The 56,234-nt window shown below is 71.1% G+C and carries 50 protein-coding genes and 2 pseudogenes (1 of these 52 running past the window's edge); 26 read left to right on the plus strand and 26 right to left on the minus strand.

Annotated features, from left to right (window positions below; translation table 11 throughout):
- Positions 1-224 precede the first annotated feature (224 nt).
- Complete coding sequence (locus tag ACLGIH_RS01505; RefSeq protein ID WP_416523367.1) at positions 225-995, minus strand: IclR family transcriptional regulator; 771 nt, start codon at positions 993-995, stop codon at positions 225-227.
- A gap of 392 nt (positions 996-1,387) precedes the next feature.
- Between ACLGIH_RS01505 and ACLGIH_RS01510 the strand changes: the two genes are divergently transcribed.
- The 6 genes from ACLGIH_RS01510 to ACLGIH_RS01535 all read left to right on the plus strand — a co-directional run bounded on the left by ACLGIH_RS01510 (position 1,388) and on the right by ACLGIH_RS01535 (position 6,023).
- Positions 1,388-2,146, plus strand: a complete 759-nt coding sequence (locus tag ACLGIH_RS01510) for an SDR family NAD(P)-dependent oxidoreductase (RefSeq protein WP_416523368.1) — start codon at positions 1,388-1,390, stop codon at positions 2,144-2,146.
- Positions 2,140-3,024, plus strand: a complete 885-nt coding sequence (locus ACLGIH_RS01515; RefSeq protein WP_416523369.1) for a 3-hydroxyacyl-CoA dehydrogenase family protein — start codon at positions 2,140-2,142, stop codon at positions 3,022-3,024. Before ACLGIH_RS01510 ends, ACLGIH_RS01515 begins: the two co-directional genes overlap by 7 nt.
- A gap of 45 nt (positions 3,025-3,069) precedes the next feature.
- A complete protein-coding gene (locus tag ACLGIH_RS01520) occupies positions 3,070-3,906 on the plus strand; it encodes a cyclase family protein (protein WP_416523370.1) in 837 nt (278 codons plus the stop codon).
- Complete coding sequence (locus tag ACLGIH_RS01525; RefSeq protein WP_416523371.1) at positions 3,903-4,259, plus strand: beta-D-galactosidase; 357 nt, start codon at positions 3,903-3,905, stop codon at positions 4,257-4,259. The genes ACLGIH_RS01520 and ACLGIH_RS01525 overlap by 4 nt, the downstream gene beginning before the upstream one ends.
- Position 4,260: 1 nt before the next feature.
- Positions 4,261-5,082 (plus strand): beta-keto acid cleavage family enzyme, encoded by an 822-nt coding sequence (locus tag ACLGIH_RS01530; RefSeq protein ID WP_416523372.1) that lies wholly within the window; start codon positions 4,261-4,263, stop codon positions 5,080-5,082.
- Between the two features lie 140 nt (positions 5,083-5,222).
- Positions 5,223-6,023, plus strand: a complete 801-nt coding sequence (locus ACLGIH_RS01535) for an IclR family transcriptional regulator (protein ID WP_416523373.1) — start codon at positions 5,223-5,225, stop codon at positions 6,021-6,023.
- A 168-nt stretch (positions 6,024-6,191) separates the two neighbouring features.
- On the opposite strand, the gene ACLGIH_RS01540 is transcribed toward ACLGIH_RS01535, so the two are convergent.
- The 4 genes from ACLGIH_RS01540 to ACLGIH_RS01555 form a co-directional block, all read right to left on the minus strand.
- Positions 6,192-7,544, minus strand: coding sequence for a jacalin-like lectin (locus ACLGIH_RS01540; RefSeq protein WP_416523374.1), 1,353 nt, complete (start codon positions 7,542-7,544; stop codon positions 6,192-6,194).
- 489 nt (positions 7,545-8,033) lie between these two features.
- Positions 8,034-9,134: a LacI family DNA-binding transcriptional regulator gene (locus ACLGIH_RS01545; RefSeq protein ID WP_416523375.1), complete on the minus strand. Its 1,101-nt coding sequence runs from the start codon at positions 9,132-9,134 to the stop codon at positions 8,034-8,036.
- Positions 9,135-9,176: 42 nt separating this feature from the next.
- On the minus strand, positions 9,177-10,058 hold the full coding sequence (locus ACLGIH_RS01550) for a PfkB family carbohydrate kinase (protein ID WP_416523376.1): 882 nt from the start codon (positions 10,056-10,058) through the stop codon (positions 9,177-9,179).
- Between the two features lie 217 nt (positions 10,059-10,275).
- A complete protein-coding gene (locus ACLGIH_RS01555; RefSeq protein ID WP_416523377.1) occupies positions 10,276-11,277 on the minus strand; it encodes an SIS domain-containing protein in 1,002 nt (333 codons plus the stop codon).
- Positions 11,278-11,638: 361 nt separating this feature from the next.
- Between ACLGIH_RS01555 and ACLGIH_RS01560 the strand changes: the two genes are divergently transcribed.
- The 4 genes from ACLGIH_RS01560 to ACLGIH_RS01575 are packed head-to-tail and all read left to right on the plus strand — an operon-like array spanning position 11,639 to position 15,608.
- A complete protein-coding gene (locus ACLGIH_RS01560) occupies positions 11,639-12,958 on the plus strand; it encodes an ABC transporter substrate-binding protein (protein WP_416523378.1) in 1,320 nt (439 codons plus the stop codon).
- Positions 12,959-12,985: 27 nt separating this feature from the next.
- Positions 12,986-13,873 (plus strand): carbohydrate ABC transporter permease, encoded by an 888-nt coding sequence (locus ACLGIH_RS01565; RefSeq protein WP_416523379.1) that lies wholly within the window; start codon positions 12,986-12,988, stop codon positions 13,871-13,873.
- Positions 13,867-14,703 (plus strand): carbohydrate ABC transporter permease, encoded by an 837-nt coding sequence (locus ACLGIH_RS01570; protein ID WP_416523380.1) that lies wholly within the window; start codon positions 13,867-13,869, stop codon positions 14,701-14,703. Before ACLGIH_RS01565 ends, ACLGIH_RS01570 begins: the two co-directional genes overlap by 7 nt.
- A gap of 53 nt (positions 14,704-14,756) precedes the next feature.
- Complete coding sequence (locus ACLGIH_RS01575) at positions 14,757-15,608, plus strand: sugar phosphate isomerase/epimerase family protein (protein ID WP_416523381.1); 852 nt, start codon at positions 14,757-14,759, stop codon at positions 15,606-15,608.
- A 19-nt stretch (positions 15,609-15,627) separates the two neighbouring features.
- Here ACLGIH_RS01575 and ACLGIH_RS01580 read toward each other — a convergent pair whose 3' ends face one another.
- Positions 15,628-16,023 carry a cupin domain-containing protein gene (locus tag ACLGIH_RS01580; RefSeq protein ID WP_416523382.1) on the minus strand — a complete coding sequence of 132 codons (396 nt, stop codon included), beginning with the start codon at positions 16,021-16,023 and terminating at the stop codon, positions 15,628-15,630.
- 79 nt (positions 16,024-16,102) lie between these two features.
- Positions 16,103-17,002, minus strand: a complete 900-nt coding sequence (locus ACLGIH_RS01585; protein ID WP_416523383.1) for an alpha/beta hydrolase — start codon at positions 17,000-17,002, stop codon at positions 16,103-16,105.
- Positions 17,003-17,110: 108 nt separating this feature from the next.
- On the opposite strand from ACLGIH_RS01585, the gene ACLGIH_RS01590 reads away from it, so the two are divergent.
- Complete coding sequence (locus ACLGIH_RS01590; RefSeq protein ID WP_416523384.1) at positions 17,111-18,148, plus strand: helix-turn-helix domain-containing protein; 1,038 nt, start codon at positions 17,111-17,113, stop codon at positions 18,146-18,148.
- Positions 18,149-18,212: 64 nt separating this feature from the next.
- Here the strand turns inward: ACLGIH_RS01590 and ACLGIH_RS01595 are convergent, their stop codons facing one another.
- Both ACLGIH_RS01595 and ACLGIH_RS01600 read right to left on the minus strand, forming a co-directional pair.
- The gene (locus ACLGIH_RS01595; protein ID WP_416523385.1) at positions 18,213-18,608 is read right to left on the minus strand and encodes a VOC family protein; all 396 of its coding nucleotides are present in this window, start codon (positions 18,606-18,608) and stop codon (positions 18,213-18,215) included.
- A gap of 205 nt (positions 18,609-18,813) precedes the next feature.
- Positions 18,814-20,535: a protein kinase domain-containing protein gene (locus ACLGIH_RS01600; RefSeq protein WP_416523386.1), complete on the minus strand. Its 1,722-nt coding sequence runs from the start codon at positions 20,533-20,535 to the stop codon at positions 18,814-18,816.
- Between the two features lie 100 nt (positions 20,536-20,635).
- Between ACLGIH_RS01600 and ACLGIH_RS01605 the strand changes: the two genes are divergently transcribed.
- Positions 20,636-20,986 (plus strand): hypothetical protein, encoded by a 351-nt coding sequence (locus tag ACLGIH_RS01605; protein ID WP_416523387.1) that lies wholly within the window; start codon positions 20,636-20,638, stop codon positions 20,984-20,986.
- Positions 20,987-21,203: 217 nt separating this feature from the next.
- Here ACLGIH_RS01605 and ACLGIH_RS01610 read toward each other — a convergent pair whose 3' ends face one another.
- Entirely contained in the window at positions 21,204-22,055 is an 852-nt protein-coding gene (locus ACLGIH_RS01610) for a methyltransferase domain-containing protein (protein WP_416523388.1), read from the minus strand.
- A 221-nt stretch (positions 22,056-22,276) separates the two neighbouring features.
- Between ACLGIH_RS01610 and ACLGIH_RS01615 the strand changes: the two genes are divergently transcribed.
- Positions 22,277-22,453 (plus strand): hypothetical protein, encoded by a 177-nt coding sequence (locus ACLGIH_RS01615; RefSeq protein WP_416523389.1) that lies wholly within the window; start codon positions 22,277-22,279, stop codon positions 22,451-22,453.
- 71 nt (positions 22,454-22,524) lie between these two features.
- Here ACLGIH_RS01615 and ACLGIH_RS01620 read toward each other — a convergent pair.
- Both ACLGIH_RS01620 and ACLGIH_RS01625 read right to left on the minus strand, forming a co-directional pair.
- Positions 22,525-23,064, minus strand: a pseudogene (locus ACLGIH_RS01620) (GNAT family N-acetyltransferase).
- A 314-nt stretch (positions 23,065-23,378) separates the two neighbouring features.
- Positions 23,379-23,765: a nuclear transport factor 2 family protein gene (locus ACLGIH_RS01625; protein WP_416523390.1), complete on the minus strand. Its 387-nt coding sequence runs from the start codon at positions 23,763-23,765 to the stop codon at positions 23,379-23,381.
- A 164-nt stretch (positions 23,766-23,929) separates the two neighbouring features.
- On the opposite strand from ACLGIH_RS01625, the gene ACLGIH_RS01630 reads away from it, so the two are divergent.
- Positions 23,930-24,247: an ankyrin repeat domain-containing protein gene (locus ACLGIH_RS01630; protein ID WP_416523391.1), complete on the plus strand. Its 318-nt coding sequence runs from the start codon at positions 23,930-23,932 to the stop codon at positions 24,245-24,247.
- Positions 24,248-24,521: 274 nt separating this feature from the next.
- Here the strand turns inward: ACLGIH_RS01630 and ACLGIH_RS01635 are convergent, their stop codons facing one another.
- Positions 24,522-25,700 (minus strand): Cmx/CmrA family chloramphenicol efflux MFS transporter, encoded by a 1,179-nt coding sequence (locus tag ACLGIH_RS01635; protein WP_416523392.1) that lies wholly within the window; start codon positions 25,698-25,700, stop codon positions 24,522-24,524.
- 269 nt (positions 25,701-25,969) lie between these two features.
- Between ACLGIH_RS01635 and ACLGIH_RS01640 the strand changes: the two genes are divergently transcribed.
- The gene (locus ACLGIH_RS01640; protein ID WP_416529257.1) at positions 25,970-26,599 is read left to right on the plus strand and encodes a DUF4291 domain-containing protein; all 630 of its coding nucleotides are present in this window, start codon (positions 25,970-25,972) and stop codon (positions 26,597-26,599) included.
- 47 nt (positions 26,600-26,646) lie between these two features.
- Here ACLGIH_RS01640 and ACLGIH_RS01645 read toward each other — a convergent pair whose 3' ends face one another.
- Positions 26,647-27,885 (minus strand): hypothetical protein, encoded by a 1,239-nt coding sequence (locus tag ACLGIH_RS01645; RefSeq protein WP_416523393.1) that lies wholly within the window; start codon positions 27,883-27,885, stop codon positions 26,647-26,649.
- Positions 27,882-28,943, minus strand: a complete 1,062-nt coding sequence (locus ACLGIH_RS01650) for a hypothetical protein (protein ID WP_416523394.1) — start codon at positions 28,941-28,943, stop codon at positions 27,882-27,884. Before ACLGIH_RS01650 ends, ACLGIH_RS01645 begins: the two co-directional genes overlap by 4 nt.
- Before the next feature lie 373 nt (positions 28,944-29,316).
- On the opposite strand from ACLGIH_RS01650, the gene ACLGIH_RS01655 reads away from it, so the two are divergent.
- Positions 29,317-29,499 (plus strand): hypothetical protein, encoded by a 183-nt coding sequence (locus tag ACLGIH_RS01655; RefSeq protein ID WP_416523395.1) that lies wholly within the window; start codon positions 29,317-29,319, stop codon positions 29,497-29,499.
- A 476-nt stretch (positions 29,500-29,975) separates the two neighbouring features.
- Here the strand turns inward: ACLGIH_RS01655 and ACLGIH_RS01660 are convergent, their stop codons facing one another.
- A complete protein-coding gene (locus ACLGIH_RS01660; RefSeq protein WP_416523396.1) occupies positions 29,976-32,393 on the minus strand; it encodes a hypothetical protein in 2,418 nt (805 codons plus the stop codon).
- Between the two features lie 390 nt (positions 32,394-32,783).
- On the opposite strand from ACLGIH_RS01660, the gene ACLGIH_RS01665 reads away from it, so the two are divergent.
- Positions 32,784-33,407, plus strand: a complete 624-nt coding sequence (locus ACLGIH_RS01665) for a TetR/AcrR family transcriptional regulator (protein WP_416523397.1) — start codon at positions 32,784-32,786, stop codon at positions 33,405-33,407.
- A 46-nt stretch (positions 33,408-33,453) separates the two neighbouring features.
- Here ACLGIH_RS01665 and ACLGIH_RS01670 read toward each other — a convergent pair whose 3' ends face one another.
- The 3 genes from ACLGIH_RS01670 to ACLGIH_RS01680 form a co-directional block, all read right to left on the minus strand.
- The gene (locus ACLGIH_RS01670) at positions 33,454-35,202 is read right to left on the minus strand and encodes a glycoside hydrolase family 3 protein (RefSeq protein ID WP_416523398.1); all 1,749 of its coding nucleotides are present in this window, start codon (positions 35,200-35,202) and stop codon (positions 33,454-33,456) included.
- Complete coding sequence (locus tag ACLGIH_RS01675; RefSeq protein WP_416523399.1) at positions 35,199-37,610, minus strand: family 78 glycoside hydrolase catalytic domain; 2,412 nt, start codon at positions 37,608-37,610, stop codon at positions 35,199-35,201. The genes ACLGIH_RS01670 and ACLGIH_RS01675 overlap by 4 nt, the downstream gene beginning before the upstream one ends.
- A 65-nt stretch (positions 37,611-37,675) precedes the next feature.
- Positions 37,676-39,157, minus strand: coding sequence for an MFS transporter (locus tag ACLGIH_RS01680; RefSeq protein WP_416523400.1), 1,482 nt, complete (start codon positions 39,155-39,157; stop codon positions 37,676-37,678).
- A gap of 645 nt (positions 39,158-39,802) precedes the next feature.
- Here ACLGIH_RS01680 and ACLGIH_RS01685 point away from each other — a divergent pair.
- From ACLGIH_RS01685 to ACLGIH_RS01710, 6 genes and pseudogenes are all read left to right on the plus strand, one after another.
- Positions 39,803-40,330 (plus strand): annotated as a pseudogene (locus ACLGIH_RS01685) (M23 family metallopeptidase); the annotation flags it as partial.
- A 384-nt stretch (positions 40,331-40,714) separates the two neighbouring features.
- Entirely contained in the window at positions 40,715-41,644 is a 930-nt protein-coding gene (locus tag ACLGIH_RS01690; RefSeq protein ID WP_416523402.1) for a hypothetical protein, read from the plus strand.
- Positions 41,645-41,763: 119 nt separating this feature from the next.
- Positions 41,764-42,171: a peptidase inhibitor family I36 protein gene (locus tag ACLGIH_RS01695; protein ID WP_416523403.1), complete on the plus strand. Its 408-nt coding sequence runs from the start codon at positions 41,764-41,766 to the stop codon at positions 42,169-42,171.
- A 124-nt stretch (positions 42,172-42,295) separates the two neighbouring features.
- A complete protein-coding gene (locus tag ACLGIH_RS01700; protein WP_416529258.1) occupies positions 42,296-43,576 on the plus strand; it encodes an SH3 domain-containing protein in 1,281 nt (426 codons plus the stop codon).
- A gap of 95 nt (positions 43,577-43,671) precedes the next feature.
- Entirely contained in the window at positions 43,672-44,391 is a 720-nt protein-coding gene (locus ACLGIH_RS01705; protein WP_416523404.1) for a M23 family metallopeptidase, read from the plus strand.
- Positions 44,346-44,594, plus strand: coding sequence for a hypothetical protein (locus tag ACLGIH_RS01710; RefSeq protein ID WP_416523405.1), 249 nt, complete (start codon positions 44,346-44,348; stop codon positions 44,592-44,594). The genes ACLGIH_RS01705 and ACLGIH_RS01710 overlap by 46 nt, the downstream gene beginning before the upstream one ends.
- A gap of 2 nt (positions 44,595-44,596) precedes the next feature.
- Here the strand turns inward: ACLGIH_RS01710 and ACLGIH_RS01715 are convergent, their stop codons facing one another.
- Together ACLGIH_RS01715 and ACLGIH_RS01720 are read right to left on the minus strand one after the other, a co-directional pair.
- On the minus strand, positions 44,597-46,039 hold the full coding sequence (locus ACLGIH_RS01715) for a serine/threonine-protein kinase (RefSeq protein ID WP_416523406.1): 1,443 nt from the start codon (positions 46,037-46,039) through the stop codon (positions 44,597-44,599).
- Positions 46,036-46,851, minus strand: coding sequence for an FHA domain-containing protein (locus tag ACLGIH_RS01720; protein ID WP_416523407.1), 816 nt, complete (start codon positions 46,849-46,851; stop codon positions 46,036-46,038). Before ACLGIH_RS01720 ends, ACLGIH_RS01715 begins: the two co-directional genes overlap by 4 nt.
- 787 nt (positions 46,852-47,638) lie before the next feature.
- Between ACLGIH_RS01720 and ACLGIH_RS01725 the strand changes: the two genes are divergently transcribed.
- Positions 47,639-48,538: a LysR family transcriptional regulator gene (locus ACLGIH_RS01725; RefSeq protein WP_416523408.1), complete on the plus strand. Its 900-nt coding sequence runs from the start codon at positions 47,639-47,641 to the stop codon at positions 48,536-48,538.
- A gap of 155 nt (positions 48,539-48,693) precedes the next feature.
- On the opposite strand, the gene ACLGIH_RS01730 is transcribed toward ACLGIH_RS01725, so the two are convergent.
- The 3 genes from ACLGIH_RS01730 to ACLGIH_RS01740 all read right to left on the minus strand — a co-directional run bounded on the left by ACLGIH_RS01730 (position 48,694) and on the right by ACLGIH_RS01740 (position 52,827).
- On the minus strand, positions 48,694-49,578 hold the full coding sequence (locus ACLGIH_RS01730) for an aminoglycoside phosphotransferase family protein (protein WP_416523409.1): 885 nt from the start codon (positions 49,576-49,578) through the stop codon (positions 48,694-48,696).
- 179 nt (positions 49,579-49,757) lie between these two features.
- The gene (locus ACLGIH_RS01735) at positions 49,758-50,996 is read right to left on the minus strand and encodes a phospholipase D-like domain-containing protein (protein ID WP_416523410.1); all 1,239 of its coding nucleotides are present in this window, start codon (positions 50,994-50,996) and stop codon (positions 49,758-49,760) included.
- Positions 50,997-51,324: 328 nt separating this feature from the next.
- Positions 51,325-52,827, minus strand: a complete 1,503-nt coding sequence (locus ACLGIH_RS01740) for a SulP family inorganic anion transporter (protein WP_416523411.1) — start codon at positions 52,825-52,827, stop codon at positions 51,325-51,327.
- Between the two features lie 411 nt (positions 52,828-53,238).
- Between ACLGIH_RS01740 and ACLGIH_RS01745 the strand changes: the two genes are divergently transcribed.
- On the plus strand, positions 53,239-53,691 hold the full coding sequence (locus ACLGIH_RS01745) for a MerR family transcriptional regulator (RefSeq protein WP_416523412.1): 453 nt from the start codon (positions 53,239-53,241) through the stop codon (positions 53,689-53,691).
- A gap of 37 nt (positions 53,692-53,728) precedes the next feature.
- Here the strand turns inward: ACLGIH_RS01745 and ACLGIH_RS01750 are convergent, their stop codons facing one another.
- Together ACLGIH_RS01750 and ACLGIH_RS01755 are read right to left on the minus strand one after the other, a co-directional pair.
- A complete protein-coding gene (locus ACLGIH_RS01750) occupies positions 53,729-54,511 on the minus strand; it encodes a hypothetical protein (RefSeq protein WP_416523413.1) in 783 nt (260 codons plus the stop codon).
- 66 nt (positions 54,512-54,577) lie between these two features.
- Positions 54,578-54,715 (minus strand): hypothetical protein, encoded by a 138-nt coding sequence (locus ACLGIH_RS01755; protein ID WP_416523414.1) that lies wholly within the window; start codon positions 54,713-54,715, stop codon positions 54,578-54,580.
- A gap of 265 nt (positions 54,716-54,980) precedes the next feature.
- Here ACLGIH_RS01755 and ACLGIH_RS01760 point away from each other — a divergent pair, with 265 nt between their 5' ends.
- Positions 54,981-56,234, plus strand: partial view of a ribonuclease J gene (locus ACLGIH_RS01760; protein ID WP_416523415.1) — the 5' portion only. Its footprint extends 432 nt past the window's final position; the window shows 1,254 of its 1,686 coding nt (coding positions 1-1,254); its start codon is at positions 54,981-54,983; its stop codon lies beyond the right edge, outside the window.

The raw sequence follows: 56,234 nt of genomic DNA on the forward strand, positions 1-56,234 counted from the left end.
AGGGGGAGGGTGCGGCCCCGGCGGGCCGGGCCCGGGCGTCAACGGTGCGGACCATCGTGCGGTCGTCGCCCTCGGGCCACCAGAGGTCTTTCCGGATGCCGGGAAGCAGCCGCGAAATGCCTGCCGTGCTGCCGTGGCGTACGGGCGTCAGGGCATGTCCGCAGGGTTTGCCCTGCGGACATGGCATGGGCAGGCGCTGCGCCCCGGGCGCGGGGCGCAGCGGCTCAGACCCGCGGCGTGGTCACGGCGCGGGAGATCGCCCGGGCGCTGGTACAGACGAGCCGGGCCAGCGCGTGCGGGGAGGCGCTGCCGTGGCGTACCACCAGTGAGATCGCGGCGATCACCGCACCGCCGGCGCCGTGCACCGGGGCAGCGACCGACAGGGCGTCCATCGTGACCTGGCGGTCGCTGACCGCGTAGCCATGGGTCCGTACCCCGGCCAGCATCCGCCGCAGCTCGCGCGGATCGGTGACCGTGCCCGGTGTGAAGCGTTCGAGGGGGCCGGCGAGCGCCTGCTCCTGCACCTCGGCGGGGGCGTGAGCGAGCAGTACCAGCCCGACTCCGGTGGCCGTGAGGGCGAAACGCCCGCCCACGCGCGTCAGCACCGGCACCGCACCGGATCCCGCGATGCGCTCGACGAAGACGACCTCCGTGCCCTCGCGCACCGCGAGCTGAACGTTCTCGCGGGTGATCCGGGAGAGGTCCTCCAGGTACGGCAGGGCCCGCTCGCGCAGGCCATGTCCGCGCGGCGCGAGGGAGGCGACTTCCCACAGCCGCAGGCCGACGCGGTAGTACCCTTTGTCACCGCGCTCCAGCGCTCCCCAGGCGATGAGCTCGCCGAGCATCCGGTGCACGGTCGACACCGGCAGCCCGGACCGCCGCGACAGCTGGCTCAACGTCATCTCCGGACAGTTCGCGCTGAACGCACCGAGGATCTGCAGGGCGCGGCCCAGCACAGGCCCGGTGCCCGACTCGGAGCCGCGGCGGCGGGCCATCGGGGCGCCTCCTTCGTCCGCCGCCGGTGAAGGCTCCTCATCGGCCTGCCGCGGCTCAGGTACGAGCGAGTCTTCCAAGGCGTCCTCACTGGTTCTCCGACTGTGCTCCGGTCGGCCGTCGCGGCCAGTGTGCAAGAAGGTCGGGGCCACGTCGAGACGTCGAAAGTGCCCTGTCACAGCTCTGCGCGGCACGGTGGCCGGCGCGGAGCCCGGCCCGAGGGCCGGCAGCGAGGGTCCCGGGCCGCGTGAACCCAGATTGCGCACGGCCCATTGACCACGAGCCGAACCACCCCTACGTTGAGCCGCATTACGGCACGGCTGATTCGCATCACGGAACCAAGGGGTTTCTCGTGGCACTCGCTCCTGCTGTTTCTCCTCTCGCCCGCTTCACGATGGAAAGGCGTTCGATCGTCATCACCGGCGCCACCGGCGCCCTCGGCAGCGCGGCGGCACGCGCCCTGAACGCCCTGGGCGCTCGGCTCACCCTCGCCGGCGGCAACGCCGGCAGACTCGACGCGCTGGCCGCGGAACTGGATGGCCCGGGACCGGTCGAGACCGTCGGGCGCAGGCCGGACACCCCGGACGATGCCGAGGCGATCCTCTCCGCCGCCGTGCAGACGTACGGCGCCGTGCACGGACTGCTCGTCGCCTCCGGCATGAACCACGTCGCGCCGATCACCGAGATGAGGGTCGAGGACTTCGACGCCGTGCAGTCGGCGAACGTCCGCGGCTCCTGGCTCATGTGCCAGGCGGTGGGGCGGCACATGCTCGGCCACGGCGGCGGAGGCAGCGTGGTGCTCGTCTCCTCCACCCGCGGCCGGCTGGGTCACCCCGCCGGATACTCCGCGTACTGCCCCTCCAAGGCCGCGGTCGACCTGCTCGGCCGCAGTCTCGCCGCCGAGTGGGGCGGCGCCGGGGTCCGGGTGAACGTGCTGGCTCCGACCGTGTTCCGCTCGGAGCTGACCGCATGGATGTACGAGAAGGACGAGAGGGCCACCGCGACCCGCGAGGCCATGCTCGCCCGCATCCCGCTGGGCCGGCTGGCCGAACCGGAGGACTTCGCCGGAGCGTTGATCTACCTGCTCAGCGACGCCTCCTCGTTCATGACCGGACAGGTGCTGTACCTCGACGGGGGGTACACCGCATGCTGACCGTCGCCGTCGTCGGCGCGGGGCTGATGGGCCGGGGCATAGCCGAGGTGTTCGCTTGCGCGGGCCATCCGGTACGTCTGCACGACGTCGACACCGACACGCTGCAGGGTTCGGTGGACAGCCTGCGGGACGTCGCCGGGGCCGTCGACGGCAGCACCGACCTGGCCGAAGCCGTCACGGGAGCCGGCCTCGTCGTCGAGGCCGTCGCCGAGAACCTGGACGCCAAGCGGGATCTGTTCGCCCGGCTCGACCGCCTGTTGCCCGAGGCGCTGCTCGCCAGCAACACCTCCGTGCTGCCGGTGACCAGCATCGCCGAACGCACCGCCCGTCCCGAGCGGGTGGTCGGCACCCACTGGTGGAACCCGCCCGGTCTGATTCCCGTGGTCGAGGTCGTCCGCGGGAAGCACACCAGCGAGGAGACGATGGAGCGCACCGCCGCTCTTCTGACGTCCCTCGGCAAAATGCCGGTGCGCGTCGAACGCGACGTACCGGGATTCGTCGGCAACCGTCTCCAGCACGCTCTGTGGCGGGAGGCGATGGCGCTGGTCGCGGACGGAGTGTGCACCGCGGAGACGGTCGAGACGGTGGTACGCAACACCATCGGCCTGCGGCTGGCCGCCATGGGCCCCTTGGAGAACGCCGACTACGTCGGGCTCGACCTCACCCTGGCCATCCACGAGGCCGTCCTGCCCGACCTCGACCGCTCCCCCAGTCCTTCTCCGCTGCTGCGTCAACTGGTGGCGGCGGGCCACCTGGGCGCCAAGAGCGCCCGCGGCTTCCTCACCTGGCCCGAGGGTAGCCGCGAACGGGCGGGCGCACGCCTGGCCCGGCACATCGCACGACAGCTCACCGGCCATCGGTCACCGGTCGGCCGCTGACCGTCGACGACCGGCCGACACCCCATCCACGAAAGGCGGAACCCCATGTCCCAGACCCCCTTCACCTGGCCCCTCGGGCCCAACGAGCAGGGCCTGGAGTTCTACGACCTCTCCCACCCGTGGGGGCACGGAACACCCTGCTGGCCGTACTTCGAGGACGTGAAGATCGAGCGCCTGCACAGCATGTCGAAGTCCCGCGTGCTCACCCAGAAGGTCACCACGGTCATGCACTCGGGCACCCACATCGACGCCCCCGGTCACGTCGTGGAGAACACCCCGCTCCTCGACGAGATACCGCTCAGCTCCTTCTTCGGCACGGGCGTGGTCGTGTCCATCCCCAAGAAGAAGTGGGAAGTCGTCACCGCCGCCGACCTGGAGGCGGCCACCCCGGAGATCCGCCCCGGGGACATCGTCGTCGTCAATACCGGCTGGCACCACACCTACGGCGACAACAGCGACTACTACGCCTACTCGCCCGGCTTCTACAAGGAGGCCGGCGAGTGGTTCGCCGCCAAGGGCGTCAAGGCGGTCGGCACCGACACCCAGGCACTCGACCATCCGCTGGCCACCGCCATCGGCCCGCACGGCCCCGGCGCCCCGGACGGTCTGCTGCCGTGGGCCTGCGCGGAGTACGAGACCGAGACCGGACGCAGGGTCCTGGACGACTTCCCCGAGTGGGAGCCCTGCCACCGGGCCATCCTGTCCCGGGGCATCATCGGCTTCGAGAACGTCGGCGGCGACCTGGACAAGGTCACCGGCAAGCGGGTCACCTTCGCCGCGTTCCCCTGGCGCTGGACCGGCGGCGACGGCTGCATCGTCCGCCTGGTCGCCATCGTCGACCCCACCGGCGCCTACCGGATCGAGAAGGGAGAGCGCGAATGAGCCCGATGCGCGTCACCCGGCTCGACGACGCCCCTGCCTACGAGCCGCCGCTGCACCACGGCGTCGGCGCACTGCGGCTGCAGGGCCACGAAGCCGGGCCCACCCTGCGTTTCTGGTCCGGGCTGTCGTACTACCTGCCCGGTGGAGCGGCGGACGCGGCGCCCACGGTGGAGGAGACGGTGTACGTCGTCCTCGACGGCGAACTCGTGGTCACCGCCGACGGCGACGAGGAAACGCTGCGGCCCTACGACTCCGTACACCTGGCCAAGGGCCGGATCCGCTCGGTGCAGAACCGGTCCGGGCGACCCGCCACCCTGCTCGTCACCGTCGCCCTGCCACACCAGGAGACCTGACGTGGGCGTCGTCATCACCGTCGCGCCCACCGGGCCGATCGCCACCAAGGCCGACAACCCCCACCTGCCCACCTCCCCGGAGGAAATCGCCGCAGCCGTCACCGACGCCTACCGGGCCGGCGCGTCGGTCGCCCACATCCACCTGCGCGACGAGCACCAGCGGCCCACCGCCGACCTGGAGACCGCGCGCCGGACCATGGGCCTGATCGCCGAACGCTCCCCGATCCTCGTCCAGCTCTCGACCGGAGTGGGGCTCAGCGTGCCGTTCGAGGAGCGGCAGCGGCTGGTGGAGCTGCGGCCCCGCATGGCCACCCTGAACCCCTGCTCGATGAGCTTCGGCGACGGCGAATTCCGCAACCCGCCGGACAAGGTGCGCCGCCTTGCGGCCCGCATGCGCGAGCTCGGCGTCAAACCGGAGCTGGAGATCTACGACACGGGGCACCTGGAGGCGTGCCTGCGACTGTGGAAGGAGGGCCTGCTCGCCGAACCGCTGCAGTTCTCCCTGGTCCTCGGCGTCCGCGGCGGCATGGCAGCCACCGCGGACAACCTCCTCGCCATGGTCCGCCGGCTGCCACCGGGCGCGGTCTGGCAGGTCATCGCGATCGGCCGGCACAACCTGCCGCTCACCGCGATGGGCCTGGCGCTCGGCGGCAACGCCCGCGCGGGTCTGGAGGACACTCTGCACCTGCGCAAGGACGAACTCGCCCCCGGCAATCGGCCCCTCGTCGACCGGACGATCGCCCTCGTCCACGACCTGGACGTCCCCCTCGCCGGGGTCGAGGAGACCGAGCAGCTCCTCGGCCTGCCGGATCGCACGACCTGAGGAGACACCCGAACACCCGGGACCGGGCCGCCGGAAGAATCTGGAGACCGCAAGAAAGGAGTTGCACGGACGCCGTGCCACCCGGACCGCACGCATGCGGCAGGCTGTCCGGGACACGACGTGAGAAGGGAGCACACGCCATGACGTCGGTCGACGAGCAATCAAGGCCGGGGCGCGGCAGCGCGGGCGGCATCCAGGTCATCGCACGCGCGGCAGAGGTGCTGCGCCTGCTCCAGGCAGCCCCGTCCGGCCTCACCCAGGCCGAGGTGGTCGAGCGGATCGGCCTCGCCAAGTCCACGGTCCACCGCATCCTCGGTGCTCTGGAGGCAGAGGGGCTGGTGACCGTGGCCGGCACCCGCGGGCGGTACCGACTGGGTCCCGAGATTCCCCGCATGGCCGCTTCCGTGCGGTCATCGATGATCGTCGACCTGCGTCCCCATCTCGAGGATCTGTCCCGCCGGCTCGGGGAAACGGTCGACCTGTCGATCCTCGACGACCATCAGGTGGTCTTCGTCGACCAGGTCATCGCCGACCGTCGGCTGCGCGCGGTCAGCGCGGTCGGCACCGGCTTCCCCCTGCACTGCTGCGCCCCCGGCAAGGCACTGCTCGCCGCCCTGCCGGCGGCCGCGCTCGAGCACGCCCTGCCGCAGCGGCTCACCGCCGAAACCCCGCACACCCTCACCACCCGCCCCGCGCTGCACCGCGAGCTCGACGGCATCCGCCGCACGGGCGTCGCCTTCGACCGCGAGGAGCACACCCTGGGCATCTGCGCGGCCGGCGTCGCCGTCCGCACCGCGGCCTGGGGCACCGCGGCCATCAGCGTGCCCACCCCGACGCAGCGCTTCGCGGGGCGCGAAGGGGCGATCACCGATGCCCTGTTGCAGGCCAGGGACCGCATCGAAACGGACTTCGGCGTCTTGCAGACGGCTTCGCCTTCATGAGTGGCGATTCCTTGGCCGTCCCTCCTCGGGGCCGCCCTCATCGCGATGTTCCAGTGCCACGACCCGGCCGTGTACGGGGCCACTGCGCCGGCCCCGCTACGCCACCCGGCCGGAAGCTGTGCAACGGGGAAGCAGGCGGCAGCCGATGCTCCGCATCGGCTGCCGCAATCAGCGGATCGGGGCGTACAGCACTCCCAGTTTGTCGATCTCGCTGCCCGAGCGGCCGGTGAAGCCGACGATCCGCCAGCCGGGCGGGGCGGTGAAGGTGACGGCGTCCGTCGTCGCCGTACCGGCGGAGAGGGTGCGGCCCCGGTCCGTGGTGAACGCCGCCGAGAAGATCCGGGTGCGGCCGTCCTTCTGGCTCCGCGTCAGCCTGACGGAGGTGAGGTGCTCGCCGGTGGCCAGGGTGAGGGAGGCGGCGGTGCCGCCCGTGCCTCCGTGGGTGAGCGTCGTACCCCCGTCGTGGGTGAGGGAGACGGCGTCCAGCCGGGAGGCGCCGCGCAGGGTGAGGGTGCGCGGGGCGGGCGTGGCCGGGAGGTCGTCGGCGTCGTTGAAGGCGGTGCCGTGCGGGCCGCCGAAGAAGTCACTGGCGCGCAGGGCCGGGGCCGGGGTGTAGGTGAAGTCGACCACGTGGGGGAAGTGGTCGGAGAGGTGCTTGCCGTCGGAGCGGAGGAAGGACCGCCACTCGTTGTGGTAGCGGGTGGCGGTCAGGGTGAGGAGCCTGCTGCCACGGTAGAGGACCTTGTCGACGACCTCGCAGTCGTCGGCGGGGGCGGCGGCGTCGCAGAGCAGCGGGTCGCTGCCCTGGGCGGGGGGTGTGCCGCCCTTGACCAGGCGCACCCAGGCGTCGGTCAGGCCGTTCTCGGTGACCAGTGTGCGGATGTTGTCACCGGCGCGGGTGTAGCGGGTGTTGGTGTCGCCCATGACGATCACGGCGTTGCCCGCGGAGTTGGCCTTGATGAAACCGGAGAGCTGCTGGATGTTGGCGCGGCGGGCGGCGAGGGCGTCCTCGGTGGCGTCGGCGTTGGTGTGCACGTTGTAGAGGTCGACGAAGACGCCCTCGGCGAGCCGGACCCGGGCCAGTGAGAAGCCCTTGGGGGTCAGGCAGTTGGTGCCGGTGCAGTTGTTCCACCGGACCCGCTGGAAGTCCTCGAAGCGGTGGTCGGAGAGGGTGTTGAGGCCGTCGCCGATCGCGGCGCCGCCGCTGGTCGCAGTGCGGTACGGGTGGGTGTCGTGGGCGTAGAGCGACGCGTGGTAGTTGAAGTCCTCCTGGACGTTCACGATGTCGTAGGGGCCGAGGCGCTGTCCGATCAGCGGTGTGTTCGTGGCCGGGTCGCTGTCGCCGAGGCCGAGGGGGAGGCCCGCGATGTTGTAGGTGAGAGTGGTGAACGTCCCGCCCGTGCTTGTGGCCGGCGTGGTGGTCGTGGTTGCTGTGGTGGTCGCCTGGGCGGGGGCCGGGTTGGCGGTGAGTCCGGTGACGGCCAGCGCGGCGGTGGCGAGTGTGCCGCCGATGCGGCTCATGAGTCTTCTCACGGGGATACGGCTCCGGTGTGCGGGGAGGGAGACGAACGCTGCTCAGGTTTCCCGACCTTGGTGTCAACCGGCTTGCCTGACAAGGGGCGTTGCGGAAACTGCGCACGACGGGACGAGCGGCCGCGTCCGGGGCACCTGATACTCACCACCAGGCCGCTCGAACTTCACCCTCCGCCCTGATCCGCCTCACGCGGCGCAGCGAGCCCGCAGCAGACGGCCGCGGACGACAGCGGCTTCCAGACCTCCGGCTGGAGACGGGCACGTTTCTGCTGCTGCGACGACGCACGGATCACCGGCGTCACCTCGCGGCTGCACTCGGTCCGGGACGCGGCCGGGGACGGCTTCGGCCGGCCGGCGACGTTCCCGGTGGTGCGGATCGACCACGGCGAACCGGATCACCGGTCGGGGGACGGCGGCGGGCCGTGGGATGCCACGGCCGCGGAACCGACTCGAGGAGGACACAGGGCTGCCAAGCCCTCAGGACCGGCCGGGCGGCGGGGCCACCGACGAGCGTTCCACGAGGTGGGTGCGCAGCGTGTGCACCTCGCGGCGGGGTTCGGCTCCTTCGAGGACGTCGAGCAGTACCTCGGCGGCCTTCGATCCGAGTTGGTGCACCGGCTGTTCGATCATGGTCAACGGTGGCACCATGACCGCGGCCCAGGCACTGTCGTCGAACCCGATCAGGGACACATCGCGGGGGCAGGACAACTCCCGTGCGCGAATGGCGCGCAGCGCACCGGTGACGCCGTCGGTCTCGGTGCAGAAGAGTGCGGTGACGCGGTCGGGGAGACCGAGCATCCGGGCGACCTCCTGAGCCGCCCGGTCCTCCACCTTCGGTCCGACCATCACCAGCTCGGGGTCGAAGGGGATGCCCGCGTCGTCGAGGGCGTCCAGGTACCCGCACAGGCGCTCCCCGTCGGTCCACAGGTTCCGGGACGCTGCGGCGATCAGTTCCCGCCGGGTCGCGGGAGGCTCGTCCACCGGCGGCCCCCAGACGAATCCGATGCGCCGGTGACCGGCCGCGATGAGCTTCTCGACCGCCTCGCGCGCCGCGTCCCGGTTGTCGATGACGACGGCGTCCAGTTCGAGCGAGGAGACCGCACGGTCGACGAGGACCACGGGGATTCCGCGGTCGAGGGCCGTGCGGATGTGGCCGACCGAGGAGCGGTCCACCGCGGCCGACGCGACGATCATGCCGTCGACGCGCTTGTCGATCAGGACGTTGGCCGCCGCGACCTCCTCGTCGAGTCGCTCGTACGTACTCAGGACCAGCGTGTCGAATCCGCGGGCGCGGGAGGTGTCGCAGATACCGCGTACGACGCCCGCGAAGAACGGGTTGCCGATGTCCGCGACGATGACCCCGAGGGTGTGGGTCACGCCTGTGGACATGCTGCGGGCCAACGCGTTCGCGCGGTAGCCGAGCTTCTCGGCCGCGGCGAGCACCCGCTCCCTCAACTCGGGGCTGACGTATCCGTATCCGCCGAGCGTGCGGGCAGCGGTCGCCCTGCCGACTCCGGCCTCCGCGGCCACCTCGGAGATCGTCGGGGGCCCCGGCGCGCGGGACCGCTCTCCTGACATCGCTCGGTACCTCACTTCTCGTGGTCGACGGCTGTCCACATGCTAGACACCCGCCGGTCGGCCGGTGGGCCGGCCACGGCCGAATGCCGCCTCGGTGAAGCACTGGTCGTGCGCGGCCTCCGCCCCGTCGCGCAACGCGCGCTGCAGCCGGTGGCGGTCCGGCGGGCTCGACCTTCGCCAGCCCGCGCGCAGCAGCGAGACCACGAAACCGGCGAGGAAGGCGTCACCGCAGCCCATCGTGTCGACGAGCGACGTCTCGTCGTCCAGGGGGCGCGCCGGCGCCGCCACGGTGGTGCGGCCGTCGTGCGCGACGGCGCCCTCGGCGCCGCGGGTGGCGAGCGCGAGCCCGGCTCCGCGGCCCACCGTCTCGGCCAGCAGGTCCCGGGTGGCCGCGTCGTCCAGGTGGGAACAGGACAGCAGCACGAGGTCGGCATGGGGACAGATCCGGTCCAGGTACCCGGGCGTACGGAACTCCGCCTCGCTGGAAAGGTCGAAGGACGTGAGCGTGCCGAGCGCGGCGAGCTTCGGCAGCTCGCGCTCGCTGCCCGAGTACACGCTGGAGTGCACCAGGTCGAAGGAGGACACGTAGTCGAGCAGGCCGCCGTCGAGGACGAGGGGCTCGCGGACGGTGACGCCGCCTCCGTTCCAGCCGAGGAAGACACGGTCGCCGGCGTCGACCCGCAGGGTGGACACGCCGCTCTCGCCGGCGCGCACGGCGCAGCGGTCGACGGCCACCCCGGTGTCCGCGATGGCCTCGCGCAGGAAGTCGCCGAGGGCGTCGTCACCGAACACCCCCAGGTAGGCCGCCTCCAGGCCGAGGCGTCTGGCGTAGACGGCCACGTTCACGCTGTTGCCGCCCGGGTAGTCGATGCCGCGGTCGACGAACCGATCGACGATGTTGTCGCCGAAGCCGAGGACTCTCATGGGTTCTCCTGTGCGCTGACCGGCACGCCACGGGCCGGGGCACGGACGGGCGCCCGGCACCTGGCTCGGTGCCGGGCGGGTGCGGACTGCGGACTGCGGAATCGGGACGGCGGCCGTACGCCACGTGCTCGCGCGGGACGCGACGGACACGCCGGGACGCGCCGGTCGCTGCCCCCGCCGGAGTTCTCCCTGGAGCGGCAGCGACGGGCCGCGCGTCTCAGTAGTCCATGACCCGGTAGTAGCGGCGCAGGTCCAACGAGTGGCCACGCACCTTCTCCAGGTGCTTGCTGACCCGCCCCATGACGGTGTCGAGCACCAACGGCGCGAGCAGACCGCGGAACTCCGGGCTGATGCCGGCCAGCGCGTAGTCACGGGTGTCGAAGACGGTCACGTCGCGGGAGACGCGCTTGGCGAATGCCTCGGCCCGGTCGGTGAGGGCGCGTGTCTCGTCCTCGCCCTGGAAGACGAGCACGCTCGTGTCCTCTTCGAGGAGTTCCAGCGAGCCGTGGAAGAACTCGGCGCTGTGCACCCGGGTGGTGCGCAGCCACTGCATCTCCTCGAGGATGCACATGGAATACAGGTAGGTGAATCCCCACAGGTTCCCCCCGCCGACCAGGAAGTGGTAGTCGGTGTCCTTGTGGGCCTCGGCGAAGGCGGCGGCCGTCGGCTCGGCCTGCCGCGCCACGTCGAGGAGGACGCCGGGCAGTCCGGCGAGTTCGTCGGCGAGCTTGTCATACCCCTCGAACTCGCCTCGGCGCGCGAGAAGGCGGCCCATGAACAGCAGCATCTGCGGGTCGAAGGGCCAGGCCTTCGGTTCGGACACGAGGGCGACGTCCACGCTCCGGGCCACGGGAGAGTCGGGGTAGCCCGTGAAGCCGACGGTGCGCACGCCCTTCGCCTTGCAGTACTCGATGGCCCGGAGGCTGTCCTCGGTGGTGCCCGACACCGAGGTGAAGACGGCGACCGAGCGCTCGCCGAGCGACGCTTCACCGCCGGTGACCAGTTCCGCCGCGATGACGGCGTGGACGGGAAGCGTCGAGGTGCGGCGCGCGAGCCGCTCGTACGGCCACATCTGGGCGTAGGTGCCGCCGGCGCCGACGAGGAAGAGGTTGTCGAAGCCTTCGTCCGTGAGGCGGTCGGCGAGTTCCTCGATCCGGGGGCGCAGGGCCACCGTGCTCGCCAGCTGGGAGAGGAATTCCGGCTCGTCGAATCCGAGCATCTTCGCGTCCTTTCGGGAACGGGTGCGGCTGGCGGCGCTGAGCGACCTGATACCGGTATCACGCGGGCCACACGCTGACACAGCGCACTGATGCCGTCAACAGCGATGCGCCGCCCATCGACTGACGGCGCGCCGAAAGAACCTCATTCACCAGCGTATTCATTCTTCCTTCGGAGAATGCGGCCACCCGGACCCAGCCCGCCCCACACCTGCCACAAGAAGATCTTGGCTCCCACTCTGGTACCGGTATCAGTTTCTCTGTACAGTCGCCGCACGCCAGCGGCCGTCCCGGCGGACACCCGCAGCGGATCCGACGTGCCCGCGCCTTCGGCGGGCCCGCCCACTCGACGAAAGGAAGCCCATGCGCGCACGTGCACGGACGCGGTCCGCGGCACTCCTCGGGGCCTCGGTACTCGTCCTCACCGGCTGCTTCACCGGTCCGGCGCAGGGTCCCGCGGCCGACGTGACCGCGAAGCCGGAGTACTCCGGCACCCTGAGCGTTCTCACCAAGTTCGCGGGCGAGCCCCTGGAGCCCTACTTCGAGGACCTCGCCGCCGCCTACGAGCGCAGGCACCCGAAGGTGGATGTCGAGCTGATCCAGGAGACCGACCAGAGCATCAAGGACAAGACCAAGACGCTCACCGCGTCCGACGCCCTGCCCGACATCTACTTCACGTGGACCGGCAACTGGGCGGAGAACTTCATCCGCGGAGGCCGTGCCGCCGACCTGACGAAGGTGATCGGACCGGGCACCGCATGGGGCGGGACCTTCAGCGAGTCGTCCCTGAAGGCGTTCTCCCACGACGGCCGCTACTACGGCGTTCCGCTGTACAACAACGGCAAGTTCATGGGCTACAACAAGTCCGCCTTCGACAAGGCCGGTGTCGAGGTGCCCAGGACCTTCGAAGAACTCCTCGCCGCCTGCCCCGGCCTGCGTGAGGCCGGCTACGAACCGATCGCCTTCGGCAACAAGGACGGCTGGCCCGCCCTGCACTACCTCCAGCAGCTCTTCGCCCACAACGTGCCGACCGACGTCCGAGAGGCCGACTACGACCCGAAGACCGCCACCTGGGACCACCCGGGTTACCTTGCCGCGCTCAAGCAGTTCACGACCCTGGTGTCCGGCTGCACCGACACCGGACGCGGCACCAACGGCGTCCTCTACACCTCGGCGCAGGAAGCCTTCGCGCAGGGCAGCGCCGCCATGTACTACCAGGAGATCCTGGAGTTCGACAGCACCACGTCCGGCGCCACCCTCACGCCGGAGGACCTCGGCATCTTCCCGCTGCCCGCCGCCGCAGGAGCCGAGGGAGACCCGGAAGTCGTCGAAGGGGCACCCGAGGGGTACTTCGTCAACGCCCGGTCGCCGCGGGCCGCTCTCGCCGTCGACTTCATGAAGTTCGTGACCAGCTCCGCCAACGCCAGGACCCTGTCCGCCCCGCCCTACGGCCAGCCGAGCACCGTGGCCGGCGCGGTGACGTCCCGGACGTCCAGCAAGGCCGTTCAGGAAGGCATCGGCCTGGTCAACAAGGCACCCCGGCTGGCGGGCTGGCTGGACATGGTCACCACGCCCGAGGTCGCCGACGCGTGGCTGGCGGGCGGCGAGGCGCTCATCAGCGGCAGCAGGACACCCGAGCAGGTCATGGACAGCGTGCGCCGCGCATCCGAATCCGCCAGGTGACCGGCGCGTTGGAAGGGAACCAATCCGGTGCGCACTGTGTACCGAAGAGCAGCCGGGCTCCTGTGGATCGTGCCGGCCCTCGTCCTGCTCTCCGTCTTCGTCTACCTCCCGCTCGTCCAGAACTTCGGATACTCCGCGCTGACGTGGGACATCTACAGCAGCGACCAGGAGTTCGTCGGCCTGGACAACTACCGCGACCTGTTCGGTGACCCGGTCTTCTGGACTTCCTTCACCAACAACCTCTGGTACGCCCTGCTGTCGGTCGTCTTCCAGGTGTTCGGCGCCCTGCTGCTCGCCGCCCTCATCGAGAGCATCCGCAGTACTCGGTGGCAGCGCGCCCTCCGGACGGTCTACTTCATCCCTTCCGCGATCTCCCTGACCGTCGCGGGACTGCTCTTCTACTTCATCTACGAGCCCAACCTCGGCCTGCTCAACCACGCTCTCGAGGCGGCCGGACCCGGCTCGTTCGACCACGCGTGGCTGGGCCATGAGAGCACGGCGATGACAGCGGTCATCGCGATGAGCCAGTGGCAGGGCTTCGGGTACTCGACGCTGCTGTTCGCCGTCGCCATCCAGCGCATCCCCGCCGAGCTGTACGAGGCGGCCGCGCTCGACGGCGTCGGCCCCCTCCGCCGCTTCTTCCAGGTGACCCTCCCGCTCGTGCGGGAGATGACCGGCCTGATGGTCATGGTCACCGTGTCGGGCGCCTTCCAGGTGTTCAACGAGGTCATGGTGATGACCAGCGGCGGACCCGACAACTCGACCCACGTGCTCGGCACGTGGCTGTACCGCAACGGCTTCGTACGCAACGACTTCGGCTACGCCGCGGCCATCGGCACCGTGATCTTCGTGATCACCCTCACGATCGCGATGGCGCAGCTGTGGTTCACCCGTAGAAGAAGGGTGGAATGGTGAGCCGGCTCGGCTTCCTCGGCGTGATCGCGCGCCTGTTCATGTGGGCCTTTCTGCTGGGTCTCGCGGTGGTGGTGCTGTACCCGCTCCTGTGGATGGTGCTGAACGGGTTCAAGTCCAACGCCGAACTCTTCGGCAACCCCTTCGCCTTCCCCACCGACTTCGGATTCGACAACTACCGCGACGCCTGGAACCGCGGTGTCAGCAACTACCTCGCTACCAGCGTCCTGGTCACGGTGACGTCCACCGTCGCGACCGTCTTCATCAGCGCATGGGCGGCGTACGGGCTCACTCGGGTGAACATTCCACTCAACAAGGTGCTCACCGCTGTCATCCTCGGCGGCCTCATGCTCACCCCGACCGTCGCCCTCGTTCCGCTGGTGCGCATGTTCCAGTCGGTCGGTCTGTACAACAGCTTCTGGGCACTGCTCATCCTCTACACGGCCTTCCGCGTCCCCTTCACCACCTTCCTCATCCGCGCCTACATGATCGACCTGCCGCGCGAGGTGGACGAGGCGGCGCAGATCGACGGTGCCGGCCGCTGGACGGCGTTCTGGCGGATCATCCTGCCGATGTGCAAGCCCATCATCACGTCCACCGTCCTGCTGCACGTGCTCTTCGCGTGGAACGAGTACCTGTTCGCCATGGTGTTCACCAACGGCAGCGACGTGCAGACCCTGCCGGTCGGCCTGACCAGCCTGATGAGCAAGCACGGCACCGACTTTCCCGTCGTGTTCGCCGGCATGGTGGTCGCCGCGGTCCCGGTCGTCCTCCTGTTCCTCTTCGGCCAGCGCTACATCGTCAAGGGACTCGCCGACGGCATCGGCAAGTGAGCGACTCCCCCGCGTACGAACTGAACGACTTTCTGCGTACGAAAGGAACCCACATGCCGACTGTCCGTCCGCCGCGGCTGACCGGATCCAACTTCGCCTACCAGCACCTGCCGTTCGACACGTTCCTGGACGACGCGGTCGCCCTGGGCCGCGAGAAGCTCGAACTGTGGGGCATCGCCCCGCACCTGCACATCCCGCAGGTCGGCAACGCGGAGGCACGCGATCTGCGCCGCCGTATCGAGGAGCGCGGCCTGGCGGCGTACTGCCTGACGCCCGAGCAGGTGATGTACCCGGTCAACGTGGCCGCCCCGGCCGACTGGCTGCGTGCGCAGAGCATCGCCCTGTTCCGCCGGGCGGCCGAGTTGTGCGTCGAACTCGGCGCCGAGAAGCTACTGCTGACGCCCGGCCGGGGCGGCGAGAGCGAGCCGGTCGACGCGGCTTGGCGCCGGTCGGTGGACGCGATCGGTGACATCGCCGCCTACGCGGACTCGCTGGGGGTGACGTGCGTGCTCGAACCCCTCCAGCGGGTGGAGTCGAATCTGGTCAACGACTCGCGCACGCTGGCGGCGATGCTCGGCGAAATCGGCGCCTCCCGTCTCGGGGCGGTGCTCGACACGGTGACGATGGCCGTGGCCGGCGAATCCGTCGACGACGCCTTCGCCGCACTCGGCGACCGTATCCGCCATGTGCACCTGGTCGACGGCCGTCCCGCAGGTCACCTGGCGTGGGGCGACGGCGACCTGCCCCTGTCCGACTACCTTCGGTCCCTCGAACGGCAGGGCTACGACGGCTGGATGACGTTCGAGCTCTTCGGTGACGGCACGTACGCGCTCGATCCGCGGGCGGCGGTGGAGCGGTGCGATGCGGCGGTACGCAGGTGCGTCACCACGGGTCCGAAGGCGTGATCGCTCCTCACCTCCGACGTCACGCTCGGGTCCACCTCTCCTCGCGTGTGCCGCGTGGCAGGGTGACGGCCATCATGTCGCTGGGGGCGTCCAGTGCGAGGCGGTGCCATCGCCCGCGCGGCACGACGGCCGCGGTTCCAGGAGCCAGCCGGATCTCCTCCTCCTCGCCCCCCGGCTGTTCCGGACGGAGGATGATCCGTATTCCGCCGGTGAGGCAGGAGACGAATTCGTCTCCCCCGGTGTGGCTCTCCCAGTGGTCGCCGTGGACGTCGGCGTCGGTCTCCGCATGGGTGACCATCAGCAGCCAGCCGTCCCGGTCGAGCTCGGTTTCCGCCGTGGGCTGCTCGGTGTTCACCTGGCCGGCCGGGTGGAGGTGGACCAGGGTTCCGAAGAGTCCGATCCGGTCGGCAGTCATACCAGGGTGTCCTTCCTGAGGTGCTCTTTCATCCGGTGGTTGTGGGCGTGGCATGCCTGTCCGAGCCGGCGGGATGCCATCACGTGGCCAGGGCACGGCGCAGGACTGCGGCGAGTTCGGCGGTCTGCCGTTGCGACACATCGGCGGTCAGGACCGCCTGCGACCCGTGGAACGTGCCGGGCCACTGATGCAGCTCGACCGACACACCGGCCTGGAGCAGGCGCAGCGCGTAGTCGATGCCTTCCTCACGCAGCGGGTCGAACTCCGCGGTGGCGATGTATGCCGGCGGCAGACCGGACAGGTCGGTGGCCCGGGCCGGGGCCGCGTAGGGCGTGGCGGGCCGGGAGCCCAGGTAGTGCCGCCACACGGCGGCGAGTGTGCTGCGGTCGTGCCAGGGTGTGCCGGTGAAGCGCCGCTGCGACCACGTCTCCTGGCGGTCGTCGAGCAAGGGCTGGTTGAGCAGCTGGAAGTGGATCGAAGGCCCGTGCTGGTCGCGGGCCCGCAGTGCCACCGCGGCCGCGAGACCCGCGCCGGCGCTGTGGCCCCCGACGGCGATCCGCTCAGGGTCGATACCGAGTTCGGCCGCGTGCTCGGCCGCCCAGACCAGTGCGGAGTACGCATCGTCCAGCGCGGCTGGGAACCGGTTCTCGGGGGACCGGCGATAGTCCACTGAGACCACCAACGCGCCTGAGGCGTCGGCGAGCCGGGTGGCCCAGGGCTGGTCGGTGTCCAGGTCGCCGAAGACGAATCCGCCGCCACGCAGCCAGATGAGGGCGCCGTGCGGGTCGTTCGGACGGTAGATCCGTACTGGCACGTCCGGATCGGTGTGCACGGTGCGGTTCTCGATCTTCAGGCCCAAGGTGTCCGGTTCCGGCTGTGCGGCCGCCACTCGCTCGGCGAAGTCCCGGCGCGCGGTGACCGGATCGTTCAGGTCGGCTTTGGGAAAGAACGGTATGAACGGCTCGAGTTCGGGATCCATGACGCCCATCCTCGCTGCGGCCCTCCCGGAGGGTCGTCCGCCGTCCGTCGCGCATCCCGCCCTGACAACGCGCCGATCGGCGGCCACCTCTCCTCCTATCCTTGCTCCATGGAGGCTCTGGCCGTACGGCTGTCGAAACTGGATCCGTACTCCGAGGGTGCGATCCGCGTCGTCACGTTCTACGACACGCTGATGCGCCGACGGGTGGATCTCCCGGCGCTCGCCCGGGCCTCGGCGGGCCTGGCGGAGTGCGTGGCCGGGATCAGTCTGCACGGCGCGGGGCGGGCGATCCGTGCCCGGCCCGACGGCAGAGAAGCGTCCGACCCTCCGCTGCCTGCGTCCACCACGGTGCCGATGACTCTCGACGAGGAGGAGATCGGCCTGGCGTGGCTGGAACGACCTGGTGCCCCCGGCCCGCTCGACGAGGTGCTCCTGGACCGGCTTGCCATCGCGGCCGCGGCGGTCGTCGAGCGGTACGGCCCCGCTCGCACCACCATGGCCGACCCGGCCCTCGTCGAATTGGTGATCAGCCCCGGCAGCGACGAGGCGGCCAGAGCCCGCGCACTACGGCTCCTGGGCTTCGCCGTACGTCAGCCGGTCCGCGTGGTCGCCGTGCGATCGGAGCTTCCGCTCGGGCGGATCACCAACCTGGTCTCCCCGACGTTTCCGGCCAAGGCGGCGTTGCTCGCCGACGTGGGCGTCATCCTGGCCGCCAGCGTGGACCAGGCACGGTTCCCGGCAGGTGCACGCGCCGGCGTCGGAGCCGCTGACAGCCCCGCACGGTCCTGGCAGCAGGCCCGCACCGCCCTTCGTTTCACCACGGCACGCCGGCCGGTCATCCACCACCACAGCCTGGGCGTCCTGGCGCTGTTGGCACAGGTTCCCCAGGAGACGGCACGGGACAACGAGGACGTGGCCGCCATCGCCCGTCTCGCCGGCAACCCGGACGATCTCGACACACTGGACGCCTACTGCGCCACCGGCTCCCTGCGCCGGGCTGCCGACCTTCTCCACCTCCACCACAGCAGCGTCGCCCGCCGGCTCGAGCAGATCGCGGAGGCTCTGGGCATCGAACTCACCGAACCCACCGGACTGGTAAGGGCCAGTATCGCCCTCGCTACGTGGCGGCTGCTCGACGACCGCTGAGGTCCCATGTTCGGGCAAGGTGACGGGGGCGGCGTGCGAGGGGGCGCGGGTGCCCGCTCTCGGTCTAGTCCTTCGGTGCCAGGCTGCGCAACACGCAGAACTCGTTGCCCTCGGGATCCTCCATGACCACCCAGTTTCGGTCGGAGCCCTGGCCCACATCCGTCTTGGTGGCGCCGAGGCCGAGCAATCTGGTCACCTCGTCCTCGGTGCTGCCGTCGATCGGGCTGACGTCGAGGTGGAGCCGGTTCTTCACGGTCTTGCCCTCGGGCACCTTGAGGAACAGCAGGGTCGGCGGCATCTGGCGGGCCCGGACGTCTTCCGCGGTCGGCACCCAGGAGCCGATCTCGACCTCGTCCTCGCTCCGGTCGATCACCCTGAAGTCGAGGACCGCACACCAGAAGGCCGCGAGCCTCTCCGGATCGCGGCAGTCAACGGCCAGCTCGGTGAACCTGCTTGTCATGACTCTCCCAGATGGTGCGGACAGGACTCGGAGTATCGGCCCGTGCCGCCCGTCCGGCAGCCCCGGGATCTCCCTGACCAGGGACATCACTCAGGCTGGACCCGACAACAGGTACGGGACAAGCCTCTGGCAGGAACATGCCTGCGGAGAACGGATCCCCGGCGCCGAGAGGCTTCTCGCGTTGGCCGGCACCACCCGTCCGGAACTACCTCAGTGACGGCCAGTCGGTGATCGGGCGGGGTTCTTGCAGGCGGCCCTTGCCGGAGCGGTCCCCCGCGATGTGGACGAGCAGGTACTGGTCGCCGGAGAAGACCCAAAAGCGGTGATCGTCACCCGGAACCGGCAAGACCGCATCGATCTTGTTCGTGAAGCGGTCCAACCCGCCGAACGTCTTACGCCACTGCGCGATCGGAGAGGGCCCGCTCACCCGCCGCGCCGACGACGGATCCCCGCCCAGCTCAACCATCACGTACTCGCTGCCGGAGAACACCCAGAACCTGCCCCGCACTCCCGGAACCGGCATCACCGCATCCACCCGCCCAGAGAAGCCCGGAACCGCGCCGATGCTGTCGCTCCAGTCGGTGATCGGGCGGGGTTCTTGCAGGCGGCCCTTGCCGGAGCGGTCCCCCGCGATGTGGACGAGCAGGTACTGGTCGCCGGAGAAGACCCAGAAGCGGTGATCGTCACCCGGAACCGGCAAGACCGCATCGATCTTGTTCGTGAAGCGGTCCAACCCGCCGAACGTCTTACGCCACTGCGCGATCGGAGAGGGCCCGCTCACCCGCCGCGCCGACGACGGATCCCCGCCCAGCTCAACCATCACGTACTCGCTGCCGGAGAACACCCAGAACCTGCCCCGCACTCCCGGGACCGGCATCACCGCATCCACATGCGAGACCGCATGGGCATCCGTGGACGTCGGTTCGGTCGGCTTGGACGATCCGGAGCCGGCGGGGGCCGCTGCGCCGGAGTCATCACTGGCCACGGAGGCGACCACGCCCGCCCCGGAGACGAGTGCGACCACGGCGATCGCCGCTGCGATCGCCGTGCGGCGCCGATTCGCGCGGGCCGGCTGCACCGGCTGCCGCAGTGTCGCCCGCGCCGGTCGGGGGACACCGTCGACCATCGACTGCAGCGCGTGTGCGAGCTGTTCGCCCGACGGGCGCTCGGCGGGGTCTTTGGCCAGCAACTGCTCGATGACGTCGCCCAGCGGGCCACGGACATGGAGGGAAGGCGGTTCAAAGGCAACGGCGTGCAGAGTGGCCGTGATGTTCCCGCGGGCGAAGGGCGTCTGACCGGTGGCCGTGAAGCACAGGGTGACGCCGAGGGAGAACAGGTCGCTGGCCGGTCCGGCGGGGTGATTGCGCAGGCGTTCCGGAGCCATGTACTCGGCCGAGCCGACCACGCCCCCCGTACCCGTGTGGCCGGTGTGGTCGGACAGGGCGGCGATACCGAAGTCGGTGAGCACACTGCTGCCGTCCGCGCGCAGCAGCACGTTGGCCGGCTTCACGTCACGGTGCAGCGCACCGGCCGCGTGGACCGCTTCCAGAGCGGACAGGATCTCCAGACCGATGCGGGCCGTCTCCACCGGCGACAGCGGCCCGCTCGACCGCACCTGCTCGCTCAGCGAGCCACCCGGCACCAGTTCCATGACGATCCAGAAACCGCCGTCGAACTCCACCAGGTCGTAGATGTCGATGACATGCGCGTGCGTCACCCGGGCGATCGCCCGGGCCTCCGACAACACACGCCGCATCGACGCCTGCTGCTCGTACCCCCCGGCGGCGGCATGGAGTTCCTTGATGGCCACCGTCCGCTGCAGCAGGTGGTCCCAGGCACTCCACACAGTGCCCATCCCACCGCTGCCCAACCGGTCGGCGAGCACGTACCTGTCCGCGACAACTCGCCCGCCCGCATTGCTGATCACGACGAGACAATCTACATGCCGGCCACCAGGGCGATTCGAGCGGTCACGTCGCCTGATCACCTGCGGAGCCGGACGGGGCGGCCACGCCTCCCGCGCCTGCGTGGATTCTGCCACTGCGTCCATCCCTTGCCCAAGGCCTCGTTCCGACCTGAACGGTGACGGCCGCCGACGACTCGAAGAGGGCGACTTCCTGATCCGGTACGACGCTGAGCCCGGCAAGGACCTCCTCCTCGCCAAGCGCGTGTACCAGGAGTTCTGGGAGCGCCACGAGGACAGCGGCGGTTATGAGCAGAAGCTGACCTGTGACGAGATCCCGGCCGTCAAGGCCGTCGAGAGGAGCTCCGACACCGGTTACCAGTGCCAGGTGTGGCACGAGGGGGGCAACCGCACCACCGACTTCTCGGTGATCACGGACACCTACGGCTACAAGTTCGCCCCCGTCCGCAACTGACCGCCCCGCCTCCCCGCCTCGACCGGCGTGCGCACCGTGCGAGTAGACGCGGCCAACAAACCGAATCCGTACGGCGATGGCGCGTGGGCGCGCGAGCCACAGCGCCTGTGCTGCCTGCTCCGGGCCCTTGACCGCGGAAACCGTCGCCCCTCCTTGGTTGCCTGCACGGGCTCACCCGCAGCCTCGCTCGGGGCCAGACGCACGCGCCCGCTGGTGGTCACCGAGGCTGGTAGGCGGTGGCCAGGACGGAGACGGTGACCCGGTCGGGCAGGAAGCCGTCGTCGTCCAGGTCTTCAGGGCTCAAGTGGCGTGCGCTCGGCGTCATCGCCACCAGGTCCAAGGCCTCTCGCCCGGCCAGGGTCACGGGGTACTCCACCTGTTCGGTGACGGCGGCTTCGAAGAAGGGGTCCAGCGCCTGGCGCAGGCGTTGTTCCTTGGCCGGGTCGATGGTGACCATCGCAGGCAGCCGGCGGCGCAGCTCGGCCAGGTGCCGCCCGGTGGGACGGACCACGATGAGCCGGCCGGCCGGGCGCAGCACGCGGTGGAACTCGGCCGGGTTGCGCGGGGCGAACACATTCAGCATGACATCGGCCACCCCGTCGGCCAGCGGAAAAGGACGGAAGACATCCCAGGTCACCGCGGCGGCTCGTGCGTGGGCGCGGGCTGTCGAGCGCAGTGCGCGCACCGACGTGTCCAGGCCCAGACCACGGGCGCCGGGCAACTGGTCGAGTACGCCGGCCAGGTAGTAACCCGTGCCGCACCCCACGTCCACCACCGTGGCCTGCTCGGGCACGGCGTCGGCCGCCAGGCGGGCCACGCCCTGGCGAATGGGCGCATAGGCGCCGGTGGACAGGAAGCGGTCCCGGGCCCGGGCCATGGCCGGGTCGTCGCCGCTGGTGGCGCGAGTGCCCGTCAGCAGGCCGGCGTAGCGGTGGCGGGCGATGTCGAAGGTGTGGCCCGCCGGGCAACGCAGTGTGCCGCGGTCAGGGCGCAGGGGGCGTGTGCGGCACGTGGGGCAGCGCAGCAGGTCGAGGGAGAGTCCGAGAGCTGGGGGAAGCGATTCGGGCACGAGGCACTCCTGGCAAGGTGAAGGGAAGAGACCGCACCTGCACGCGCGCTCGGAGCGTCACTGCCGCCGTAGGGAACGGGCAGCGTCGGGAACGTTCACGCAGCAGGCACACCAAGGAGGGCGACGCCGCCCGGCATCGCCCTCAACGCCTTCCGATCACAGGAAGCAGCAGTGCGGGGTGCTCATGAATGCCACACCATGAGTCTACGAGCAGGCAGCGCGTGACGGACCGCGAGTCATCGCCGGCCGCGGATCTTGGGGAGTTCAGCTCCGTCGAGGCCATGCGGGTCGGCTTTGGCCGCCATCATTCGCAGCAGTGGGTCGAGCAGCCCGCTGCCGGCCATACGCATTTCGATGAACAACGCGGCTTCGCGCCAATCCTCCAGGCGCCTGCATGACCCGCGAACCCGCCCGGCTTCGTCAACGAGGAGTACTGCACTCCGGCAGATCGGCGCTGTCGAGTGCGAGCTCAACCGGAGGACGTGATTGGGGGCCGCAGGCCGAGCCACTGCTCAGCGTCCCAGGCCCGGAACCGCTCTACCTCGGTGAACCCCAGCTTTGCCGCGAGGCGCATCGAGCCGACGTTGGCGGTCTGGGTGGCGAGCACCACCGGCTCACCGGGAAGGACGCCGTCGAACCAGGCAAGTGCCGCCGCGCACGACTCGGCGGCATACCCGCATCCCCACGCCCACGGCAGGAACAGCTAGCCGATGTCGGCCTTCCCCGCGGCAGCCGGGCGATGGTGCTCCGACGCTCTCCTGAGCAGGATCTGGCCCATCATCACCCCGTCGAGATCAACGACGAAGCTCCCGGGCCACCGCTCGGGCACCTCGGGCACCTCGCGCTCAAGCTCTTCACGCTGCCGGGGGCCTCCGAGGTAGGTGTGCACCTCTGGCGACGCCAGCAGCTCGATGAACGCCGCACGGTCCCGGGCCTCGGGCTCACGGAGCACGAGCCGCTCGCTCCTGATCGGGGCAGGCGGCCAGGCGACGGGTCCGAGCTCAGTCATGTCGGCAAGCCAATCAGCAGGCTCAGCAGCGATCAAGGCTTCCTGGAACACCACCAGTTTCATGGCCACAAGCCCGGCCGCAGAGAGCCCCACTCGACCTTTTAGCCCCCTGAGATGTCTTGGCAAGACGGGCCATCGCGCGTGGGCCGCGGAGGGGCCGGGGTCAGGCTTCACCCGCACTCTTGTCTCTGTCGTCCTCTGTTGTTGTGGCTCGATGTAAGCCTCCGCGAGCGTCCCGCGCTGCGCATCCGGTTCGATCGGGCCGTTGACTGCCGTCAGTACAGGGCGCCTACGAGCGACCCGTCGGACATGCCCTAGTCCACGCCGGGCGGCACGCGCGTGGCCTGGTGGTAGTACATGCGCCAGCCCACGGCTCCGTCCCCCAAGCGCCAGATCGAACTGTGCCTGGTCCTGCGGTCCCCGAGCATGGTCTCGAACGTCAGATGTACCAGCCCCGGGGCGAGCCGCACGCCCGAGATGTCCGAGGGTTCGAAGCGGGGAGCGTCGAGCGAACTGCCCGGATGGTCCGGCAGTTCGGCGAGCATCGCCTCATACGTCCACCGCCGCCCAGACCCGCCGACCTCCACGAACTCCGGGTCGAGGAGCTGCCCGGCGCGCTCCCGCGAGGAGCGGACACGTGGATCCATGAGTTGTAGCTCACCCGCGATCGCCTGGTTCACATCGTCTGTTACACCGTCCATGGACATATCCTCAGCGAGCCCACCGGTCCCTCCGCAACCCGATTGATCTGCAGCCACGCTGATCGCGACTTGATCCAGCACACTCCTAACAAGTCATCTCAATTGGCTTTCAGGGACGGGGGAATGCGCTGGCCGGGCTGGTGCGGCAACGGTTGAATGCCGCCGTGGAGAACACCTGGACACCGGCCCATCAAGCGGTGGAGAACGAGGACGCAGAGAGCCTGGCTCAGCTGCTGGCCAAGGGAGCCGACCCCGACGAGGTATGCGACAACATGACCCTCCTGACGCACGCCATTGACGCCGAAGGCGATGGCGCCTTGCAGAGCGGCAGCCCACTGACTGCGCATACCACCGCTGTGCTCCTGGCCTTCGGTGCTGACCCACAACTCCCGGGGCCTGACGGGCAAACGCCCATGGACCTGGCCCTTCACTGTGGACACGACCTGGCAGTCAGGCTGTTGCAACGGCACATCAGCGGGTGAGGCGGCGAAGGCAGCTGAGGGTGCGCCGACCTAACGGTCCGCGGCCCCCAAACGTGCTCATGTCCCCCACCACCCCAGACCCTCCAAAACCGGCTCAGTGAGGAAGTTTTGAGTCCGGGGTGTTGTTCGCCATGAGCGGATGCCTCCCGGATAGGTTGCGGGTGCTGCCATGAGCATTTGAGGCGGTGGCTACGGCTACCTGTTCGGCGGAAAGCACCCGGACAAGAAGTGGGGCCGCTGGTGCGAATCAGAACCCGGCCCAGTAACGCGTGCGTCACCGGAGCACCTCGGTGCTTCGGCCACCCGCGATCACCGAGCGGAGGGGGAACGCGATGAGCAGCGCGACCGCGGTCAGGAGTCCGCTTGCCCACAGCGGGCCGAGGTTCCCGGCTGCGGTGCTGAGAGTGGCCGCCGCGATGAGTGGGCCGACGGCGGCGCCGACGTTGAGTGCCGCGGTCGCATACGAGCCGGCCATGGTGGGGGCTTCCGCGGCCTCGTAGAGGACCCTCGTGATCAGGGTGCTGCCCAGCGCGAACGACAGGACGCCCTGCACGAACACGAGGGCGAACAGGGCGACCGGCCGGTCGGCCAGTACCGCCAGGGCCGGCCAGCCGATGAGCAGCAATGGACCACCGGCTGCGATGACCAGACCGGGACGCTGGTCGGACAGCCGTCCGGCGACGGTGACCCCGGCGAAGGAACCGGTGCCGAAAAGCACCAGAACGACAGAGATCCACAGCTCGCCCAGTCCGGCGGTGCCGGTCACGAGCGGGGCGAGGAAGGTGAAGCTGCCGAACGTTGCCGCGTTCACCAGCGCGCCGAGCAGCATCACCAGAATCAATGACGGCCTGGTGAGCTGAGCGAGCTCCGCTCGCAAGACCGGCCCGCCAATGGTCTCTTCCTTCATACATCCCGCTGGGATCGCCCTCAGGATGCCGAAAGCCGCGGGAAGGCAGAGAACGATGACGGCCCAGAAGGTGGCCCGCCAGCCGAGCAACGTGCCGAGCACCGACCCGCCAGGGACACCGGCGATCGTGGCCACCGCCGTGCCTGCCAGCAGCACGGCCAGCGCACGTCCCTTCTTGTCGGGCGAGACCAGCGTGGCGGCAGCCGCCAGGGCGACGGCGAGGAAACCTGCGTACGCGAGCGCGGCGACGATCCGGGTGGTGAACAGGACCGGGAAGCTCGTGGTGATGGCGCCCACGGCGTGGGCTGCCGCGAAAGTGAGGATGAACCCGAGAAGGCTGCGCCGCCTCGGCCAGTCGCGGGCAAGTGCGGCCATGAGCGGGGCGCCGACGACCATGCCGACCGCGAAGGCCGAGGCGAGCAGGCCCGCCGTCCCGGCTGTGACGTCGAGATCTGAGGCGATGTCCGGCAGGAGACCGGCGAGCATGAACTCCGAAGTGCCCATGGCGAAGACCGCCAGGGCGAGCAGATACAGCGCAAGAGGCATCGAGTGGCTCCGAGGTGAGGAGAAGCACGAGAAGGTCATCTCGTCACCGCGGCCAGCCCCAAGGGCACACTCGCCGTGCCGCGAAACGCGGCGCGACGACAGGGCTATGAACTCAGCGGTTCAGGGGGCCGACGGCGTGACCGAAAGCCCCCACCTTGTCCGACTCGGGACTCGACATGGCCCGCACGCTACCCGACCGCTTCCCGCCAAGGCACCCGGATTTCACCGGCATCGGCATCGGCTCGGCGGTCGGCCGCCCCGGTAATTCGATGGCCCGCAGCAGGCGGAACAACCACCCTGTCACCGTGGCAGAACCCGAATACCAGGTCCGCGCAGTCCATACAGCCTCCACCATCACCGTCTACCAGGCGTACACACCCGAGATCGGCCTACTCGCGGCACGAGAGGGCCGCTTTCCAGTGACCTGGAAGCGGGACCGGATGACCTGGATCAAGCCGTCGTTCCTGTGGATGATGTACCGCTGCGGCTGGGGCGCCAAAGAAGGCCAGGAAACCGTCCTCGCCGTCGAGATGACGCGCGAAGGCTTCGAATGGGCGCTGGAGCACGCCTGTCTGGCTCACTACGAGCACGGGCTGCACCCCGACCGCGCGACCTGGAAGCGTCAGCTGAAGCGGGCTCCGGCCCGCGTACAATGGGACCCCGAGCGCGATCTGCACTTGCAGCCTCTCCCCTACCGCCCGCTGCAGCTCGGCCTCTCAGGCGAAGCCGCACACCGCTATGCGGACGAATGGACGGTCTCCATCACCGACGTCACCGCCCTCGCTCAGAAGATCAAGGCTCACGTACAGGAGGGTGACGTGAATGCCGCACGGCAACTCCTCCCCCCGGAACGCCCCTGTCCCCTGCGCGACGGACTCCTGACCCACCTCCACCGATGACCAAGGGTGTTGATTGAGGTGATCTCCAGCTGACCGCCCTCATGTGGTCAGTCGGTGGGGAGTTTCACCTTCACCGGGCCGCAGCCGATCCGCTCGGACTCCGCCGCGACATAGGCGGGCAGCAGATCACGGACGAAGTCCGCGTCCTCGCGCAGCAGGTCGAGATCCTCCACCGCCATGACGACGGGGCCCGTCTGGCAGGAGAGCCGGTACGCGGCGCGGGTCGGCCCCATCGTCCCGCCGCCCTTCGTCCCCTCGACGCGGGTACCGCCCTTGCGCAGCTCCAGCGAGTAGATCTCGGCCACCGCCGGGTCGACGACCGTCGACATCCGTATCCCCGGATAGCCGTCACGGCCCGACTCGCAAGTCCGGGCGGCGCCGCCCTCGCCACCGACCCGGTCGAGTTCCAGGGCCTCACGGTACGTGGCGGGAAGCTCGAGGCCCTTCACCCCGCAGAAGGCGTCCGGCTTCACGTCGCCCCACTCGGGCAGGGCCGGCAGTGTTCCCGGCACCCGGTAGGTGCCGGAGCAACCCAGCTCGCGGATGACGCCGTTGGCCGCGTCGACGACCACGCGGGCCATGGCTTCGCGGTCCTCGGCGTCGTAGTCGCTCTGCGAGTCGAAGTCGTGCTCGCCCAGGGCCACATCGACGACGGTGGCGCCCTCCGACCTGCCGGGACGGCCCACGCAGCTCTGCGGCAGGGCGAGCCAGGCGCGGGAGGCGGAGACCATGCCCGGCAGCCCGTCGCCGAGCGCGACCATGCGGCTCGACAGGAACTCGGCCGGCCAGCGGTGGCCGTCGATGCCGTACAGACCGTCCAGCGCGTGCACGCGCACGATCGCCTGCCGACGCGCCTCCTCACCCTCGAACCTGGTGATGCGGCACTGCCCGTACGAGAGCGAGGCGGTGGCCGGGTCGCGCCGCAGTGCCTGCTCGTCGACCTCTAGCCGGCGATCGCCGAAGAGTGCGGAGACGCTGGAGTCGCGGAGGGAGTCCCAGCACGGGTCGGGCCCCAGCAGCGGAAGCGTGTCCGTCCGCCAGGCCACCGTCCCCGTCCCGAACAGCACACCGGCGAGCCCGGCGGCGGTCGCGGCGAGGACGGCCCGGTTACGGAGGAGCCGGCGCAGCAGGGAGGGCCGGTTCCGGACCCCCTCGGGAGCCGGAACCGTCGTCGGGCCCTGCGCGGCTTCCCCGTGGGCGGTCACGCCGCTCACGACCCGGGCCCGGGCCGCCTCGTCACCGACCGCTCCGGCCCGGGCGGCCTCGTTGTTCTCGCCCGCTGTCACGCCCTGCCCCCTGTCTCGCATCCGATGCGGTTGCCGACGGACGCGACGAAGTTCTCGAACGACCGCTCGGCGGCGGCCTTGTCACCCGCGAGCCCGCCCAGGACGTGCCCGTAGAACACCGTCTGCCGGCCGTCGCAGGTGGTGCGGGTCAAGCCGTGGGCGGTCCCTTCGGGGAGCCCACCGAACAGCGCGGTCATACGCGGCCCACCCGCCATCACGTACTGTGCGGCCGGTTCGTCCGGCTCCCCGCGGGACTTCCGGACCACGGAGCAGGTCTGCAGTCCCGGCGTCACGGCGCCCGCCTGCTGCTCGTAGTGCGCCTCGGAGCCGAAGTCGAACTCCACACCGGCAATACGGCACAGCGGCTTGCCCGCAGGCTCGCCGTCCTCGGCGACGGTGACGAGCGGCGATGTGGTGCGCAGCGGCTCGCCCGGAGCGCATCCGGCCTCGGCCATACCGGTGTTGGCCACGTCGAGCAGCATCCGGGCGACGGCGGAGTAGGTGCCGATGGTGAACGGCATGGCGAGTTTGCCCAGGTGGCCGTCGCCCCAGCCTTCACTGCGGATCGTCACCACGGAGGGCCTGCCGTCCACGTCGCACGCCTCCGGCAGTACGAGCATCGCCCGGTCACCGGCCACCAGCCCGTCGAGCCCGTCGGGCAGCGGCGAGGCCGAACCGTGGAAGTAGCGTGCCAGCCACGCGTGGCGTGCCTCGGCCTTCTCCGGCACCGGCCCGTACTCGACGGTGACCTTGTCCTCGAATTCGAGCGGTTGGTCGGAGTCGTTGTCATCGACCGTCGACCGCACCGCGACGGTGCAGGTCGCACGGGGCCGCTCGGCGGAGGGAGGCGCGGACTCCTCGCTGCCGCGGTCGGCGGACTCGCCGAGCACGTCCTCGCCGAGGAAGCGGGCGCCGCTGTTCTCCTGCCACGCTCCCCAGCAGTAGCTGTCGCGGAACGGCCAACTGTCCGTGGCGTACAGCCCGATTCCGCTCGCGAACACCGCCCCGGCCAGCAGACCGCCGACGGCACCGAGGCGTTTCCGCCCGCCGTCAGCCATGACTTTCCCCCCTTGCGAACTCGCGAAGTCAGAGCAAACGCAGCCGATGCTACGTGCCGGCGGGGCCATGAGATCCGCGGGGTTGCCCGTCGGAGCCGGTCCGGAGACCGTCACGGCGGCGGACGCCGCGCAGGGCCCGGCCCACGATGAGCACCGTCTCCTTCGCGGATCGCCTCCCCGACGCGCGTGCGGACACTCGCACAAAGGACCGACAGGCAAAAGCTTGTTCCGGAAGAGTGGTGTCGCCGTCCCTCGTATCGCCACCCGTTCGGATGAGCGGTGAATGTCGTCGGCGTGTCCGGGCCCGAGTCGGTCATTGGCGTATTAAGGGCCGCACCGAACCGCGGCGCGGCACGAGACAAGGGAGACGATCATGGGTAAGGGATTTCCCGTCGTTGGCGGCGGAACCGTCGATCCGGCGCAGCTCGTGGCGAAGGTGGAGCCCCTCGTCCTCCGGGTCAAGGACACCGGTGTCGGGGGCCAGGTGAGCCAGGAGATGGTCGACCAGGCCAGGACGGTCGAGGACCTGCTCAAGCAGCTCGACGTCGAGTCCTGACCGTCTTCCCGGCTCCCCGCCGCCTGGGTGGCTAGGTTCCGACCCATGGTGCGGCAAGCCCGAGGGCGGTAGCACTGGTGCGGGACGGCCTCCCGGCGTTCAGGGCGAGACATCGCGCTGAGTCCCGGGACCGGGCGCCCAGTGCTACTGGGATGTCGAAGGCCGTCGTCTCATCCCGTGAGTCGCTCACCGCAGGTGGGCCGCTCCGGCCCTGGTGGAGGTGGATGAGGATGTCGTAGGAGCGGCCGAGGGCGGTTTCCGGGTCGTCATTTCGACCAGTACAGGCCGTAGGAACGGGCGGTGCGGACGGTGCAGGTCCGGGGCTGTGGCGCGGGGAATTCGGCCGGATCGTCGCCGACGCAGGCGATGTGGCCGTCCTCACCCGGCCCACCACCTCTTCAGCGTGACCGTACGGCGCGCCTCCTTGCCGTCGACGGTGCCTCTGCATCCGGCCGACGTCTGTCTCTGGTTCCCTCTCATCCGGTGCCCCCTCCCGTCGGCAACGCGATCCAGGGCGGCGCGAGCATGTTCACGTACTCCTGGAAGTCCGCTGCCTCGTCCGGATCCGACAGATCGAACAGCGGGCTGCACGGCCACACCGGGCGGCCGCCGATCCACGGGACGACGGTCTGCGGATCTCCGGGTACAGAACGCAGTCCGGCGGTGCCCTCTCGGGGGAGCCAGGACACCAGGGGTCGGCCGCGCGCTCCCGCGTCCAGCTCCAGAAGCCCGAACGGCCGGCCCCGGCCCTCGTCGAAGCACACCAGTTGAGGAGGCGCGGACGTGGGGGCCTCGGGATCGGCCAGCAGCACGTACTCGACCGTCCTGGTCCCGGCGCCGCGTGCCGCCGCCAGCATCCGGCGCACGTGGCGCGCGGTGGTCACGGCGCACCACACGCCGCGGATCAGGGCGAGCGCGGCCGCCCCGCCGCTGAGCAGCAGCCCGCGGGTCTGCCCCGGGTCGCCGGGAATGCGGGCGGCGGACGGGGCGTCCACGGCGTACTCGACGGTGACCTTGTCGCCGTCGCGCAGCCCGGAGCGGCTGTACGCGACGTCCGTGGTGATCTCGCGGCCGTCCGCCGTACGGAAGCTGATCTCGGCGTCGGCGGGCACCAGCCAGGGACTGACCGGGAAGTCGTCGTAGCGGTATTCGACGGTGGCCCGTGCCGTCGCCGTCCCGGCGTCGTCCCACAGCCGTACCGCCGTCACCCACCACCACGTCGACAGCACTGCGGTCAGGCACAAGACGACCAGGCCGCCCCAGGAGATCCCGGAGCGGAGAGCCAGCCTCCGCAACCGGGGTGAACGCCACCAGGTGACGGCACGGATGTCCGGCTCGGACGGTGCGGGGCGGCGCGGTTGCGTCACGCGCGAGCCCAGCAGTTCGGCCACCGCGGTGAGATGGGCACGGTCCAGTACGTCGTCCGGGCGGGCCGGCACACCGGTCCCGGACGATTCCGCGGGCGCTGTCCCGGGTTCCGCAGGAACGGCCGTCACCTTGGCGCCCCCGCCGGCATCACGGCGTCGGCGTGACAGGGAGCGGACCGCGACGCCCGCCCCGGCGGTGGCGAGAGACACGGCGGTACCCACTCCGAGCACCCAGGGGGTTGCCTCCCGGTCGAAGGCCTCGCCGCGCAGCGGCCAGGCCGGCGCGGCGATCTCCACACTCCGGCCGACCTCGGTCTCCTGGTCCTCGCAGTCCACTCCGGCACTCTGCCGGGTGCCGTCCCAGGGGTCCGGCCAGGTCACCTCGCAGGTGTACTCCTCGGTACCGGTGACCGTGGCCCGCACCGTCGTCCCGAGCCCGTAGGCGCACAACAGCAGGCCGGCGCCCGCCAGCCCGAGCGCCCCGGCGACCGCCGCCCACCACGGCACCAGTTCCACCGCGCGCCGTGCCGCGGACGGCTTCCGGCTCTCGGGGTCCTTGCCCGTGCCGGCATCGCGCAGATACCGGAGCAGCGCCCGCAGCCGTACCGCATCGCCGACCGAGGCGGCGACAGCCCCGAGCAGCCCCGCCGCAGCGGTGGCTGTCAGGGCGAGCACCAGCACGAACGGCGAGTCGTGCAGGTCGGCCGCCTCGCCACGCAGCGGCCAGGGCCGGGCGGAGATCCGCATCGGGTCACCGGCGCGCTCACCACCGTGGCAGTCGACCCCGGCGTCCTGGGTGCCACCGTTCCAAGGGTCCTGCCAGCGTACGGAGCAGACGCCGTCGCGTTTGCCGGTGATCTCCGCGGTGACGTGTTCGCCGAGTACGAACGTGTGAAGGCCGAACAGCCCGAGGCCGAGCGCCGCCATCAGCGCCAAGGCTGCCGCTCGGGGCACTCTCACGCGACGGCGCGGAGGGACCCGGAACGCGGCGTGCGCCGGCACGGACCCCGTCGGCACCGGCTCTGACGGCAGCGGCCCTGACGGCACCGGCCCTGACGGCAGTGAGGCCGTCGGCACGGCGCCCGTCTCGGCCGTGTCCCGGCCCGGTCGCGTCACTGTGAGTGCCCCGATCACGACCGCCAGCGCGTTCTCCGGCACCCGCAGCCGCAGCCGGCCGCCCGCTCGGTCCGGCGGTTCGTATGTCACGACGCTCTCCGCCGTTGCGAACGGCCCTTGGCTGAAGGTCCCCGGCGGGCGGGGAGCCGCGTCCAGCAACCGGCCGCCCCGGGCCACCGCCAGCGGCGTACGGCCGCCCTCCACGAAGTAGAGCGGCCCGGCTCCGCCGCCCGGTAGCCACAGGTCACCCCTGCGCCAGCGCTCCCCGTCACCCTCCAGCCAGGCCCGTATCCCGATCGCCTCCCCGGCGCCCGGCCAACGCTCCAACGGGCGCTCGCGCCAGTTCGCCCAGACGGCAACGAGCGCGCCGGACAGCAGCCCACAGACCGCGAACACCAGAAAGCCGACCATTCCGTCCCCCGCACATTCGTCCGCGCGTGACAGGGCCCCGTACCACCGCCCTCTCGGACGGGGCACGGGGCCCTGTTCACATGTTCGGTGCTCTGGGAAGAACTACCTGGCCAGGCGGTAGCTCGTCAAGGAATCAGAAGCCGTCCCGGATGCGAGCCCCCGCTCTCGCAGCGTGCCGGCACAGCGCTGGCACCGGCGCGGCACTGCCGAACTCGTGCACGCCCGCCACCGCCACCCGCACGGCCCGCCACGGCCAACAGGCCGCGGCCCTCGTCCTCGTCGGTGAGGACTGGGTCACCGGCCTCGGATCAGCGGCCCGAAGCCGCGTGGTGGGAGGGGCCGGCGGCCACCGATCACGGCCGGCTCCGGCGGCCCCGTTAACGTTGTCCCATGGGGACACCTAGAGGACCGCGCGGCGCCTACGCGGCGGGACAGGCCAGGCGACCGCAGATCCTGGAAGCGGCCATGCGGCGGTTCGGCGAGGACGGCTACCACAACACCTCGCTGGCCCGCGTCGCGCGGGACGCGGGCATCACCGACGCCGGACTCCTGCACCACTTCGGAGGCAAGCAGCAGTTGCTCCAGGCGGTCGTGGAGTACTGGCACCACCAGCTGGACGAGCGGTGGAGGCGCGTCCCCGACTCCGTACGGGAGGCGTTCCGGTGCCATGTCGAGGACATGGAGGACGCGCTGCGCATGCCCGGCATCGTCGAGCTGTCCGTGGTGCTGGCGGCCGAGGCCACCGCGCCCGGCCACCCCGCCCACGACTTCTTCTCCCAGTGGCAGGAGAAGGGTGTCCGCGAGCTGACCGAGCGGCTGCGCGCCGGGAGCGAGGCGGGGGAGCTGAAGCCGGGCCTGGACCACGAGGCGATCGCCCGGGAGTGCGCGGCCGTCGACTCGGGACTGCGGTTGCAGTGGCTGGCCAGCGGCCGCTCCTTCGACCTCATCGGGGTCATGCGCTCCCACCTGGACCACTTGCTGCGGTCCGTCTCGGCCGACGGCAGAGGCCTGTAGCGCGTAACGGGCGACCGGTGGCGGGGGCCCGGGTCCGGCGGCTCGCTCAGTCCCGGGGCGCGTACCGCAGGCCGTCACCGAAGGCGTAGAGCGGATCGCGGCTCTCCTGCGGCACGTCGGGGCGGCCCGCCTCGACCTCGGCCATCGAGCGCGGCAGCTGGAACGGCAGCCGTCCCCGGGGCGCCGCCCGGCCGAACAGGACGTCCAGCAGGGCCCGGTCCCCCGCGCCGAACGCCGCGAGCAGCGCCGCGCACCGGTCGGCGATCTCGGGAATGACGGCGGGCCGTTCCAGGTGGACGGCGACCACGGTGGGCACCGTGTCCAGCAGCGCCAGGATCTCCTTGAGCCGGTCCTCGGCGAAGTCGAGCCGTCCGGCGTGGAAGAAGGACTCGAACAGGCCGGGGCGCGGCTCGTACGGTGTGTTCAGCCGCAGCACCGCGAGGTCGGCGCCGGCAGGGTCGTCGACGAGCGGGGCGTACTCGGCGGCGATCGCCGGGTCGACGCCCTCGACGTACAGCCGCGGGGTGCCGGTGAGGGGCAGCAGGGTGTCGCTGTTCTTGAGCAGCGTGAGCCCGTCCCGCTGTGCTGCCTCACCGGCGGCACGGAAGTCGGCGCGGCCGACGGTGGCCTCGGCGGCGTCGGGGTCGACGTAGCGGCGCTCGTCGAACAGGCCGAGGCGGAGCTTCTCGGCGAGCAGCCGGGCGGCCGAGGCATCGAGGCGGGACTCCTCCAGGTGTCCCGTGCGGACGAGTTCGACGACCAGCTCGGGGCAGGACTCGCCGCCGATCTGGTCGGCGCCCGCGTGGAAGATCTTCAGGACGCGTTCGGCCGGGCCGAGGTGTTCGACGCCCCAGGCGCGGGCCGCGTGGGGTTCGCCCATCACGAGCTGGTCGGTGACCAGGCCCCAGTCGGTGCAGACGATGCCGTCGAAGCCGAGCCGCTCGCGCAGCAGCCCGGTGATGATGCCCTTGTTGAAGCCGAAGCCGACCTCCTCGTGCTCGGTGCCGACCGGCTTGCCGTAATAGGGCATCATCTGGGTCGCCCCGGCGGCGACCGCGGCCCGGAAGGGCTCCAGGTGGTAGTCGAAGAAGCCGCCCGGGTAGGCCTGTTCCTTGCCGTAGGCGAAGTGCGGGTCCTCGCCGTGGAGTTGCGGGCCGCCGCCCGGGAAGTGCTTGACCATCGCCGCGACGCTGTCGCGGCCGAGGCCGTCGCCCGGTCCGCGCAGGCCCTCGATGTAGGCGGCGACCAGACGGGACGTCAGGCCGGCGTCCTCGCCGAAGGTGCCGGAGATGCGCGCCCAGCGCGGTTCGGTGGCCAGGTCGATCTGCGGGTGCAGGGCGACGCGCAGGCCGACGGCGAGGTACTCGCGGCGCACGGTGTCCGCGTACCGGCGGACGAGGCCGGCGTCGCCCACGGCCGCGAGGCCCAGCGTCTCGGGCCACTGGGAGAACGGGCCGGCCATCATCGCGGTGCCCGGGTTGTCGGTGAAGGCGTGCCGGGGGTCGGTGGACAGGGTGACCGGGATGCCCAGCCGGGTGTGGGCCGCCATGTCCTGGAGCCGGTTGTGGAAGAGGGCCATCTCGCGCGGTCCGGCCGCGCCGAGGACGTTGAAGTGCGTCATCCGGCTCTCGGAGAGCATCTGCTCGGCGGTGCGTCCGGCGGGTGCGGCGTGGGGTGCCGGGCCGGTCACGTGGTGGAAGACGAGTCCGGCCTTCTCCTCCACCGTCATCCGGGGCAGCAGGTCCGCGACGCGTTCGCGCACACTGCGGGCGGGGTCCTGGTACGGGTGGTTCACTGCTGCTCCTCGTGATGCGCGGGGGTGGGGCGGGAGGTGTAGGAGGTGTAGGTGGTTTCAGGTGTGCGGGGGGCGCGGAAGGTGTGCCGGCCGGGGCCGGCTTCGACGGGTTCGGCGCCCGGCAGGCGGACGTCGGCGGTGGTGCCGGGCGGCACCAGGACGTCGGTGAGGAGGGCGTGCCCGGTGATGCGCCAGGACACCTCGGCGCGGCCGTACGGCGTCTCGTGAACGGCCTTCGCCCAGGTGAGGCCGGGGCCCGGGCGGGGCTGTACGAGCAGGCGGCGGCAGCCGGGCGCGGCCGGGGCCAGGCCGGCGACGGTGCGGTGGATCCAGTCGGCGACCGCGCCCAGCGCGTAGTGGTTGAACGAGGTCATCCCGCCGGGGTTGACGCTTCCGTCGGGCAGCATGCTGTCCCAGCGTTCCCACACGGTGGTGGCGCCCATGGAGACCTGGTACAGCCAGGACGGGCAGGACCTCTCCAGCAGCAGCCGGTACGCCGTGTCCACGTGTCCGGTGGCGGTGAGCGCGTCGCACACCAGGGGGGTGCCGAGGAAGCCGGTGCCGATGCGGTGGCCGCGTGCGGCGACCAGGGCGGCGAGCCGGTCCCCGGCGGCGGCACGTTCGGCCGGGTCGTCCAGCAGGCCGAAGCACAGCGCCAGTGCGTACGCGGTCTGTGTCTCCTCGGTCAGCCGTCCGCCGCCGGTGTGGTAACGGGCCCGGAAGGCGTCGCGCACCGAGTCGGCGAGGGCGTCGCAGCGGACCGCGTCGTCCGTCTCGCCGATGATCCCGGCGGTGCGGGCCAGCAGGCGGGCGAAGTAGGCGGTGGCGACCAGGCCGGAGGGCGTCATCGACTTGCCGGGGTCCTCGGGAGGGGCCGTCGGATCCAGCCAGTCGCCGAACTGCAAGCCCTCGCCCCAGATCCGGTCCGGACCGGCGATGCGTTCGACGGCGCCGACCCACGCCCGCATCGACGGGTACTGGGCACGCAGCACCTCCGCGTCGGCGTAGCGCTCGTACAGGACCCAGGGAACGATGACGGCGGCGTCGCACCAGCCGGCCATCGGAGGGTTGCCGGGCGGCAGAGGGACGTCGGCGATGACCGGGATCTCGGGGGTGAACACCGGCGGGATGCCGTGCTCGTCACGACTCTGGTCGGCGGCCAGGTCGCGCAGCCAGGACCGCAGGAAGTCGCGCACGTCGTACAGGAAGGCGGCGGTCGGGGCGAAGACCTGTACGTCGCCGGTCCAGCCCAGGCGCTCGTCGCGCTGCGGGCAGTCGGTGGGCACGTCGAGGAAGTTGCCGCGCATGCCCCACACGATGTTCTCGTGCAGCCGGTCGAGGCCGGGGTCGGAGCAGGAGAACCAGCCGGTGCGGCGCAGGTCGCTGTGGAGGACGACCGCGGTGACGTCGTCGGGCGTCAACTCGCCCGGCCGGCCGTCCACTTCGGCGTAGCGGAAGCCGTGGAAGGTGAACCGCGGCTCCCACTCCTCGCCGTCCGTGTCGCCGCGCAGCGTGTACCGGTCGGTGGCGACGGCGGTGCGCAGTGGGCGTACGCACAACTCGCCGTGCTCGTCCAGGACTTCGGCGTTGCGCAGGGTGACCGTCCGGCCGGCCTCGCCGCGCACCCGGATGCGCAGCCGCCCGACGAGGTTCTGGCCGAAGTCCACGAGGGCCCGGCCGCCGGGCAGTGCGGCGACCGCAACGGGCCGGACGTTCCGCACCCGGCGTACGGGCGGACTGTCGGCCGGGAACAGCACGGAGGTGTCGCAGTCGAGTACCCGCACCGGGTGCCAGCCGGTGTCGTCGAAGCCGGGCTCGCTCCAGCCGGGCTGCTCACGGCGGGCGTCGTGGTGTTCCCCCTCGTACAGGCCCGCGGCGAGCACCGGCCCGTGAGACGCGCGCCGGCCGGGGCCGGTGCCGACCGTCCGCGTCGTGCCGTCGGCGTACTCGATGCGCAGTTCGGCGAGGAGACCGGTGTCCGGGCCGTAGATGTCACGGGTGCCGTCGTTGAAGCCGAGCCGGCCCCGGTACCAGCCGTCCGCCAGGTGGGCGCCCCAGGCATTGGCGCCCGTGCGCAGCAGCGGGGCGACGTCGAAGGAGTGGTGGCGGTGCCGGTGGCGGTAGCTGGTCCAGCCGGGGGCCAGGACGTGGTCGCCGACCACCGTGCCGTTGAGTTCCAGCTCGTACACGCCCAGCGCGGTGACCGTCAGGCGGGCCGCGCGCACGCCGGTGCGGACGGTGAACTCGTCGCGCAGCAGCGTGGCCGGCCGTGCCCGGCCGGCGGGCGGGGCGGCCCCGTCCGCGCCCCCGGGGAGCTGCGGGGTGATGACCTGAGCGGTCCACGGGGCCCGGTGGGCCCGGTCAGTCTGGTGGGTCCGGGCGGTTCCGGCGGTCCTGTGGTGGGACATCGATGCCTTTCCGGAGGCCCGGCCACGGGGGACGTGGCCGGGCCGAACCAAGACGGGGTGCGGTATCAGACGGCTGCGGCTGCGGCTGCCGGCCGGGGCTCCTCCTCCGGATCGCGCAGGGCGGGGATGAAGAGGCCGACCACCAGGGCGGCCAGGCTGAGCAGGGCGCCGACCCAGAAGGCCAGGGTGTAGCCGCTGTCGCCGTAGAACGCGGTGCCCTTCACGACGGTGCTGTCGGCGGCGAGCGCGGCGAACATCGCGGCGCTGAACACCGCCCCGAAGACGTGGGTGAGCATGGTGAGCATGCCGCTGCCCAGGCCCTGTTCGTCCGTGGAGACCGCACCGACGACGAGTACGGGCGCGGCGGCCACGACGAGACCGCTGCCCAGGCTCGCCACGCACATCGTCCAGGTCAGCTGGACGGCATCGGCGTGGAAGAAGCCCGCCAGCAGGAACCCCAGGCCCATCGTGGCGAGCCCGGCCCACCAGATCCACCGGGTGTCGACGCCACGCAGGAAGCGGCTGGCGACCAGACCGGTGACGAACAGCAGCAGGTTCCAGGTGACCCCGACCTCGGCGCTGTGCTGGGCGGTCCAGCCGAAGCCGGCCGAGACGCCGGGAATGTGCGGGTAGAGCGCCAGCAGGATCGCGACGACGGGGGCGGTGTAGGCGACCGCCTGGGCCAGCGCGCCGGAGACGACGGTCGTCGCGACCGCGCGGCGGCGCAGGACGCCCAGGTCGAGGATCGGGTGGTCGCTCGTCCGCTCCACGAGCAGGAAGCCGATCAGGGCGGCCACGCCGGCCGCGAGCCACCCCAGCGTCCGTCCGCTCCCCCAGCCCCAGGTCTGGCCCTGTCCCACGGCGTAGACGAGCACGGCCAGGCCGCCGCCGAGGGTCAGGCCGCCGAGCCAGTCGAAGCCGGGCTCGAAGGCGTGCCTCGGGGTCTCGGGCACCAGCGTGGCCACCAGGACGAAGGCGACCGCGGTGGCCGCGGCCAGGAACCACATGGCGCCCTTGTAGCCCCAGCCGTCGATCAGCCATCCGGCCAGGAAGGGTGAGACGAGGGCGACCAGGCCGAGACTGCTGCCCAGGATGCCGCTGGCGGACTTCACCAGCCGGCCGGGGAAGATGTCCCGCACGGCGGGGAAGGCCAGGGCCGGGAACGGGCCGTAGCAGGCGGCGAGGGCCCGGCCGACCAGCAGGAGTTCGAAGCTGCCCGCGGTGGCGGCGATGACGTCGCCCACCACCCCGAGAGCGATCATTCCGAGCATGATCCGCTTCTTGCCGTAGAGGTCCCCCAGCTTGATGACGAAGGGGCTCAGCAGGGCGGAGACCAGCGTCACGATCAGGGAGAACCAGGCCACCTGCGTCGTGTGGAAGTGCTGCGCCACGTCGGCGGTGGCGTTGGAGCCGAGGATGCCGACGGTGACCAGCAACTGCGTGGGCCAGATGAGGGCGATCAGGACACCGGCGAGACGCGGGGTCCACCTCTCACGGTGCGGGGCGGGTGCTGCATCGAACGAGGGGCTCGCCGACGTCGGTGTCACAAGACCGCTCCTTTCGGGGGTCAGCCAGGCGCGGGAGACGGGGAGGAGTGCGCCGTTCACGGAACGGCCATGTGTTCGCGACGGGTGCGAAAGGTTTCAGCCGCGCGGCTCGATGATGAATCCCAATACCTAGTGGACACTAGGTGTTAGGGGTGTGACACAGGACACACCCCGGTCGCCGGGCGTGGAGCGAGACGGAGTGACGGGACCGCGCGGTCGCCCTGAGCGCGATGCCGGCTGGCACCTTCACGGCAAGGAAGACGCCGTCCGGCCGTTCCGCATGCGTGCGCTCCCCGCCGAGCTTCGCGGTACAGCGCGACGGCACTCCGAGGGAGCCTCACGCAGTCCGGGTCCAGCGGACCGGACCGGTCGTCAGGGAGTGCGCTCGTACGCACCGCTGAGCGTCCCGGGCGCGCGTGCAGGCGCGCGCCGGTCCCTCCCGCGGCCGGTACGCGGGCAGGGCCGCGGGCCACCACCGCGGCGGCGGACCGGGGACCGGGCGCGTGTCACTCCGTAATTCTCCGGATGCCCTCCTCCGAGTCGCGCGGATACGTTCCAGACACCGGAGCGGCCACGGCGGCGACGGAATCGACGGCAGCACACCACGGCGCGCAAGAGCGGCCGGACCCCCTGGGAGGAACCACCGTGCGTTCACGTCCACTCGGCCGGATCCCGCGCGCCGGCCTGCCGGCCGCCGCCGCACTGCTGCTGCCCCTCGTGGCGGCCGCTCCCGGCCACGCCGCCACCCCGCAGCCCTCCTCGGCCGCGTCGTACACCGCGGCCTGCCCGGCTGCCGGAGCCGTCTCGCAGTGGTACCACTCGGGTCACGACGGCGTGGACATCGCCAACGATCGCGGCACCCCGATCTATGCGGTCGGTCCCGGCCGGGTGATCAATTCCGGGCCGGCTCAGGGCTATGGGCAGTGGATCCGCATCCAGCACCCCGACGGCACCGTCAGCGAGTACGGGCACATGTACCACCGGGACGTCGCTGTCGGCGCCAACGTGGTGGCGGGTCAGCGCATCGCGCTCATGGGCAGCGAGGGCGAGTCCACGGGCAACCATCTCCACCTGCGGATCCGTACCAGCACCTCCACCACCGTCCGGGGCATCGACCCGGTTCCCTATCTGCGCGACCGCGGCGTCGGCCTGCCCTGCACCCCCGGCGGCGGTGGCGGCGGCGCCACCACGGTCACCGCCTGGGCCGACGCCAACGTGCGCTCGTGCGCCTCCACCACCTGCTCGGACCTCAGCGACGTCTACGCCGGCCAGTCCTACCCGGCCAACTGCTGGGTCAAGGGCCAGCTGGTGGAGGCCGAGGGCTACCGGAACGACCACTGGGTCCAGCTGCCCCTACGGGCGGGCGGGGTCGGTTACGTCAGCGCCATCTACCTCAAGGGCGACGAGAAGGGCAACGTGCCCAACGCCTGCTAGCGGTCCGGGGCGGCAAGCGGCCGGTGCCCCGACCGCACCCACGACCGGCCGCCCCGGCCCCCTTCACTTCCACCCAGCTTCCCCCACTGCCGACTCCCACCCCACCCCATCCATGGAGACCGTATGCGCAGGAAGGACCTGCTGAACGCGCTCGCGGCAGCCGGCCTGCTGCTCGTCACGGCCTGCTCGGCCGAGGCCTCCTCGCCCGGCGCACCGGACCCGGCCACGAGCGGGATACGCACCGAACTGACCGGCGCCGAGAAGGACCTCCTCAACGACGCCGAGCAGCGACTGATCACCGACTGCATGAGGGGGGAAGGCTTCAGCTACACCGTCGACCCGCCGCCCCCGAACCGCAGCCGGGCACCCGACCGGCCCTTCGGCCTCGACGACGTCGCCTGGGCGCGCCGGCACGGCTACGGCCTGGCCGCCGACGGCCGGTCCGGCGACCGGGGTGGGGCGGCCCAGACGCCGGCCGGGTCCCAGGAGCGGTACCTCGCCTCCCTGACTCCGGAGCGCAGGCTCGCGTTCGACCGGGCGTTGAACGGCACGGACCGGGAGGCGATCGTCGTCGAGGTCCCGGGCCGCGGCCAGATCCTCACCAGTGCCGACGGCTGCCAGGCCGAAGCCCGCAGTCGGCTGTACGGCGATCTGCACCGGTGGACGGAGGCCAAGGCGATCGTCGTGAACCTGGGCTACATCACCTGGGACCAGGTCGTCTCCGAACCCGGGTACACCAAGGCCCTGGAGGGCTGGCGCGACTGCATGGCCGCCAGGGGGCTCCCCTACCGCAGCTCCTCCGAGGCCATCGGCGACGTGGCCTCCCGGCGTCCGCAGCACACCGGTGAGTCCGCGCGGAAACGGGAGATGCGCACCGCCGTCGCCGACGCCGAGTGCAACCGCGACGCCGGGCTCTCCCGTACCGGCACCCGCCTTCTGCGGGAACACGTTCAGGCCGCCGCGCGGAAGAAGTTCGCACGCCAGGCACGGCACTACACCGACGCCGTCACGAGCGCACTGGCCAGAGCCCGGACCGTCGCACGACCCGAGTGAGGTCCATGCCCACTCACCGAGCCTTCGTTCCCCGGCCGCCCAACGGCCCGGGCACGGGACCTCCGGAATCCCCCGGAGGCAGTCAACCGACACGAGGATCACCCATCATGCGCACATCCATGCGTGCCACCCTTGGCCTCGCCCTCGCCGCCGTCATGCTCCCGCTGGCCGCGGCCACGGCCCACGCGGACGGCACCTCGCCCACCTACTCGCAGCGCAACCCGGGCAACTGCGACCTGGGCTACCTCTGCGTGTACAAGGGCATCAACTACGACCAGGAAGGCGCGGGCATCGCCCGGTTCAAGTACGACAACACCATCTGGTCGGACACGGTCAACAGGTTCATCGCCCACGAGGACTCCTCGTGGTTCAACAACGGGACCGGGACCTCGTACAGCTCCGTGATCGTGTACCACGACAACGGGTACGGCGGGAAGTCCTTCTGCCTCGACAAGGGCTGGGGCAACACCTGGGACAGCGTCGCCAACGACCAGGGCGAGTCCAACCGCTGGGTGAACAGCTGCTGATCCCACGGGTGGACGCCTGGGTGTGCGCCGGCTCCGGTCGGCGCGCACCATGGCGCCCGGTGCCCCGCACGTTCCCCCGCCATCACGCACCGTCCCTGCGGACCCCACGGAGAAACACGTGTACATGACGCCCGTCCGCCCCCGCCAGGGGGTGATCCGCGGCCGCCCCGGCAGGTGGAGAGCCCTGACGGTGCTGTGGGTGCTCCTGGCCGGAATGTGCCTGCCGGCGTCTCCCGCCGCTGCCGAACCCGGGGCGGGCGGCAGTTGGCGGATCGACCTGTCCAGCACCCGGACAGACCAGCGGAACATCTCGCACGGTCCCGGGGGACTCATCACCGTCAGGGACCGAAAACTGCGCACGGCCTCCGCCGCGGAGGACTCCTTCGCCGTCTACACCGCACCGCCCAGAAGCCTCGGGCGCCTGCTGTCCGTCTTCACCGTGGCGACGGAGGCGGCCGTTCCCGCTCGGTCCCGCCTCCTGGTCGAGGTGCGCGGCAGCGACCACCCGGACACCTGGACCGAGTGGCGCGAGGTACGGGATGCGGGCACGGTCGGGCTGCCGCGGCCCGTCTCCGTCCTCCAGGTCCGGCTGACCCTCTTCGGCGACCCGGAGGGCGAGGCACCCACCGTGTCCGGTCTCGTGGTCGGGGCGGCCCCGGAACAGCCCGCCCGCTCGCCCGACGCGGGCGTGACGGCGGCGGCCGGAGCCACCTACCGGCTGTTCGCCACGCGGGAGGGCCTCGTGGGCCACACCACGGCGAACGGCCATGTCATCCAGCCCCGCGACCACTTCGTCGCCCTCCCCTCGCGCCGCATGCTGGCGAGCCGGAACGGCCACGAGTACCGGGTGCGGCTGTGCTACAAGGGCCGCTGCGAGACGGCGCCGGTGTGGGACGTCGGCCCGTGGAACACCAGGGACGACTACTGGAACCCGCCCGACCGGCGGGAGATGTGGCGCGACCTGCCCCAGGGCACCCCACAGGCCCAGGCGGCGTACCAGAGCGGCTACAACGGCGGTCTGGACGAGTTCGGCCGCCGCGTCGCCAATCCCGCCGGCATCGACGTCGCCGACGGCACCTTCTGGGACGGTCTGGGCATGACCGACAACGACTGGGTGGACGTCACCTTCCAGCCCGACGACGGTGCTGGCGGCACCACCACGGTCACCGCCTGGGCCGACGCCAACGTGCGCTCGTGCGCCTCCACCACCTGCTCGGACCTCAGCGACGTCCACGCCGGCCAGTCCTACCCGGCCAACTGCTGGGTCATGGGCCAGCTGGTCCAGGCCGAGGGCTACACCAACGACAAGTGGGTGCAACTGCCCCTGCGCTCGGGCGGGGTCGGTTACGTCAGCGCCATCTACCTCAAGGGCGACGCGACCGGCGGCGTCACCCGGCAGTGCTGACACCCCGGAACCCCCCGCGGTCCGCCGCGCGCTTCTCCGGGCCACCGTACGAATCGACCGTCCGGTACCGCGCCGCGCGGGCAGGGAGGGATTCCATGCGCGTCATCCGTGAAAGACCCGTCCTCCGGCGGCTGGTGACCCGGGCCGTCCGCGCTGTGGTGGCGGTGCTCGCGGTCGTCGGGCTCTGGGCGGCCTCCGGGGCGCTCCCGGCGGCCGCCGCACCGGCGGCACGCGCCGCCGCCCGGCCGGACTTCCGGCTGCCTTTCGCCTGCGGGGAGACCTGGCAGTTGCAGACGTATGCGGGGCACGCCCCCGAGGACAAGAAGCTCGACATGTACCGGGTCGGCGGGCAGACCCTCGGCGGGCAGGTCGTCGCCTCGGCCGCCGGCACGGTCACCGAGTTCTTCGAACCCGGTGGCCTGGAGATCAACCACGGCGGCGGCTGGTTCACGGTGTACCTGCACATGGACCGCATCGACGTGAGGCTCGGTCAGCCGGTCGCCTCGGGCGCACCGCTCGGCCGGCTCGGGCTGGTCGGGACCGGCACGGCGCACCTGCACTACGAGCAGTTGTACGACAGCAACGGGGACGACGACGGCGAGACGGACGAGATGGTGCACCCGGTGCTCCAGGGCACCGAGTACCGGCTCTCCCCCCCGGGCCGTTCCCCCGCGTCACCAGCACCAACGCTTGTGGCGGAGGCGGTTCCCCGGAGCGGGTCTGGGTGGACACCTTCGCCGACGCCACCGGCTACGCCGCGGTCGACTGCGTGGGCGACGGCAGTCCACGCTGCGCTCCCCAGGGCAGGCTGCTGAAGGGCACCCACTACGTCCTGTGCAAGAAGTGGGGCGACGAGGTGCGCGTCGGCGGGTCGTACAACCACTGGTGGCTGCTCACCGACCTCGACGAGGTCGCACCGGGTGGCACGGGCCGCGCCTACGTCTCCGCGTACTACCTCCAGCGCTGGGGGAACGACGAGGCGAGGGACAACGAGGGCCGGGACATCCGGCTGTGCTGATGTCAGCGCGGGCACTCCGGGAGCGCGGGGCGGTCCTTGGCCCGTACGGCCGGCAGCCAGGCCGTGCTCCGGCGTTCGGGGTCCGGGAGACGGACCCGGTACCACCGCGTCGAGCGCGCCCCCGCCTCGTCGATGACCGGCACCCCCTGCGAGACCTGGCAGTCGGTGGTCAGGGCGTCGCCGTGCCACACCCTGGTTCCCACGACGTTCTCGGCGGTGTAGGGCACCATCGGGTCGATCGCGAGGCCGAGGCTGCACTGCGGGGACCGGCTGCCGCGCTCGCGGCAGGGCCTCTCGGTGTTGAACACCTCGACGCGGGTGTTCGCCCCGTCCTGGCCGGCCGCGGTCACGCCGGCGCGGCCGGGCCGGTCCCCGCCGCCGGGCTGGTCCCAACCGGCGCCCACCGCGCACACCATGGCGGCCAGCGTGGCGGCCAGCGCGGTACGCCCACGCCGGACGGCCGGGGACGGCGCGAGCCTCTCCTGCTCCCCTGCGGTCCTGATGCGGGCCAGGAGGCTGTCGGCGGTGTGCACCGCGCGGTCGGTGCGGTCCGCAGTGAGGCAGTCGGCCGCCAGGGCGCGCCAGAAGGGCGGCACGCTCAGGTCCATGCGCAGGGGCGCGCGTCCGTCGGCGTACTCCTGGGCGGCGGCCGCCCGCGCCGCCGCGGTGGCGCCGGGGAACGGCGAGGCACACTCGGCGAACACCTGGTGGATCATGATGCCCAAAGCCCAGATGTCGGTGCTCTGCCGCACCTGGACCCCCCGCTCTCCGAGGGACGCCCGCCAGCGCTCCGGCGGCAGGTAGTCGGGGGTGCCCAGGGGCGGAACGTAGGCGTGGGTGCCGTTCAGCTCCGCCGAGAGCCCGAAGTCCGACAGCCGCACGGATCCGTCCGCCATGATCAGGACGTTGTCGGGCTTGAGGTCGCCGTGCACCCAGCCGAGGCCGTGCAGGTGGGCCAGGCCCTCGCAGACCTCGGTGAGCAACCGTGCTCCCTCCCGCGGCGGCATGGCCGGCCGTCCGGGCGCGGCGGAGGACCGCAGGCCGGACGGCGGAAGGGCCGGGGCGTGGGCGGGCGGGGCTTCGATCCGTTCGCGCAGGCTGTGCTCGGCCCGCTCCATCACCAGGACCACCGCCCCGTCGAGGTCCGAACCGCCGGGCTCGCTCAGCGTGACGGTGCCGAACAGCCGGATCAGCCGCGGATGCCGGGCGCGTCGCCCGAGTTCGGCCTCACGCCGAGCGGTCTCGGCGAGGGCGCGTGCCTGGCGTGGCGCGAGTCCCGCCGTGGGCAGGAACTTGAGGGCGGCCTCCACCGGACCGCCGCTCGGGGAACCGGTGGACCGGGCCGCGTACACCGTCCCCCATCCGCCGGCTCCGATCAGGTCGGTGACCTCCCACTCCCCGATCCGGTAGCCGCGGGGGACCAGCTCCAGCGGTTCGCTGCTCACCGGCCCGCCACCTGAGTCCGGGCGCGGGAGGGTCTTCTCGGGGGCAGGAGTTCCAGGTGCTCCTCGCGTACGAGCCCGAAGCGCAGGGCGAGCCCCACCACTGCCTCCCGCTTGCCGGTGCGCCGGCCGCCCTGGCCGGTGCCGGGCCTCTCCGGGGCGGCGATCCGCAGCTTGTCCTCCGCCAGGTAGTCGATGTGGGAGCTGACGGCACGGGGGGTCAGCGGGCCGCCCGGGTGGTTCCACAGCCGCTCGACGACCTCCGGGGTGGTGGCCACCGCCACCGTCGACTCGTCGCGCAGCCGGTGTTCGCACAGCGCGACCAGGACCAGGAAGTACGTGGAGGTCGTGTCCAGGGAGAAGGCGGCCAGGGTACCGGTTCCCGCACGGCCCGCCATACCACTCGTACCACTCGTACCACTCGTACCGAGGTACATGTGGTCGGGGGCGAACACCTGGAAGCTCACGGCGGAGCCCCGGGTGGGCAGGATGACGCGTGCGAACTCGAAGGGCACGGGAGCTCCGGCCCGGCCCGGCGGCACCCTGAAGTACTCCCCCGCCCCCTCGGGGTTCTCCACGAGGTAGCTCTGGACCGTGCTGAGGTTGCTGAGCTGCCAGTGGTCCTCCGTCACCCGGATCTCTCCGGCGAGCCGGGACACCGAGGGGTCGGCCAGCTGCAGGTCGACGGGGGTGGACGCGGAGCCGCGCCCGAAACGCGCCACGTCCCCCGGGCCGAGCCGGAGACTCGCCGGCCCGGTGGCGGGCGCGGTCTCCGTCGCCCCGGTCGATGGAAGGTGGATCAGTACGCCGCTCATCGTCTCCTCTTCGCCTCCGAGCGCCCGCTGCCTCCGGGTTGCGCACGAAGCGCTGCGGGGCGGCCCGTCGGGGCGCCCGCCGACGGCGGTGGGCCGGGTTTGCGTCCTTGTTCACTGACTGTCGATCACATGCTCAACGGTTGACGTGACGTGAGCCGGTCCGCCGCGATGTCCCCTTGCGGAGAAGCTGCCGGGCTTCCGGGTGGAGTGAAAGGTCCGGTGCCGGTGCGTGGCGGCGCCGTTCCTGGAGCACGCCGGAGCACGGGGGCCGGACATCGGGAGCCGCGGGCCCGGGCCGCTCGGCAGCGGCCGGACGGAAGAGAGCGGGCTCTGCGAACGTTCATGGCGAAGCCGTCCGTCCGCCCGGAGGAACGACAGCCCCTGTTCCGCGGCGGCCTCCGGCGCCCGCGAAGGCGAAGCGGCCCCGGGGCCTTCAGGGCAGCCCTGTCGTCGAAACCCGCTGCATGCCGCCCATGACGAGGCGCCACGTGCCGGCAGACCGGCAGCGTGCCGTCGGTGGCGTGTCGCCCGCGGTCGAGCTCGGTTGCCCGTTCACTTCTTCCCCCTGGAGCCTGCGAGCACAGCAATGCGCCGCCCACGCCGAGAAGGTCAGCCCGGCCGTCAGAACAGCGTTCCGAATGTTCGCACAGCAACACCACCGGTCTCAGGGGAGCAAGGCATGCGGAATCCCACCGGACCGATAATGTGATCCTTATCGACGCAGGGAAGCGGGGCGGCCATGGGCGGTGCGGGCACCGGGAGGCCGGCGGAACCGAGCATTCATCAGATGCGGTTGTTCCTGGTCCTGGGCGAGGAGCTGCACTTTGGACGGGCCTCCGCTCGCCTGTTCATCACCCAGCCCGCGCTGAGCCAGCAGATCCGGGACATGGAGAGGCGCCTGGGGGTGCGGCTCTTCGAGCGCACCAGCCGGGACGTGATGCTCACCTCGGCGGGGCGGGCCCTGCTCGCCGAGGCGCGTGCGGCGGTCGACGCCGTCGACCGGATGCGACGCGTCGCCGACTCGCAGGCGCGCCAGCTCTCCGAGCAGCTCGTCGTGGGGTCCATCGGAGCCGAGGCCGCCATGCCCCACACCCGTGCCGTCCTGCGGACGCTGCAGGACCGGCACCCCCGGATGGCGCTGCGGGTGGTCAGCCTCAACTTCATCGACCACATCGCCGCCCTCGTCCGGCAGGAGGTCGACGTGGTCTTCCTGCGCCCTCCCGTCCCGGCCGGCATAGAGCTGCTCCACCTCGCCGAAGAGCCCCGGGTGGCCTGCCTCCCGGCCGACGACCACCTGGCCGCCCTGCCTGCCCTGACACTGGCCCAGCTCGCCGGACGCCCCGTGATCGCCATGCCCGAGCAGGTACCGCGGGTGTGGTGGGACTTCTGGGCGGTGGATCCGCGTCCCGACGGCAGTCCGGTGCGGTACGGGCCGGTCGTCACCGACATGGAGTCGCTGCTCCACGTCGTGGCCGACGGAGAGGCGATGTGCTTCCTGCCGGCCGCCGCCCGTGACCTCTTCCCCCGCCCCGGCATCAGGTACGTCGACGTCACCGACCTCTCGCCCTCCAGCTCGGCGCTGGCCTGGCTCGCCGAGAGACGCGCCGACCCCACCATCGCCGCCATTCGCCAGGCCGCCCGGGACACCGTCCGAACCACCGGGCGGTGTCGTCACCGAGCCCCTTGATCCGCCAGAAGCCCGGCTCCCGTGGCGGCCGGCCGCCGCATGTCGGCCCGGCCGGCCACCGCGAGCGCCACCCGGTCGAGTGCGGGGTCGACCACCTCGAGAGACACCGCGCCGTCGCCACGCGATACGCCAAGCCCCGGCACGCAGTGGTCGGCTCAGCCTTCCTTCAGCACCGCCCGGATCACATGCCGGGCGTTGTGTGCCATCGCGGGGTTCGTCTTCCGGTAGTACGGCAGCGCGATCAGCGCCTGCGAGAGGGTCCGCCCCCGGCCGCGGATCCAGGTCGCGTCGTCCACGGCGAGTGCCTCGCGGAAGACCTCCCTCGCATCCGCCGGCAGCAGATTCCACGCCGGGAACAGATCGCAGGCCGGATCGCCCGCCCCCGCGCACCCGAAGTCGATCACCGCGGCCAGCCGGCCGCCGTCGATCAGCAGGTTACCCGGCATCAGATCGGCGTGCAGCCACACCGGCGGCCCGTCCCAGCCCGGCGCCCGAAGCGCCTCCTCCCACACGACGGCCGCAGCGTCGCAGTCGACGCCCTCCTCCGGGATCCCCCGCAGTTCCTCGATCGCCGCCCGGGTCGCCGCGTCCTGCGAGGCGACCGGCCCGCCCCGGTGTGCCGTCGGCGCGGCCGGCAGCGTGATGCTCCGCATCGCCGCCACGAACTCGGCCAGATCCCCGGCCAGCAGCACGGGCTCACTCAGCGCCCCCGCTTCGGGAGTCTGCCCCGGCAGCCACCGGTAGACCGACCACGGCCACGGGTACCCCTGGGCGGGCTCCCCGGCTCCCAGCACCTCGGGGATGCGCGTGGGCAGATGGGGCGCGAGGCGGGGCAGCCACTCCTGCTCCCTCGCCACGTCCGCGGCCCCTCCCCGCACCAGCGGCAGCCTCACGACCATGTCATCGCCCAGCCGGTACATGGCATTGACCGTGCCCCCGGACGGCCACCGCTCCACCGGCTGCCCCTCCCACTGAGGGAACTGTCCGGCGATCAACCGTCGCACAAGACCATCGTCAATCGGGTGCATACCTCGATGCATCTCGCACACTCCTCGGCGTCTCACCGTCGGCCTGCTCCGACGCATCGGGCCGCCACGGCACTGAACTCGCGGTGGCTTCTCCCCACGTGCCTACGCCGAGGCGGCACGGTCGTCGTCGCCGTGCCGCCTCGGGCCGGGCCGTGCCGCCGCCGTGTCAGGACGGTGGTGGCACCGCCGGGTCAGTCGGTCTCATCGCTCTTGCAGACGGCGACGTTGTCGTTGACGCCGGGGACGGCGGCGGCGCGGACGGCCTGGAAATTCGCCTCGAAGGCGCTGTACACCGAGGCGGTGGTGACCCGGAGCATCGTCTCGTCGTTGTTGCGCAGGGCCGGGCCGCTCCAGTTGTGGCTGCCGGTCCACATCACCTTCCGGACCTCGCCCGCGTACATTCCGTCGATCAGCCAGTTCTTGGAGTGCACGATCCGCCTGGGCGTCGAGGAGTCCGCGTCGTGGTCGTGCTGGTAGCAGCGGTTGGTGATGTTGGCGACGCCGTGCAGGGCGTTCCAGGTGCCGCTGTCGGTCTCGCTGTAGACCAGGTCGACCCGGCAGCCCGCCCCGGCCAGTGCCCTCAGCTTGTCGGCCACCGCCTGCCGGGTGATCTTCAGCATGGCGGCGCGGATGGTGGTGCGATGGCTGCCGGCCGAGTCGGACCAGCGGCAGGTGACGTTGTCGAGAGCGTTCACGACGGTGTCGGTGCTCGCGCCGGCACCTGCCCGAGGGAAGAAGTAGTACTTGTAGTCGCCCGCGTTGCCGTAGGTGTACGACCAGTTGGCACGGTTCTCGGCCGGGAGGCGGGTGAAGTACGCGACGTACCCGTCGTAGAGACCGGTGTTCTGGGCGACGGTGAGTGAACTGTTCCAGTAGCGGCTGTAGTTGGACGGCGTGAGGTTCGAGGTGAGCTGGACGACGACGTTCTTCAGGGTGCCGCCCGCCACGCTGCTCGCCAGCAGGAACTTGTTGTGGTTGATGCCGGTGCCGGCCGGGCCGAGACAGGAGGATCCGGCGGAGCACAGCGCCACCCAGGACGATGCCGACGTGCTGGTGCCGAGCCCCGCCCGGAGGGTGTTGTACGAGGCCGGGTAGTCCAGTGTGCTGTGGTCGAGGACGACCCGGACACTGACTCCGCGGTTCTTGGCGGCGACGAGGTCGGTGGCGATCGCGTCGTCCCAGAAGTGGTACATAGCGAGCCGGATGACCGAACCGCTGTCCGCATTGGCGATGACGGAGCGGACCTGGGCGCGGATCGCCTGCTGCTCGGCGGCCGAGCCCGTGGGCCGGTTGAAGACGGGTCCGGTGGCGACGGTCACGGCGTCGGCGCGGTGTGCGGGTACCAGCAGCGCAGCGACGAAGGCGGCCACGGCGAGCAGGACGCCGGCGCCCCGTCTCCCCGTCCCGGTGCCGGCGTGCGGTGGTGTCATGGTCTCCCCTGAGGTCTTCTGTCGGCCCGACTCGTCAATTCCTAGCATGTATCTGACATGTCGCAAGGACGTTCTTCGGGCGCGTCCGCGCACCCGCGTGGTCGCGCGACGGGGAGGGCGAGGACCGACTGGTGCCGCTTGCGGGCCGGCGTCACCACACCTGGCTTCCGTCGCCGCCGCGATACGGGCGGCGGCAGCGGGCGGCAGTTGGCCCAGTCAGGTGCCGCCGCAGGGCCGGGGCGGACGGTGATGGTCCCGGGCCCGGCCCGCGCATGAGAAGGCCGCCCGCCCCGCGGTACAAGGCACCGCGGGGCGGGCGGCCGGTGTGTCAGTGGCTGCCGGAGAACTGGCCGGCCAGGCGCTGGTGCATGTCGGCGCTGGGCTCGTTCAGGCCCACGATGGTGACCTTCTTGCCGCGCTGGGCGTACTTGGTCTCGATGGCGTCCAGGGCCGCGACGGAGGAGGCGTCCCAGATGTGGGTGCCCGACAGGTCTATCACCACGTCGTCCGGGTCGTCCTTGTAGTCGAACTGGTAGACGAGGTCGTTGGAGGAGGCGAAGAACAGCTCGCCGGTGACCGAGTAGACGACCTGCTTGCCGTCGGGGTCGACGACACCGGAGACGTTGGCCAGGTGGGCGACCCGCTTGGCGAAGATGACCATCGCCGCGATGGAACCCACGACGACACCGATCGCCAGGTTGTGGGTGGCGACCACGCACGCGACGGTGACGGCCATGACGACGGTCTCCCCCACCGGCATGCGCTTGAGGGTCCTGGGCTGGATGGAGTGCCAGTCGAAGGTGGCGACCGACACCATGATCATGACGGCGACGAGGGCGGCCATCGGGATGTCGGAGACGACCGGGCCGAAGACGATGCACAGCACCATCAGGAAGGCACCGGCCAGGAAGGTGGACAGCCGGGTACGGGCGCCGGAGACCTTCACGTTGATCATGGTCTGGCCGATCATGGCGCAGCCGCCCATGCCGCCGAAGAAGCCGGTGACGATGTTGGCGACGCCCTGGCCGATGGACTCGCGGGTCTTGCCCGAGTGGGTGTCGGTGATGTCGTCGACGAGCTTGGCCGTCATCAGCGACTCCATCAGCCCCACCAGCGCGAAGGCGAGCGCGTACGGGGCGATGGTGGTCAGGGTGTCCAGCGTGAACGGCACGTCGGGCACCCCGGGCACGGGCAGGGAGGAGGGCAGGTCACCCTTGTCCCCGACGGTCGGGACCGCGATGCCGGCGGCAATCGTGATCACGGTGAGGGCGGCGATGGAGACCAGCGGGGCCGGGATCACCTTGGTGACCTTGGGGAAGAACACCATGAGCGCCAGGCCTGCGGCGATCAGCGGGTAGACGGCCCACGGCACGTCGTGCATCTCCGGCACCTGGGCCATGAAGATCAGGATGGCGAGGGCGTTGACGAAGCCGACCATGACGCTGCGCGGCACGAACCGCATCAGCTTCGCCACGCCCAGAGCGCCGAGGACGACCTGGAAGACACCGCCGAGGATGACGGCGGCAATCAGGTAACCGAGTCCGTACTCATGGTTGAGCGGTGCGATGACCAGGGCTATGGCACCGGTAGCCGCGGAGATCATCGCCTTGCGGCCACCGACGACGGAGATGACCACGGCCATGGTGAACGACGCGAACAGACCGACCGCGGGGTCGACCCCGGCGATGATCGAGAAGGAGATCGCCTCCGGGATGAGCGCCAGGGCGACGACCAGGCCGGCCAGCACTTCGGTGCGCAGGACCTTCGGGGAGGCGAGCCAGTCCGGCTTGGACAGCCGCAGCTTGGGAGCTTGGGACAGCGGTGAGGACATGCAACCGTTTCTGTTCAGGCGCACGTATCCATTACCGCTGGACACACGCGCATCGCTTACGTGATCCCGATCCCCAGGAGGGTGAGGAATCTCCCGGCGGCCCGGCCGCCTCGGCGCGAGCCTTGCCGGACAGGGCGGCAACCATCGGTCGCCGGTCAGGCATCATTGCCCGGAGGTCTTCGGTGCCGTCGGGGCCCGGTCGGAGCCCGCGCTGCGGCGTTGCTGCTCCTGCCGTGCGCTGTACGGCGGGGCGAGCACATCGGAAGTCTACCCTGACGTTAAGGCAGGGTGCGAGCTGCGGCTTGTGAAACGCAGGTAAACAGCGCGCAAGATCCTGTGATTGTTCTCACGTAGACTAAAGCCTTTAACCGTTTCGAAACCAGGCGGACGACAAGAGGAGATGGCTGAGCGATGACCGAACACCGGCAGATGCAGATCGGCGAGGTGGCCGAGCGGACCGGTTTGTCGTTGCGCACCATCCGACACTACGAAGAAGTCGGCCTGGTTATTCCCTCGGCCCGCAGCAAGGGCGGCTTCCGGCTGTACACGGAGGCCGACGTCGAGCGGCTGATGGTCATCCGCCGGATGAAGCCGCTGGACTTCTCCCTGGAGGAGATGCGGGACCTGCTGGACATCACCGACCGGCTCACCGCGCCCGGCGACGATGCCCCCGCGGGCGAGGAGAGGGAGCGGCTGCGGGAGCGGCTGGACTCCTACCGGAAGGTGGCCGACGCGCGCTGCGAAACGCTGCGCGCCCGCCTGTCGATGGCCGAGGACTTCGCCGCCACGCTCCAGAAGCGGCTCGAGCAGGAGCCAGGCTTCCGGCCGGGCCCGGCCGGAAGCCGTCACAACAACGGAAAGTAGAAACGGAGGAGCTACGGACTGCCGGCATCCGGTCCGGTCAGCGCAGGCGTGCCGCGGGATCGGACGCGAGCCAGCCGCGAGCGCCCCAGAAGTCGACGGCCCTGCAGATGGTGCTCACCGCCCTCCGGTCACGGTCGCGGCCGCTGCCCCAGTGCCCCTGGCACCAGTCGCCGAGCCGGTCGGCGACGTCCTCCCCCTCCAGCACGCTGAGCCACTCGTGGGAGCCGAGATGCGTACCGAGCAGCAGCATCGCGGTGGCATCGGTCTGCCCGGAGGCTTCCGCCATGAAGGCGGCGATCGCCTGCCGGACCGTGGGCACCACCGCCGGCAGCGGAGCAGGCCTCGGTCGGCGCGGCTGCGCTCGCGAAGCGGTACGCGGACGGTTCGGGGCGGGGGCTTCGGCCTGCTCGACTTCCGGGAGCGGGGACGGCCGCGGGACGGCCGCTTCCGGCGCCGGCCGCGGCTGCGGCGACGCGGCGGACGTCCGCGAGTTCTGCGCGGCTCCCAGGCACGCCGCGACATAGTCGCTGGGCACCGGAACGTTTTCGGAGAGGGACGTCTCCAGGGCGTCGGCGTCGCAGGTGCGGCACAACGGCAGGTCCCGCCAGCCGATGATGGACAGTTGGGTGCCGCGGGAGTGGCGGGTCATGGCCTGCGGGCGCTGGACGATGTCCTGGCCGCCGCAGCCGGCGCAGCGCGGGCCGCCTCTCAGCCACGCCGCACCGCATTGCAGACAGGTGACCCGGATGTCGTCGCCGACAGGTTCGCCGCGCAGCTCTTCCGTCTCGCCGCACGCCGGACAGGCCCCTACGCCGGCCATGGTCGTCACCCCCTGCTCAGCGGACTGCCCTCAGCCCCACCAGACTACCCTCACGTAAGAGTAGGCTCAGTGGGCATCGGGCCGCGCCGGCGGAGCACCACCGCCCCGCACGCGGTACTGGTCGTGGGCGGCGACGAGATGCTCCAGCCGCGCCCCGGGAAACTCCCGCTCGAAGGAGTTGGCCTGCCAACGGTCGGGAAACACAGCCAGTTGGGCCTTGTCGCGCAGGCGGGTGAGCGCTTCCCCTTGACCAGCCGGGAGCGGTTCAGCGCCTCGGCGCCGGCGGCGTCGGTGGCTCGCGCCAGGCGACAGGGCCCGTACGGGCCGGTGCACCGGTGCTCCGCGCCGGCCGTGACGCGAGCCCTCGGGCTCACCCTGCCGCCGCGGCTGAACCCCTTCGGACCGAACCACCACCACTGGGCGGGGAGGTTGCGGATCACGTCGGCCGGCTCTTCGGTAACGTCAAGATATGAGCCATCCGCATCCCGAACTCAAAGCAGCCCCACCCTTGCCCGACGGAGGGCTGAGAATCACCGCCTTGGGCGGATTGGGCGAGATCGGTCGCAATATGACCGTCTTCGAGTACGCCGGCAAGCTGATCATCGTGGACTGCGGGGTGCTGTTCCCCGAGGAGACGCAGCCCGGGGTGGACGTGATCCTGCCCGACTTCACCTCGATCAGGGACCGCCTGGGCGACATCGCGGCCATCGTCCTCACCCACGGACACGAGGACCACATCGGCGGCGTGCCCTACCTGCTGCGCGAGCGGTCCGACATTCCCGTCGTCGGGTCGAAGCTGACCCTGGCGTTCCTGGAGGCCAAGCTCAAGGAGCACGGCATCCGGCCGCGGACGGTACGGGTGAAGGAAGGCGACCGGCGGCGCTTCGGGCCCTTCGACTGCGAATTCGTGGCGGTCAACCACTCCATCCCGGACAGCCTCGCGGTGGCGATCCGTACCGGGGCCGGGCTGGTGCTGCACACCGGCGACTTCAAGATGGACCAGTTCCCGCTGGATGAGCGCATCACCGACCTGCGCGCCTTCGCCAAGCTCGGCGAGGAGGGCGTGGACCTGTTCCTCACGGACTCCACCAACGCCGAGGTGCCCGGCTTCACCACGTCCGAGCGCGAGCTGAACCCGGCGATCGAGCAGGTGATGCGTACCGCTCCGCGCCGGGTCATCGTCTCCAGCTTCGCCAGCCATGTGCACCGCATCCAGCAGGTCCTGGACGCGGCCCACCAGCACGGCCGCAAGGTGGCGTTCGTGGGCCGCTCGATGGTCCGCAACATGGGCATCGCCCGCGAACTGGGCTATCTGAAGGTTCCCTCCGGTCTGGTCGTCAGCACGAAGGAACTGGAGAAGCTGCCGGACCACAAGGTCACCCTGGTGTGCACCGGCTCGCAGGGCGAGCCGATGGCCGCGCTGTCCCGGATGGCCAACCGCGACCACATGATCCGCATCGGCGAGGGCGACACCGTCCTGCTCGCCAGCTCCCTCATCCCCGGCAACGAGAGCGCCATCTACCGGGTGATCAACGGGCTGACCCGGTGGGGCGCCAACGTCGTCCACAAGGGCAACGCCAAGGTGCACGTCTCCGGCCACGCCAGCGCCGGGGAACTCGTCTACTGCTACAACATCGTCAAGCCCCGCAACGTCATGCCCGTCCACGGCGAGTTCCGCCACCTGCGGGCCAACGCGGATCTGGCGATCCGCACCGGCGTCGAC

It is taken from the genome of Streptomyces hamibioticus (genome assembly GCF_047946815.1).
Classification (GTDB): Bacteria; Actinomycetota; Actinomycetes; order Streptomycetales; family Streptomycetaceae; genus Streptomyces.

What these genes read in the sequence shown, in the direction of transcription:
- ACLGIH_RS01555 (WP_416523377.1), bottom strand. Translation starts at nt 11,277, where the DNA reads ATGCTCGGATTCGACGAGCCGGAATTCCTCTCCCAGCTGGCGAGCACG.
- ACLGIH_RS01505 (WP_416523367.1), bottom strand. Translation starts at nt 995, where the DNA reads ATGGCCCGCCGCCGCGGCTCCGAGTCGGGCACCGGGCCTGTGCTGGGC.
- ACLGIH_RS01725 (WP_416523408.1), top strand. Translation starts at nt 47,639, where the DNA reads ATGCGGTTGTTCCTGGTCCTGGGCGAGGAGCTGCACTTTGGACGGGCC.
- ACLGIH_RS01720 (WP_416523407.1), bottom strand. Translation starts at nt 46,851, where the DNA reads ATGAGCGGCGTACTGATCCACCTTCCATCGACCGGGGCGACGGAGACC.
- ACLGIH_RS01695 (WP_416523403.1), top strand. Translation starts at nt 41,764, where the DNA reads ATGCGTGCCACCCTTGGCCTCGCCCTCGCCGCCGTCATGCTCCCGCTG.
- ACLGIH_RS01595 (WP_416523385.1), bottom strand. Translation starts at nt 18,608, where the DNA reads ATGACAAGCAGGTTCACCGAGCTGGCCGTTGACTGCCGCGATCCGGAG.
- ACLGIH_RS01560 (WP_416523378.1), top strand. Translation starts at nt 11,639, where the DNA reads ATGCGCGCACGTGCACGGACGCGGTCCGCGGCACTCCTCGGGGCCTCG.
- ACLGIH_RS01585 (WP_416523383.1), bottom strand. Translation starts at nt 17,002, where the DNA reads ATGGATCCCGAACTCGAGCCGTTCATACCGTTCTTTCCCAAAGCCGAC.
- ACLGIH_RS01705 (WP_416523404.1), top strand. Translation starts at nt 43,672, where the DNA reads ATGCGCGTCATCCGTGAAAGACCCGTCCTCCGGCGGCTGGTGACCCGG.
- ACLGIH_RS01700 (WP_416529258.1), top strand. Translation starts at nt 42,296, where the DNA reads ATGACGCCCGTCCGCCCCCGCCAGGGGGTGATCCGCGGCCGCCCCGGC.
- ACLGIH_RS01570 (WP_416523380.1), top strand. Translation starts at nt 13,867, where the DNA reads ATGGTGAGCCGGCTCGGCTTCCTCGGCGTGATCGCGCGCCTGTTCATG.
- ACLGIH_RS01635 (WP_416523392.1), bottom strand. Translation starts at nt 25,700, where the DNA reads ATGCCTCTTGCGCTGTATCTGCTCGCCCTGGCGGTCTTCGCCATGGGC.
- ACLGIH_RS01540 (WP_416523374.1), bottom strand. Translation starts at nt 7,544, where the DNA reads ATGAGCCGCATCGGCGGCACACTCGCCACCGCCGCGCTGGCCGTCACC.
- ACLGIH_RS01520 (WP_416523370.1), top strand. Translation starts at nt 3,070, where the DNA reads ATGTCCCAGACCCCCTTCACCTGGCCCCTCGGGCCCAACGAGCAGGGC.
- ACLGIH_RS01690 (WP_416523402.1), top strand. Translation starts at nt 40,715, where the DNA reads ATGCGCAGGAAGGACCTGCTGAACGCGCTCGCGGCAGCCGGCCTGCTG.
- ACLGIH_RS01665 (WP_416523397.1), top strand. Translation starts at nt 32,784, where the DNA reads ATGGGGACACCTAGAGGACCGCGCGGCGCCTACGCGGCGGGACAGGCC.
- ACLGIH_RS01730 (WP_416523409.1), bottom strand. Translation starts at nt 49,578, where the DNA reads ATGCATCGAGGTATGCACCCGATTGACGATGGTCTTGTGCGACGGTTG.
- ACLGIH_RS01550 (WP_416523376.1), bottom strand. Translation starts at nt 10,058, where the DNA reads ATGAGAGTCCTCGGCTTCGGCGACAACATCGTCGATCGGTTCGTCGAC.
- ACLGIH_RS01640 (WP_416529257.1), top strand. Translation starts at nt 25,970, where the DNA reads ATGGCCCGCAGCAGGCGGAACAACCACCCTGTCACCGTGGCAGAACCC.
- ACLGIH_RS01660 (WP_416523396.1), bottom strand. Translation starts at nt 32,393, where the DNA reads ATGGTCGGCTTTCTGGTGTTCGCGGTCTGTGGGCTGCTGTCCGGCGCG.
- ACLGIH_RS01625 (WP_416523390.1), bottom strand. Translation starts at nt 23,765, where the DNA reads ATGGACGGTGTAACAGACGATGTGAACCAGGCGATCGCGGGTGAGCTA.
- ACLGIH_RS01740 (WP_416523411.1), bottom strand. Translation starts at nt 52,827, where the DNA reads ATGTCCTCACCGCTGTCCCAAGCTCCCAAGCTGCGGCTGTCCAAGCCG.
- ACLGIH_RS01545 (WP_416523375.1), bottom strand. Translation starts at nt 9,134, where the DNA reads ATGTCAGGAGAGCGGTCCCGCGCGCCGGGGCCCCCGACGATCTCCGAG.
- ACLGIH_RS01650 (WP_416523394.1), bottom strand. Translation starts at nt 28,943, where the DNA reads ATGGCTGACGGCGGGCGGAAACGCCTCGGTGCCGTCGGCGGTCTGCTG.
- ACLGIH_RS01535 (WP_416523373.1), top strand. Translation starts at nt 5,223, where the DNA reads ATGACGTCGGTCGACGAGCAATCAAGGCCGGGGCGCGGCAGCGCGGGC.
- ACLGIH_RS01735 (WP_416523410.1), bottom strand. Translation starts at nt 50,996, where the DNA reads ATGACACCACCGCACGCCGGCACCGGGACGGGGAGACGGGGCGCCGGC.
- ACLGIH_RS01575 (WP_416523381.1), top strand. Translation starts at nt 14,757, where the DNA reads ATGCCGACTGTCCGTCCGCCGCGGCTGACCGGATCCAACTTCGCCTAC.
- ACLGIH_RS01655 (WP_416523395.1), top strand. Translation starts at nt 29,317, where the DNA reads ATGGGTAAGGGATTTCCCGTCGTTGGCGGCGGAACCGTCGATCCGGCG.
- ACLGIH_RS01750 (WP_416523413.1), bottom strand. Translation starts at nt 54,511, where the DNA reads ATGGCCGGCGTAGGGGCCTGTCCGGCGTGCGGCGAGACGGAAGAGCTG.
- ACLGIH_RS01580 (WP_416523382.1), bottom strand. Translation starts at nt 16,023, where the DNA reads ATGACTGCCGACCGGATCGGACTCTTCGGAACCCTGGTCCACCTCCAC.
- ACLGIH_RS01745 (WP_416523412.1), top strand. Translation starts at nt 53,239, where the DNA reads ATGACCGAACACCGGCAGATGCAGATCGGCGAGGTGGCCGAGCGGACC.
- ACLGIH_RS01590 (WP_416523384.1), top strand. Translation starts at nt 17,111, where the DNA reads ATGGAGGCTCTGGCCGTACGGCTGTCGAAACTGGATCCGTACTCCGAG.
- ACLGIH_RS01525 (WP_416523371.1), top strand. Translation starts at nt 3,903, where the DNA reads ATGAGCCCGATGCGCGTCACCCGGCTCGACGACGCCCCTGCCTACGAG.
- ACLGIH_RS01510 (WP_416523368.1), top strand. Translation starts at nt 1,388, where the DNA reads ATGGAAAGGCGTTCGATCGTCATCACCGGCGCCACCGGCGCCCTCGGC.
- ACLGIH_RS01515 (WP_416523369.1), top strand. Translation starts at nt 2,140, where the DNA reads ATGCTGACCGTCGCCGTCGTCGGCGCGGGGCTGATGGGCCGGGGCATA.
- ACLGIH_RS01675 (WP_416523399.1), bottom strand. Translation starts at nt 37,610, where the DNA reads ATGTCCCACCACAGGACCGCCGGAACCGCCCGGACCCACCAGACTGAC.